This window comes from Lysobacter sp. K5869 (assembly GCF_018847975.1).
Lineage (GTDB): Bacteria > Pseudomonadota > Gammaproteobacteria > Xanthomonadales > Xanthomonadaceae > Lysobacter.
Window position 1 is genome coordinate 2,896,877 of the sequence record NZ_CP072597.1, and the last position, 57,671, is coordinate 2,954,547.

Annotated in this window: 44 protein-coding genes and 2 tRNA genes (2 of these 46 running past the window's edge); 21 read left to right on the forward strand and 25 right to left on the reverse strand. The window is 69.4% G+C overall.

The features are described from left to right. Positions 1 to 1,512, forward strand: the 3' portion of a protein-coding gene (locus J5226_RS12475; protein ID WP_215840184.1) for a bpX6 domain-containing protein. It extends 1,260 nt beyond the left edge of the window; only the last 1,512 of its 2,772 coding nucleotides appear in the window; the start codon falls outside the window, past its left edge; the stop codon is at positions 1,510 to 1,512. A 292-nt stretch (positions 1,513 to 1,804) separates the two neighbouring features. On the opposite strand, the gene J5226_RS12480 is transcribed toward J5226_RS12475, so the two are convergent. The 3 genes from J5226_RS12480 to J5226_RS12490 all read right to left on the reverse strand — a co-directional run bounded on the left by J5226_RS12480 (position 1,805) and on the right by J5226_RS12490 (position 8,657). Beyond that, the gene (locus tag J5226_RS12480; RefSeq protein ID WP_215840185.1) at positions 1,805 to 3,820 is read right to left on the reverse strand and encodes a M13 family metallopeptidase; all 2,016 of its coding nucleotides are present in this window, start codon (positions 3,818 to 3,820) and stop codon (positions 1,805 to 1,807) included. Between the two features lie 317 nt (positions 3,821 to 4,137). Then, positions 4,138 to 6,234, reverse strand: a complete 2,097-nt coding sequence (locus tag J5226_RS12485; protein ID WP_215840409.1) for a M13-type metalloendopeptidase — start codon at positions 6,232 to 6,234, stop codon at positions 4,138 to 4,140. A gap of 338 nt (positions 6,235 to 6,572) precedes the next feature. After that, entirely contained in the window at positions 6,573 to 8,657 is a 2,085-nt protein-coding gene (locus J5226_RS12490; protein WP_215840410.1) for a M13-type metalloendopeptidase, read from the reverse strand. Between the two features lie 286 nt (positions 8,658 to 8,943). Between J5226_RS12490 and J5226_RS12495 the strand changes: the two genes are divergently transcribed. The 3 genes from J5226_RS12495 to J5226_RS12505 all read left to right on the forward strand — a co-directional run bounded on the left by J5226_RS12495 (position 8,944) and on the right by J5226_RS12505 (position 11,685). After that, the gene (locus J5226_RS12495) at positions 8,944 to 10,317 is read left to right on the forward strand and encodes an MBL fold metallo-hydrolase (protein WP_215840186.1); all 1,374 of its coding nucleotides are present in this window, start codon (positions 8,944 to 8,946) and stop codon (positions 10,315 to 10,317) included. Between the two features lie 155 nt (positions 10,318 to 10,472). Further along, positions 10,473 to 11,135 carry a M24 family metallopeptidase gene (locus tag J5226_RS12500; protein WP_215840187.1) on the forward strand — a complete coding sequence of 221 codons (663 nt, stop codon included), beginning with the start codon at positions 10,473 to 10,475 and terminating at the stop codon, positions 11,133 to 11,135. Positions 11,136 to 11,265: 130 nt separating this feature from the next. Further along, the gene (locus tag J5226_RS12505; protein WP_215840188.1) at positions 11,266 to 11,685 is read left to right on the forward strand and encodes a hypothetical protein; all 420 of its coding nucleotides are present in this window, start codon (positions 11,266 to 11,268) and stop codon (positions 11,683 to 11,685) included. A gap of 3 nt (positions 11,686 to 11,688) precedes the next feature. On the opposite strand, the gene J5226_RS12510 is transcribed toward J5226_RS12505, so the two are convergent. The 5 genes from J5226_RS12510 to J5226_RS12530 all read right to left on the reverse strand — a co-directional run bounded on the left by J5226_RS12510 (position 11,689) and on the right by J5226_RS12530 (position 16,898). After that, positions 11,689 to 13,227: a BCCT family transporter gene (locus J5226_RS12510; RefSeq protein ID WP_215840189.1), complete on the reverse strand. Its 1,539-nt coding sequence runs from the start codon at positions 13,225 to 13,227 to the stop codon at positions 11,689 to 11,691. Positions 13,228 to 13,584: 357 nt separating this feature from the next. After that, positions 13,585 to 14,778, reverse strand: a complete 1,194-nt coding sequence (locus J5226_RS12515; RefSeq protein ID WP_215840190.1) for a low temperature requirement protein A — start codon at positions 14,776 to 14,778, stop codon at positions 13,585 to 13,587. Positions 14,779 to 14,948: 170 nt separating this feature from the next. Continuing rightward, a complete protein-coding gene (locus J5226_RS12520) occupies positions 14,949 to 15,221 on the reverse strand; it encodes a hypothetical protein (protein ID WP_215840191.1) in 273 nt (90 codons plus the stop codon). 540 nt (positions 15,222 to 15,761) lie between these two features. Further along, positions 15,762 to 16,535, reverse strand: a complete 774-nt coding sequence (locus J5226_RS12525) for an SDR family oxidoreductase (protein ID WP_215840192.1) — start codon at positions 16,533 to 16,535, stop codon at positions 15,762 to 15,764. Positions 16,536 to 16,568: 33 nt separating this feature from the next. Next, the gene (locus J5226_RS12530; protein WP_215840193.1) at positions 16,569 to 16,898 is read right to left on the reverse strand and encodes a nuclear transport factor 2 family protein; all 330 of its coding nucleotides are present in this window, start codon (positions 16,896 to 16,898) and stop codon (positions 16,569 to 16,571) included. 187 nt (positions 16,899 to 17,085) lie between these two features. On the opposite strand from J5226_RS12530, the gene J5226_RS12535 reads away from it, so the two are divergent. The 4 genes from J5226_RS12535 to J5226_RS12550 all read left to right on the forward strand — a co-directional run bounded on the left by J5226_RS12535 (position 17,086) and on the right by J5226_RS12550 (position 24,674). After that, positions 17,086 to 18,036, forward strand: coding sequence for an AraC family transcriptional regulator (locus tag J5226_RS12535; protein WP_215840194.1), 951 nt, complete (start codon positions 17,086 to 17,088; stop codon positions 18,034 to 18,036). A gap of 357 nt (positions 18,037 to 18,393) precedes the next feature. Then, positions 18,394 to 19,287, forward strand: a complete 894-nt coding sequence (locus J5226_RS12540; RefSeq protein WP_215840195.1) for an ABC transporter ATP-binding protein — start codon at positions 18,394 to 18,396, stop codon at positions 19,285 to 19,287. Positions 19,288 to 19,297: 10 nt separating this feature from the next. After that, entirely contained in the window at positions 19,298 to 22,873 is a 3,576-nt protein-coding gene (locus J5226_RS12545; protein WP_215840196.1) for an ABC transporter permease subunit, read from the forward strand. A gap of 454 nt (positions 22,874 to 23,327) precedes the next feature. Then, positions 23,328 to 24,674: a DEAD/DEAH box helicase gene (locus J5226_RS12550; protein ID WP_215840197.1), complete on the forward strand. Its 1,347-nt coding sequence runs from the start codon at positions 23,328 to 23,330 to the stop codon at positions 24,672 to 24,674. A gap of 255 nt (positions 24,675 to 24,929) precedes the next feature. Here the strand turns inward: J5226_RS12550 and J5226_RS12555 are convergent, their stop codons facing one another. From J5226_RS12555 to J5226_RS12595, 9 genes are all read right to left on the reverse strand, one after another. Then, positions 24,930 to 25,271: a hypothetical protein gene (locus tag J5226_RS12555; protein WP_215840198.1), complete on the reverse strand. Its 342-nt coding sequence runs from the start codon at positions 25,269 to 25,271 to the stop codon at positions 24,930 to 24,932. Positions 25,272 to 25,534: 263 nt separating this feature from the next. Beyond that, positions 25,535 to 27,190: a CHASE2 domain-containing protein gene (locus tag J5226_RS12560; RefSeq protein ID WP_215840199.1), complete on the reverse strand. Its 1,656-nt coding sequence runs from the start codon at positions 27,188 to 27,190 to the stop codon at positions 25,535 to 25,537. A gap of 66 nt (positions 27,191 to 27,256) precedes the next feature. After that, entirely contained in the window at positions 27,257 to 28,966 is a 1,710-nt protein-coding gene (locus J5226_RS12565) for a FecR domain-containing protein (RefSeq protein WP_215840200.1), read from the reverse strand. A gap of 801 nt (positions 28,967 to 29,767) precedes the next feature. Then, positions 29,768 to 31,606, reverse strand: coding sequence for a DUF885 family protein (locus tag J5226_RS12570; protein WP_215840201.1), 1,839 nt, complete (start codon positions 31,604 to 31,606; stop codon positions 29,768 to 29,770). 105 nt (positions 31,607 to 31,711) lie between these two features. Beyond that, positions 31,712 to 32,524, reverse strand: a complete 813-nt coding sequence (locus J5226_RS12575; RefSeq protein WP_255323070.1) for a queuosine precursor transporter — start codon at positions 32,522 to 32,524, stop codon at positions 31,712 to 31,714. Then, positions 32,521 to 33,699, reverse strand: coding sequence for a PQQ-dependent sugar dehydrogenase (locus tag J5226_RS12580; RefSeq protein ID WP_215840202.1), 1,179 nt, complete (start codon positions 33,697 to 33,699; stop codon positions 32,521 to 32,523). The genes J5226_RS12575 and J5226_RS12580 overlap by 4 nt, the downstream gene beginning before the upstream one ends. Further along, positions 33,696 to 34,382, reverse strand: a complete 687-nt coding sequence (locus J5226_RS12585; protein ID WP_215840203.1) for a DUF502 domain-containing protein — start codon at positions 34,380 to 34,382, stop codon at positions 33,696 to 33,698. The genes J5226_RS12580 and J5226_RS12585 overlap by 4 nt, the downstream gene beginning before the upstream one ends. A gap of 339 nt (positions 34,383 to 34,721) precedes the next feature. Continuing rightward, positions 34,722 to 36,746 (reverse strand): serine/threonine-protein kinase, encoded by a 2,025-nt coding sequence (locus J5226_RS12590; RefSeq protein ID WP_215840204.1) that lies wholly within the window; start codon positions 36,744 to 36,746, stop codon positions 34,722 to 34,724. 197 nt (positions 36,747 to 36,943) lie between these two features. Continuing rightward, entirely contained in the window at positions 36,944 to 37,393 is a 450-nt protein-coding gene (locus J5226_RS12595; protein WP_215840205.1) for a DUF4442 domain-containing protein, read from the reverse strand. Between the two features lie 449 nt (positions 37,394 to 37,842). On the opposite strand from J5226_RS12595, the gene J5226_RS12600 reads away from it, so the two are divergent. Further along, the gene (locus J5226_RS12600; protein WP_215840206.1) at positions 37,843 to 38,298 is read left to right on the forward strand and encodes a GNAT family N-acetyltransferase; all 456 of its coding nucleotides are present in this window, start codon (positions 37,843 to 37,845) and stop codon (positions 38,296 to 38,298) included. Between the two features lie 203 nt (positions 38,299 to 38,501). Here the strand turns inward: J5226_RS12600 and J5226_RS12605 are convergent, their stop codons facing one another. Continuing rightward, on the reverse strand, positions 38,502 to 39,371 hold the full coding sequence (locus J5226_RS12605; RefSeq protein ID WP_215840207.1) for a tetratricopeptide repeat protein: 870 nt from the start codon (positions 39,369 to 39,371) through the stop codon (positions 38,502 to 38,504). A 98-nt stretch (positions 39,372 to 39,469) separates the two neighbouring features. Here J5226_RS12605 and J5226_RS12610 point away from each other — a divergent pair, with 98 nt between their 5' ends. Further along, on the forward strand, positions 39,470 to 40,156 hold the full coding sequence (locus J5226_RS12610; RefSeq protein WP_215840208.1) for a DUF998 domain-containing protein: 687 nt from the start codon (positions 39,470 to 39,472) through the stop codon (positions 40,154 to 40,156). A gap of 755 nt (positions 40,157 to 40,911) precedes the next feature. On the opposite strand, the gene J5226_RS12615 is transcribed toward J5226_RS12610, so the two are convergent. After that, positions 40,912 to 42,246 carry an amidohydrolase family protein gene (locus tag J5226_RS12615; protein ID WP_215840209.1) on the reverse strand — a complete coding sequence of 445 codons (1,335 nt, stop codon included), beginning with the start codon at positions 42,244 to 42,246 and terminating at the stop codon, positions 40,912 to 40,914. 318 nt (positions 42,247 to 42,564) lie between these two features. Here J5226_RS12615 and J5226_RS12620 point away from each other — a divergent pair, with 318 nt between their 5' ends. Together J5226_RS12620 and J5226_RS12625 are read left to right on the forward strand one after the other, a co-directional pair. Beyond that, positions 42,565 to 42,801 (forward strand): hypothetical protein, encoded by a 237-nt coding sequence (locus J5226_RS12620; RefSeq protein ID WP_215840210.1) that lies wholly within the window; start codon positions 42,565 to 42,567, stop codon positions 42,799 to 42,801. Positions 42,802 to 43,331: 530 nt separating this feature from the next. Next, the gene (locus J5226_RS12625) at positions 43,332 to 43,502 is read left to right on the forward strand and encodes a hypothetical protein (protein WP_215840211.1); all 171 of its coding nucleotides are present in this window, start codon (positions 43,332 to 43,334) and stop codon (positions 43,500 to 43,502) included. Positions 43,503 to 43,763: 261 nt separating this feature from the next. Here the strand turns inward: J5226_RS12625 and J5226_RS12630 are convergent, their stop codons facing one another. Then, positions 43,764 to 45,557 carry a diguanylate cyclase gene (locus J5226_RS12630; RefSeq protein ID WP_215840212.1) on the reverse strand — a complete coding sequence of 598 codons (1,794 nt, stop codon included), beginning with the start codon at positions 45,555 to 45,557 and terminating at the stop codon, positions 43,764 to 43,766. A 181-nt stretch (positions 45,558 to 45,738) separates the two neighbouring features. Between J5226_RS12630 and leuS the strand changes: the two genes are divergently transcribed. The 6 genes from leuS (at position 45,739) to rsfS (ending at position 52,224) form a co-directional block, all read left to right on the forward strand. Beyond that, positions 45,739 to 48,519: a leucine--tRNA ligase gene (gene leuS / locus J5226_RS12635; protein WP_215840213.1), complete on the forward strand. Its 2,781-nt coding sequence runs from the start codon at positions 45,739 to 45,741 to the stop codon at positions 48,517 to 48,519. Between the two features lie 160 nt (positions 48,520 to 48,679). After that, positions 48,680 to 49,351 (forward strand): glutathione S-transferase family protein, encoded by a 672-nt coding sequence (locus tag J5226_RS12640; RefSeq protein WP_215840214.1) that lies wholly within the window; start codon positions 48,680 to 48,682, stop codon positions 49,349 to 49,351. Positions 49,352 to 49,484: 133 nt separating this feature from the next. Then, a complete protein-coding gene (lptE, locus tag J5226_RS12645) occupies positions 49,485 to 49,949 on the forward strand; it encodes an LPS assembly lipoprotein LptE (RefSeq protein WP_255323071.1) in 465 nt (154 codons plus the stop codon). A 28-nt stretch (positions 49,950 to 49,977) separates the two neighbouring features. Continuing rightward, complete coding sequence (holA, locus tag J5226_RS12650; protein ID WP_215840216.1) at positions 49,978 to 51,024, forward strand: DNA polymerase III subunit delta; 1,047 nt, start codon at positions 49,978 to 49,980, stop codon at positions 51,022 to 51,024. 17 nt (positions 51,025 to 51,041) lie between these two features. Then, positions 51,042 to 51,701, forward strand: a complete 660-nt coding sequence (nadD, locus tag J5226_RS12655) for a nicotinate-nucleotide adenylyltransferase (protein ID WP_215840217.1) — start codon at positions 51,042 to 51,044, stop codon at positions 51,699 to 51,701. Positions 51,702 to 51,786: 85 nt separating this feature from the next. Beyond that, a complete protein-coding gene (rsfS, locus tag J5226_RS12660) occupies positions 51,787 to 52,224 on the forward strand; it encodes a ribosome silencing factor (RefSeq protein WP_215840218.1) in 438 nt (145 codons plus the stop codon). 419 nt (positions 52,225 to 52,643) lie between these two features. On the opposite strand, the gene J5226_RS12665 is transcribed toward rsfS, so the two are convergent. After that, entirely contained in the window at positions 52,644 to 53,261 is a 618-nt protein-coding gene (locus tag J5226_RS12665) for a LysE family translocator (protein ID WP_215840219.1), read from the reverse strand. 106 nt (positions 53,262 to 53,367) lie between these two features. On the opposite strand from J5226_RS12665, the gene J5226_RS12670 reads away from it, so the two are divergent. Then, positions 53,368 to 53,832, forward strand: a complete 465-nt coding sequence (locus J5226_RS12670) for an Lrp/AsnC family transcriptional regulator (RefSeq protein ID WP_215840412.1) — start codon at positions 53,368 to 53,370, stop codon at positions 53,830 to 53,832. A gap of 60 nt (positions 53,833 to 53,892) precedes the next feature. Here J5226_RS12670 and J5226_RS12675 read toward each other — a convergent pair whose 3' ends face one another. After that, a complete protein-coding gene (locus J5226_RS12675) occupies positions 53,893 to 54,654 on the reverse strand; it encodes a Bax inhibitor-1/YccA family protein (RefSeq protein WP_215840413.1) in 762 nt (253 codons plus the stop codon). A 247-nt stretch (positions 54,655 to 54,901) separates the two neighbouring features. Here J5226_RS12675 and J5226_RS12680 point away from each other — a divergent pair. Further along, a tRNA-Pro gene (locus J5226_RS12680) sits at positions 54,902 to 54,978 on the forward strand. 43 nt (positions 54,979 to 55,021) lie between these two features. Then, a tRNA-Arg gene (locus J5226_RS12685) sits at positions 55,022 to 55,098 on the forward strand. Between the two features lie 68 nt (positions 55,099 to 55,166). Here the strand turns inward: J5226_RS12685 and J5226_RS12690 are convergent. The 3 genes in view from J5226_RS12690 to J5226_RS12700 are tightly spaced (each overlapping or abutting the next) and all read right to left on the reverse strand, a layout consistent with a single transcriptional unit that may run on beyond the window. Continuing rightward, a complete protein-coding gene (locus J5226_RS12690) occupies positions 55,167 to 56,375 on the reverse strand; it encodes an integrase (protein WP_255323073.1) in 1,209 nt (402 codons plus the stop codon). Beyond that, a complete protein-coding gene (locus J5226_RS12695; protein WP_215840220.1) occupies positions 56,375 to 56,608 on the reverse strand; it encodes a hypothetical protein in 234 nt (77 codons plus the stop codon). Before J5226_RS12695 ends, J5226_RS12690 begins: the two co-directional genes overlap by 1 nt. Beyond that, positions 56,605 to 57,671: the 3' portion of a DNA cytosine methyltransferase gene (locus tag J5226_RS12700; protein ID WP_215840221.1), read on the reverse strand. The gene runs 598 nt beyond the window's last position; the window shows 1,067 of its 1,665 coding nt (coding positions 599-1,665); its start codon lies off the right edge, out of view; it ends in the stop codon at positions 56,605 to 56,607. The genes J5226_RS12695 and J5226_RS12700 overlap by 4 nt, the downstream gene beginning before the upstream one ends.

Below are 57,671 nucleotides of genomic sequence, written 5' to 3' on the forward strand. Positions count from 1 at the left end.
GACAACGCCTTCGCCGCCGCGGTGGCGATGCTGGAAGCCAAGCGCGACCAAGCGGGGCACGCGCTGGCGCTGCGCCGCGAATGGGGCCGCGCGTTGGCCGCGCAAGGGCGCTGGCTGGAGGCGGTGGACGCGGTCTGGCCGGACGCCGATCCGAACTCGGATTCGCGCGAAAACGCCGGCCGCTGGTTGCAGGCGGCGGAAGCCGGCGGCGCGGAATTGTCGGCGCGCGCCCTGGTGCAGCGCGCCAGCCTGTTGCCCGACACCATCAAACACTACGCCGCGCGCATCGACGCCTTGGCCGACGCCGACGCGCCCGCCGGCGCGCGCGAAGCGCTCGGGCTGGCGCTGGCCGGCTGCGCGCAAGGCAACGCCGCGCTGGCGCGGATCGCCGCGCGCACGCTGCCGGCGCTGGCGGCCGACCGCGCCGGCGGCGCCAACGCGCTGGAACGCGCGCAGTTGGAGCGGATCCTCAAGCTCGCCGACGATCCCTGGCTGGCGGCCGATCTGCCGACCTGGAGCCTGCCGTCGGCGCCGCGCGCCGCGCCGCTGTGGGACCGCACCGAACCGCTGCAGCTGCGGATCGAGGACGCCGCCGGCATCCAGCCGCCGCTGGATCTGGCCGCGCTCGGCGAGGGCCGCTGGCTGGCCGCGTTGGGCGAGGCCGGCGCGGCGGTCTACGACGCCGCCGGCCGCTGCCTGCGCCGTTACGCGGTGCCCGCGCACCGGCTGGTGATCGGCGACAGCGGCGAGGTCGCGCTGGCGCTGGCCAAGCGCGATTCGGTGTGGCGCATCGCCCGGCTCGATCTGACCCGGCACGGCATCGACGACCTCGGCGCGATGCCGCTGCCGTTCTTCGCCGACCGTTTCGACGGCATCGCCTGGTCGGTGGCGACGCCGCAACGCATCGTCGCGCTCGACGCCGGCCCGCCGGCCGCGGGCGCGCGGCCGCTGGAGGTGTTGTGGAGCGTCGGCGATCTCGGCGGGCAGATCGTGCAGGCGCGGTTCCTGCGCCACGACGAACTGTTCCTGGTCGCCGGCGCCGGCGCCACCTCGGTCTGGCATTACCGCACCCATCCCAACCGCGCGCTGGTGTCGCGCGAGGCGGTGGAGCTGGAAACCCACGGCACCTTGCTCGATCCGCACAACGTCGTCAGCGACGTGCGCTTGCAGGTCGACGACTCCGGCGCGGCGCGGTTCTCGTTCCGCAGCATGCAGCGCGAGTGCGCGATCGACCTGGAGCCGGTCGAGCCCGGTTGCGGCGACTGCGGCGGGCGCGTGCTGCCGCTGGCGCGTGGCTTCGTCGTCGTGCTGCACGGGCGTACGCGCATGCGCGCGCACCTGATCCGCCGCGGCGACCAGCCGCGGGCGCGCTGCGTGGCGCGGATCGATTGGCCGCTGGGAACGTTGCGCGCGCGCGAGCAGCCGGAACGGGTGGTGTTGTTCGACGAGCGCGGGCGGGCGTTGAGCTTGGGGGTGGGGAATTCGCAGGCGCGGGCGGTGCAGGTGCTTTGAGTGTCAGGTCGCGGTGTCGATGGGTTCACTGCCTGTAGGAGCTGCGCGAGCTGCGACCAAACGCAGAGGTTCAATACCACGCCGCATCCGAAGCCCGGCCCTACGAGCGCTGTCTGTCGAAACCACGCCGATTGGACGGGCTTCGGGCGACTGCGCTTGCGTAAACCTCTGCGTTTGGTCACAGCTCGCGCAGCTCCTACAGGTAGTAAACCCCTCCTCACCGCGATCTGGCGGCAAAGAAAAAGCCCGGCGTTCGCCGGGCTTTTTCGTTACTCAAGAACCGAACCGACGATCAGGGAAACACCTTGATCTGCTGATCCGCCTTGCGCACCATCGCCGTCCCCGCCTTGCAGCCGAACGCTTCGCCGAACGCCGGCAGGTTCGACAGCGGGATGTTGGTGCGCCACTGGCCCGGCGCGTGGATGCCCGAGGCCGCGCGCTGCGCCGCGGCTTCCGGGCTCAGCTGCTGCGCCCACACGCCGGCCCAGGCCTTGAAGAAGGACTGGTTGGCGTCCTTGTTCGCCGCCGGCTGGGCGGCGCGGTAGGCCGACCACGCCAGCTCGACGCCGGCCTGATCGGCGATGGCGACTTCGCGCACCTGATTGCCGTTGACCTTGACCGAGCTCAGGCCCGGCCAGGATTCGGCGCTGTACTGCGCGGCCACGCGCGCGGTCATCGCGTCCCAGGCCGACACTTCGGTCGGAGTCCACCAGTCGCGCACTTCCTGCTTGGCGTCGACGTAGCGGCCGCGGCTGTCGAAGCCGTGGGTCAGCTCGGCGCCGACCAGGGCGCCGAAGGAACCGTACTGCGCGGCTTCGCCGCGGCTCATGTCGAGCACCGGCGCCTGCAGCATCGCCGCGGTCACGATCAGGCGGTTCTGGGCGATGTCGTAGGCCAGCGACGGCTCCTGCGGCAGCACGTCCCAGCGGCGGTCGGCGTTGCCGCGGCCGATGCGCTTCATCTCTTCGCGGTGGCGCCAGGTCGAGGCGATCAGCATGTTGCTGCCGAAGCTGCCGCGGCCCATCGGCTGCACGGTGTAGTCCAGATCGCGCTTGGGCGTGCCGACTTCGATCTTGAGCTTGCCGAGCTTGGCGCGCGCTTCGTTCTTGGCGCTGTCGCTGAAGCGGGTGTCGGCGTCGATCGCCTTGCCGAGCGCTTCGCGCACTTGCTGGGCGATCTGCTCGGCGCGCTGGTCGGTGGCGGCGGGCAGGTAGCGCGCGGCGTATTCGTGGCCGACCATCGGGCCGGCGGCGAGGGTGATCGCGTCGAGCACGGCCTGCTGGCGCGCGGGCTGTTCGCGTTCGCCGCGCAGGATCTTGCCGCGGAAATCGAACTCGGCGTCGCGGAACGACTTGGCCAGATACGGCGCCATCGAATCGCCGACGCGCCAGCGCAGATAGGTCTTCCACTGGTCCGGCTTGAGCTGGTCGATCAGCTTGTCCATCTCGGCGAACAGCGCCGGGTTGGCCATCGACACGCTGTCGTCGCTGACGCCCTGGGCCTTGAGGAAATCGCCGAGCTGCAGGCGCTTGTAGGTCTTGCCCAAGGTGTTGGTGGCGACCGGCGCATAATTGGCGAGCGGATCGCGCAGCGCCGACAGCGGCTTGGAGGCGCGGGCGAGGCGGGTTTCCAGATCGATGACCAGCTGCGACTCGGCCGCGAGCTTGTCCTTCGGCGTGCCGGTTAGGGTCAGGATCTTCTGCACGTAGACGTTGTACTGCGCCAGCAGCTGGCGGGTGTCGTTGTCGGTGCGGGTGTAGTAGGCCGGATCCGGCAGGCCCAGGCCGCCCTGGCTGAAGTAGCCGATGTGGCGTTCCAGGTCCTTCAGGTCGATGTCGGCGCCGAAGTTGAACAGCACCGGGATGCCGACCTGATGCAGCGCGGCGATCGAGGCGGGGATGTCCTTGGACTTCTTGATCGCGTTGATGCGGCCCAGCAGCGGGGCGATCGGCTGCGAGCCGTCGCGCTCGACCGCGGCTTCGTCCAGGCCGCTGGCCCAGAAGTCGCCGAGCAGCTTCTGCACGTTGCCCTGCGGCGCGGTCATCGCGGTGTTGAGCAGTTCCAGCTGCTGGCGGCGCGCGTTGTTCGCCAGGGTCTCCAGCGCGGAGACCGAGGCGGCGCCGGACAGCGGGTTGGCGCGCAGCCAATCGGCGTTGGCGTTGCCGTAGAAATCGGTGCAGGCGTTGGCGACGGCCGGGGCCTTGGACTTGGGCGCGGCCTTCTTCTTGGCGGCGTCGGCGGCGGGCGAGGCCAGGCCGGCGATGAGGCTTAGGGCGAGGGCGCAGGCAAGCGGGCGTAGGGTCGACATCGCGTAATCCATCCTGAGGAGGCGCGAGTTTAACAATCCGGCGTGGGATGGCGGTGAATGGGGTTGGGGGAGAGCAGAAGCGGGAACAGGGAGTGGGGAACAGGGAATGGGATGGGCGTCGCCGTTCGGAGCGCCACGGGCCGTCCAAGACCGTCGTCCTCGACGCAGCGGCAGATCGCGGGAAACACCATCCAAGCCCGTTCCTCACCATTCCCCGTTCCCTGTTCCCCATTCCCGGCTCCAAAAACAAAGGCCCGGGGAAATCCCCGGGCCTTCGTCGATCCAGCGGCTTCGGCGCAATCAGCGCGCCGCAGCGATCACCAGATGATCACCTGCTTGTCGCCCTCGCGCACCATCGGCTGACCGGGCTTGCACGAGAACGCCGCGGCGAACGCCGGCAGGTTCGACGGCGCGCCGATCGCGCGGAAGTTGGCCAGCGCGTGCTCGTCGGTCTGCAGGCGCATCTTCTCCTCGTCCGGGGTGAAGTTGCGGCGCCACACCGTGGCCCAGTTGAGGAAGAAGCGCTGGTCGCGGGTCAGGCCGTCGGTCTTCGGATCCGGGGTCTCGCCCGCGGCCTTCTTCATCGCGTCGTACGCGGTGGCCAGGCCGCCGAGGTCGGCGATGTTCTCGCCCAGGGTGTGGGTGCCGTTGACCTTCTGCCCGCCGATCGCGGTGTAGCCGTCGAACTGCTTGATCAGCTTGCCGGTCAGCGCCGAGAACGCCGTGGCGTCGGACGGCGCCCACCACACTTCCATGTTGCCGGTCGGCCCGAAGCGCGAGCCCTGGTCGTCGTAACCGTGGGTCATTTCATGGCCGATCACCGCGCCGATGCCGCCGTAGTTGGTGGCGTCGTCGGCCTTCGGGTCGAAGAACGGCGGCTGCAGGATGGCGGCCGGGAACACGATCTCGTTCTGCAGCGGGTTGTAGTAGGCGTTGACCGTCTGCGGGCTCATGCCCCATTCGGTCTTGTCCACCGGCTTGCCGACCTTGCTGAGGTTCCACTTGTAGTTGAACTCGTTGGCCGCCTTGACGTTGGCGTAGTAGCTGTCGCGGTTGGTGTTCAGGCCGCTCCAGTCGCGCCACTTGTCCGGGTAGCCGATCTTCGGGGTGAAGCTCGCCCACTTCTCCAGCGCCTTCTTCTTGGTGTCGGCGCTCATCCACGAGAGATTTTCGATGCGGCCCTTCAGCGCCTGGCGCAGGTTCTCCACCAGCGCCTGCATGCGCTGCTTGGATTCGGCGGGGAAGGCGACCTTCACGTACAGCTGGCCCATCGCTTCGCCGGCCTGGCCTTCGATGGTGGCCATCACGCGCTTCCAGCGGTCCTTGATTTCCTTCTGGCCGCGCAGGGTCTTGGAATAGAAATTGAAGTTCTCCTGCACGAACGCGTCGGACAGGAACGGCGAGGCGCCGTCGATGGCGTGGAAGCGCAGGTAGGCCTGCCACGTGGCCGCCGGGGTGTCGGCGATCATCTTGCTGACTTCCTCGTGGAAGCCCGGCACCGCCAGCGAGAACATCTTCGGCAGCGCCACGCCCTGCGATTCGAAGAACTTGGTCCACGAGAAATTCGGGGTCAGCTCGTCGGCCTTGGCCGGGCTGATCGGGTTGTAGTACAGCGAGACGTCGCGCGAGAGCTGCTCGCGGGTCTTGGAGGCCTTGGCCAGACGGGTTTCGAACGCGATCACGTCCTTGGCCTGCTTGGCGGCGTCCTCGGGCTTGGCGCCGCCGAGTTCGAGCACCTTGGCGATGTGCGTCTCGTACGCGGCCAGCTTGTCCTTGTGCTTGGCGTCGGTGTAGTACGGCGCGTCCGGCAGGCCCAGGCCGCCCTGCGAGGCGTAGGCGATGTTGTTGGCCGAATCCTTGAAGTCGGCTTCGGCGCCGAAGCCGAACAGCGGGTTGTCGCCGGTGGCCGCGGTGTCGCGCAGATAGGCGGCGATCTTCTCGGGGCTGTCGACGGCGTCGATCTTGGCCAGGTCGGCCTTCAGCGGCTCGATGCCCTGAGCGTTGACCTTGGCCTCGTCCATGCCGGTGGCCCACAGGTCGCCGACGATCTTGGTCACGCCGGTGGCCTTGGCGTCGGCCGCGGCCTGTTCGGCGAGCTGGTGCTGCACGCCATTGGAGCGCTCGTCGAGCATTTCGAACGCGCCCCAGGAGGTGCGGTCGCCCGGGATCGGGTTGGCCGCGAGCCACTTGCTGTTGGCGTAGCCGGTGAAGTCGACGCAGGCGTCCTTGCTGCTGTCCAGGTCGGCGATGGCGAAGCGGTTGACCGCCGGCAGCTTGCTCTCGTCGAGCTTGAACTCGGTGGCGGCTTCGGCCGGCTTGGCGGCGGCCTGATCGGCCGGGGCGCCCGCGGCGGGGGCTTCGGTTTTGCCGCCGCACGCCGCGACGGCGGTGGCGATGGCGACGGACAGCAACAGGACTTGCGGTTTCTTCAGGGTCACAGCGGGCTCCGGCCGTAAGGCGTAGGCGAGTAACGAGGCGAGGATTGTGGCCGATTTCGGGCAGACACGTTTTGCTCAGGAGCGCACGCGCGCCCCGCGCATCGGGCGGACGATAGTCCCGCGGGCCGCGCCCGCAGGGTGTCGAAGGTCATGTGTGACGGTTTCGTAATGCTTGGAAGAGCGGGAATGAGGGGAAAGGAGGGAGCGGGGAATGGAAGGGGTTTCGCCCGTTCATGCTCAGCGGCGCGCCCGCGCCGACGAATCGCCCCCACCATTCCCTTCTTTCCCTGTTCCCCTCATTCCCCTGCCTCACCTCACCAAATCACCACCTGCTTATCCGCGTCGCGCACCATCGGCTGCCCCGGCTTGCACGAGAACGCGGTGGCGAACGCGGGCAAATTCGACGGCGCGCCGATCGCGCGGAAATCGCTCGGGGCGTGCGGGTTGGAGGCGATCAGCACCTTGAGCAGGTCCGGCGTGTAGCGGTCGCGCCAGCTCATCGCGAAGCTCAGGAAGAAGCGCTGATCGCGGCTCAGGCCGTCGGTCTTGGGATCGGGCTGGTCGCCCACGGCCAAGCGCATCGCGTCGTACGCGGTGGCGAGGCCGCCGAGGTCGGCGATGTTCTCGCCCAAGGTCAGCTTGCCGTTGACCTTGAGTCCGGGCGCCGCTTCGTAGCCGTCGAACTGTTCGATCAGCTTCTGGCTGCGCGCGGCGAAGCCCTTGGCGTCGGCCGGCGTCCACCAGTTGACCATGTTGCCGGTCGGGCCGAAGCGCGAGCCCTGGTCGTCGTAGCCGTGGATCATCTCGTGGCCGATCACCGCGCCGATGCCGCCGTAGTTGGTGGCGTCGTCGGCCTTGGGATCGAAGAACGGCGGCTGCAGGATCGCCGCCGGGAACACGACTTCGTTCTGCAGCGGGTTGTAGTAGGCGTTGACCGTCTGCGGGCTCATGCCCCATTCGGTCTTGTCCACCGGCTTGCCGATCTTGCCCAGGCTCCAGCGGTAGTTGAACTCGTTGGCGGCCATGACGTTGGCGTAGTAGCTGTCGCGGCCGGTCGCAAGGCCGCTCCAATCGCGCCACTTGTCGGGATAGCCGATCTTGGGCGTGAAGCTCGCCCACTTCTCCAGCGCCTTCTTTTTCGTCTCCGCGCTCATCCACGACAGGTTCTCGATGCGCGCCTTCAACGCGGTGCGCAACTGCTGCACCAAGGCCTCGGTGCGCGCCTTGGCTTCGGCCGGGAACGCGACCTTGACGTACAGCTGGCCCATCGCTTCGCCGGCTTGCCCGTCGATGCCGCCGAGCACGCGCTTCCAGCGCGCCTTCGGCTCCTTCTGCCCGCGCATGGCCTTGGCGTGGAACTCGAAGCTTTCCTGCACGAACGCGTCGGACAGATACGGCGAGGCCTCGTCGACCGCGTGATAGCGCAGGAACGCGCGCCAGGCGTCCAACGGCGTGTCGGCGATCATCTTGCTGACTTCCTTGTGGAAGTCCGGCATCGCCAGCGAGAAGCTCGCCGGCGTCGCCACGCCTTGCGACTGGAAGAACTTCGTCCACGAGAAATTCGGCGTCAGCTCGTCGGCCTTGGCCGGGCTGATCGGGTTGTAGTACAGCGCGACATCGCGCGAGAGCTGCTCGCTCGACAGCGACACCTGCGCCAGGCGGGTCTCGAATTCGACCACGGCCTTGGCCTGCTTTTCGGCGTCGGCCGCGTTGGCGCCGGCGAGTTCCAGCACCTTGGCGACGTGCTTGCGGTAAGCGTCGAGCTTGTCGCGCTTGTCGGCGTCGAAGTAATAGCCGCGGTCGGGCAGGCCCAGGCCGCCTTGCGAGGCGTAGGCGATGTTCATCGCCGAGTTCTTGAAATCGGCCTCGGGCGCGAAATCGAACAGCGGGTTGCGGCCGTGCGCGGCGCTCTCGCGCAGATACGCGGTGAGCTGTTCGGGCGACTGCACCGCCTCGATCGCGGCCAGTTCGTCCTTCAACGGCGCGATGCCTTGCGCGTTGATCTTGGCCTCGTCCATGCCGGTGGCCCACAGGTCGCCGACCAGTTTCTCCACGCCGCCGGCCTTGGCGTCGGCGGCGGCTTGTTCGGCGAGTTGGCGCTGGATCGCCAGTGAGCGCTCGGCGAGCACGTCCGACACGCCCCACGAGGAGCGGTCGCCGGGGATCGGATTGGCCGCGAACCACTTGCCGTTGGCGTAGTCGCTGAGGTTGTCGCAGGCGCTCTTGCCCGCATCCAGATCGCTCAGGGCGAAGCGCACCGGCTGCGGCAGCTTGGATTCGTCGAGCTTGAGTTCGGCGGCCGCGGCGGGCGCCGGCGCGGCTTGCGGCGCGGCCGGGGCGGCGGGCTCTGGCTTGGCGCAGGCGGCCACGGCGGCGGCGACGGCCAGCGGCAACAGCAGGTGGCGGGGGCGGACGGTCATCGCGGGAACTCCAGGGCGGCGAGGGTGGGGCGCGGCGGGCGCGCGGAACCTAGCGATGATGGACCCGGCCGGCGCCGGGGGAGGGTGTCTTCAGTCACGTGGGGTGGCCGCCGGCTTTGCCTTTGCCGGGGTTTTCGCGGCGCGTGCGGGCGCGCGGCCGCAGCGCGGCGCGCCGGGACCGAAGCCTCACCGCCGCGGCTGAACCGGCGTGGTAATTTCGCCCCAGTCCGCGGCCCCCGCCCGCGGCGGCAAGGAGTCGTACCCGATGCGAGTGCATTTCCACGGCGCGGCCGGCGAGGTCACCGGTTCGCTGCACGAAGTCGAGGCCGCCGGCCATCGCCTGTTGCTGGACTGCGGCATGATCCAGGGCAGCCCCGAGGCCGAGCGCCGCAATCTCGATCCGTTCGGCTTCGACGCCGCCGCGCTCGACGCGCTGGTGATCAGCCACGCCCACATCGACCACATCGGCCGCGTGCCGCTGCTGCTCAAGCGCGGCTTCCGCGGCGAGATCCACGCCCAGGACGCCACCGCCGATCTGATGCGGATCATGCTGCTGGATTCGGCCTCCATCGCCGAAAGCGAAGCCGAGCGCGGCAACCGCCGGCGCGGCCCCGGCGAAGCGCCGCTGCAACCGCTCTACACCCGCGAGGACGTGGAAGAAACGATGCGCCGGGTGCGCCCGCTGCGCTACGACACCGACAGCGAAATCCTGCCCGGCGTGCGCCTGACCTTCCGCGAGGCCGGCCACATTCTCGGCTCGTCGGTGGTCGAACTGCGCGCCGAGGGCCGCACCCTGGTGTTCTCCGGCGATCTCGGCCCGAAGGGCACGCCGATCCTGCGCGACCCCGAACCCATCGCCGCCGCCGATCTGGTGCTGATGGAATCGACCTACGGCGACCGCCTGCACAAGGACCGCGCCGAAACCATCCTCGAACTCGGCCGCATTCTGGAGGCGGCCTGGAACGACGGCGGCAACGTGCTGATTCCCGCGTTCGCGGTCGGCCGCAGCCAAGAGCTGCTGTACTGGTTCGCCAAATACTGGGACGAGTGGAAGCTCTCGCGCTGGAAGATCTTCCTCGACAGCCCGATGGCGGCCAAGGTCGTGGCCGTGTACGACCGCCACACCGACCTGTTCGACGAGGACGCGGTGCGGGTGTGGAAGGAAAAGCCCAACCCATTCAACCTGCCCAACCTGCACCTGACCGAATCGGCGCAGGACTCGATGGCGATCAACGCGATCGAACGCGGCGCCATCGTCATCGCCGGTTCCGGCATGGCCAACGCCGGCCGCATCCTGCATCACTTCCGCCAGAACCTCGACAAGCCGCAGACCCATGTGGTGTTCGTCGGCTATCAAGCCGAGGGCACCGTCGGCCGGCGTCTGGTCGAAGGCGCGCAGTGGGTGCGCATCCACGGCCGCGACGTCCGCGCCCGCGCTCAGCGCCATACCATCGGCGGCTTGTCGGCGCATACCGATCAGCACGGTTTGATCGAGTGGTACGGGAACATCGCCGGGCATCCGCCGCTGGCGTTGGTGCACGGCGAGGACAAGGCGCGCGAGGCCTTGGCCGGGGAGATCGGCGAGCGGTTCGGCGTGCGCGCGGTATTGGCGCGGCCGGGGTTGACGCTCGAGGTCTGAGAGCTGGGAGATAGCGGATAGGAGGTAGGAGGTAGCGAAAGCCTTCTATCCGCCGCTTCGGCTGTTCGCTCGCTCGCAGCGGCTATCGCGCCGCTTCTCGCTATCTCCCATCTCCTATTCGCTATCTTCCCTTCCCCCAAGACCGGAACTCCCCGATGTCCGAGCTCCACCCGAAAGAACGCACCGGCGCCGCGTTCGACGCCGACGCGATGCAGCGCGCGCGCGAGCTGACCTGGCAGGCGGTCGAGCGCATCCGCGCGCAGATCGTGCCGGGCATGCGCGAGTCGCAGGCGCGCGAGCTGGGCCAGCGCACCCTGGTCGAACTGGGCATGGGGCGGATCTGGCATCCGCTGCTGATCCGTTTCGGCGCCAACACGCTCAAGACCTTCCGCGAGCGCTCCGACGGCGATCCGGAGCTGGGCGCGAACGACATCTACTTCATCGACATGGGCGTGGTTTGGGACGGCCACGAAGGCGATTCGGGCGACACCTTCGTGGTCGGCGACGATCCCGAGATGCACGCCTGCGCCGCGGCCGCGCGCAGTTTGTTCGACGAAGTGCGCGCGCGCTGGCGCGACCACGGCGCCAGCGGGCCGGCGCTGTACCGCTACGCGCAGGAGCGCGCCGAGGCGATGGGCTGGCGGCTCAATCTCGACATCCAGGGCCACCGGGTCAGCGATTTCCCGCATGCGGTGTATCGCGCCGGCGATCTGGGCGAGTTCGAGGGCACGCCGGCGTCGGGGCTGTGGATTCTGGAGATTCAGATCGCCCATCCGCAGCGGCCGTTCGGGGCGTTCTACGAGGACTTGCTGGTCTAGGCCGCGAATCCGGCGTTCGCGGGAAACGCGCGGCGTTGCGGCGAATTTACGCGCCGCCGCCGACCGCGCCATAGCGGCTTTACGCGCGCGGCGCGCAAGCTGTCGGCGTCTTCCCCCGCACCGATCCGCCGTGAGCATCCTGATCCTGCAAGGCCGCCATCCCGCCTCCGCGCCGCTGCCATCGCAGTTCCTGCTGGAACTGCGCCGCCTCGCCCAAGCGGTCGGCCGCAATCTCGAACTGCGTCCTTGCGCCAGCGTGCGCGAGCTGGTCGGCAGCCTGCGCGCCGCGCGCCGGCGCCGCAGCGAATTCGTGCTGCTCGATCCCGGCGAACTGGCGCCGCAGGCGCTGGCCGAGCCCGAACCGCTGCGGCAGGCGCTGGACGAATTGCCCAGCGCCTACATCGAAGTGCACGACGACAGCGCCACCACGCTCGACGAACGCCTGCGCGCGCACGCCGCGCCGCTGGCGACCATCGTCATCAACGGCGATCTGGCCGCCAGCTACCGCATCGGCTTGGGCATCGCGCTGCGCCGGCTGGCGCGCGCCTGAGCGCTACGCCGCCGCGCCGTCCTCGCGCGTGAGCCAGCGCTGCATCGCATGGCGGAAACGCGCGTTCTGCCGCTGCTGGCGCACGTATTCCTGATCGAGCGCGCGGTACAGCGACCACATCACCAAGGCCAGCAACAGCGCGAACGGCAGCGCGGCGACGGTGATCGCGCCTTGCAGCGCGTCCAGGCCGCCGGCCAGCAGCAAGGTCACCGCGATCAGCGCCTGGATGCCGCCCCACACCGCGCGCCGCCACAGCGGCGGGTCGGCGCGGTCCTCGCTGGACATGCTCGCCAGCACCAAGGTGGCCGAGTCGGCCGAGGTGACGAAGAAGATCATCAGCAGCGCGATCGCCGCCACCGCCAGCACCCGCGCCCACGGCAGGCTTTCCAGCAGCGAGAACAGCACCTGCTCGTAGCCCTGCGCGAGCGCGCCGGTGAGGTCGGTGCCGGCGAACATCTGCGCCCACAGCGCGGTGCCGCCGAAGGTGGCGAACCAGACGAAGCTCATCAGCGACGGCACCAGCACCACCCCGAACACGAACTCGCGGATGCGCCGGCCGCGCGAGATGCGGGCGATGAAGCTGCCCACGAACGGCGCCCAAGCGATCCACCACGCCCAGTAGAAGATCGTCCATTCGCCGACCCACGGATCGCGCGAGAACGGCGCCATGCGCAGGCTCATGTTCGGCAATTGGTTGATGTAGCCGCCGAGCGTGGTGGTCAGCGTCTCGAACACGAACGCGGTCGGGCCGGCGACCAGCACGAAGGCCAGCAACAGCGCGGCCAGCGCCAGATTGAGGTTGCTGAGCCATTTGATGCCGCGGTGCAGGCCGGTCAGCGTCGAAACCATGTACAGCACGAACGCCACCGCGACCACGCACAGTTGCAGCGCCGGCGTGACTTGCAGGCCGAACACGCGCGACAGGCCCGCGCTGATCTGGATGGTGCCGAAGCCGAGCGTCGTGGCCACGCCGATGGCGGTGGCGACCACTGCGGCCACGTCGATCAGCTGGCCGGGCCAGCGCCGGTGCCAGCGGCCGATCAGCGGCTGCAGCAGATCGCTGATCTGGCCGCGGCCGTTGCGGTTGAACTGGAACCACGCCATCGCCAAGCCGACCAGCGCGTAGATCGCCCACGGATGCAGGCCCCAATGGAAGAACACGTAGCGCATCGACGCGCGCGCGGCTTGCATGCTCTGCGGCGCGAGGCCTTCGGGCGGATGCTGGAAGTGCGAGATCGGCTCGGCCGCGCCCCAGAACACCAGGCCGATGCCCATGCCCGCGGCGAACAGCATCGACAGCCAGCTGGTGCGCGAGAACTCGGGTTCGGCGTCGTCGCCGCCGATGCGCAGATCGGCGAAGCGGCCGAGCGAGAGATAGATCAGGAACAACAGTGCGGCGAACACCACGATCAGGTACAGCCAACCGGCCTTGGCCACGGTGAGCGCCAGCGCGTGCTGCGCGGCGGCGTTGAATTCCTGCGGCATCAGCGCGCCGGCGGCGACCAAGGCGATGAGCAGGACGATGGACAATCGGAAAACCAAAGGGCTCTCTCCATGCGGGCGCGCGAAGACGTTCGCGCGCGGGGCGCCGCCGCGCGAAGCGCGCACGAGCGGACGGACACGGCCCGGACGCCCGCATGCGCGGGCGCCGCCGACTGAGGCGGCGATGAGGGGACCGACGGAGGCGTTCGCCGTCGCGAGCCATGGCCGCGGCGGTGGCGGCGCAAGCGGACGCTCAGGTCCGGTGCGAGGCGGTGAACCGGGCGATTGTAGCAAACGCGCGATTTTCGGCCTTCACGTGGCGAAAACGCATCGACGTTCGCGGGCGCGCTCGTCGATGCGGGCATCGACGTTCGCTATCTTTTCTCGATGTTCTCTACCCGATTTTTGCGGGGCGGCTCAGTGCGCGTGCGAAGCCGCGTTCTCGCGCCGCAGCGCCGCGGTTTCCCAACCGGCCACGATCACGAACACCGTCGTCGTCGCCGCGCCCAAGGCCAACGCCGACAAATGCAGCGGCGCGGCGGCGAACCACAACGCGATCAACATCGCCAGGCCGGCCATATGCGACAGCGGCGGGAACTTGCGCGTGTTGGTCACCCATTTGAACAGCGCGCAGCCGAGCAGATACAGCGCCGGCCCGCCGACGATGGCGGCGACGCCGGCGGCTTCGGCGTGGCCCGGATGCACCAGCACCAACTCGTCGGCGACCGCGCAGACGATGATGCCGGCGACGATCAGCAAATGCAGGTAGGTGTAGGCGAGCCGCGCTTGCCGCGCCGCGTCGCCGCCGTGGACGATGCGGTGCTCGCCGCGCGCCGCGCCGCTGTCGAAGTAGATCCACCACATCGCCACGCTGCCGAGGAACGCGATCACGAACGCGGTCAGCGTGGTCGGGTTCCAGTCGAGGTTGGCGTAGGTCGCGCCGGTGACGAGGATCGATTCGCCCAGGGCGATGATGACGAACAGGCCGCAGCGCTCCGAGAGATGACCGCCTTCGATGTCCCAGTCGGTCAGCGAGGAGCGGCCCAGGCCGGGCACGCGGAAGAACGCGACGGGGCCGAGGTATTCGATGGCGACCGCGATCAGCCAGTACCACAGCCGCGCCTCGGGTTCGGCCAGTCCGCCGAGCAGCCAGAACACCGCCGACACGCACAGCCAGATCAGGATGCGCACGAAGTTGCGGAAATTGCCGGGGCTGCGGCCGCCGCGCAGCGCCCACAGCATGAACGCGGTGCGCCCGACCTGCATCGCGGCGAAGGTGGCGCCGTAGGCGAGGCCGCGTTCGGCGAAGGCGTGCGGCAGCGAGGACGACAGCAGCAGGCCGCCGAGCATCAGCGCGAAGATCATGAGCCGCACCGGCACCTTCTCCGGGTCGAGCCAGTTGGTGACCCAGGAGGTGTAGATCCACAGCCACCACACGCCGAGGAACAGCAGACCGGTGCGCAGCGCGCCGGCGAGGTCGAGGTGTTCGAGCAGGGTGTGCGAGAGCTGGGTGACGGCGAAGACGAACACCAGGTCGAAGAACAGTTCGGCGAAGCCGACCTTGGCGTGGCCTTCGCGGATGCGCAGCAGACTGGGGCGGGTTGGGGTCATGGCGGACGGGCAGGTGGCGGGCGCGGGATCAGACTAGCGCGGTTGCTTGCGTAAGCGGCGTGGAGGCGGCGGGGCGTCGCGCTCTTCGCGTGGGACGGGTCCGCGGCTTTCGGGCCGGTTCGCTGGCGAGCCGTGTACGAGCATCGTCCCGGCTGCGTCCGCGCGCGACCTCAGCCTTTGGCCAGCCGCCACCACAGCAGCCCGGCGACCGCCGCCGGCACGGCGTAGATCAGCAGGAAGATCGGCAGTTCCTCGGTGACCGAATAACCCGCCCGGGCGACGCCGATGTACATGTTGATTCCCGCGCCGACGAACCACAGTGGCAGGAAGGCCTTGATCGCCAGAATCAGCGGCGCCGCGCCCGGGCCGCCGAAGCCGCGGCCGGCGAGCAGGCACACGGCGAGCAGGGCGAAGCCGCCGAGGATGACGAGGACGGTATGCATGCGGGTTCCCCTGGGTTGGTGGGTTGTGCGTGGAGTCGTCAGTGCGTCTTGCGGATCGTCGGTGTGTCGCGTGGATGCGGCTCGATGGTTCCCCAAAGCCCCGTTCGTCCCCGCCGCGATTGCAGCGAAAGCCACGTGCCGTCATTCCGGCGAAAGCCCTCTACCGTCATTCCGGCGAAAGCCCTCTACCGTCATTCCGACGAAAGTCCCCTACCGTCATTCCGACGAAAGCCCTCTACCGTCATTCCGGCGAAAGCCGGAATCCATTTTGCTGTTGCTCTCCTCGGCAAAGCAGGCGCGGAGCAAGATCAAAATGGATTCCGGCTTTCGCCGGAATGACGATGCGGGGAGGGCCGGAGGATCGGAGCTCTTCGGGCGGGCTCGCACCCGACCATGCCGCTTCGCACATCGCGGCCATCTTTCGGCCTTGCGCGTGCAAGCCATGTGCACATCGGCCCGCGCAGCGCGGTACTCGCCAAACACCGGCGGCGGAGCGCTCCCGCCCCGCCGCCGATACCGTCGCAGCCGACCGCGCCGCCCTCAGCGCGTCGTGTATCCGCCATTGGCGAAGATCGTCTGCCCGGTGATCCACCAACCGTCGGTCACCAGGAATTTCACCAGCGGCGCGATGTCCTGGATCTCGGTCAAACCGCTCTTGGTGCGGTTGCTCAACGCCGCCGCCGTGGCGTGGTACGCCGCCGATTCCTTCGACTCGGCCGGATAGAAGAACGGCGTGTCCATCGGCCCCGGGCCGACCGCGTTGACCGAGATCCCGCGCTCGCCGAACTCCTTCGACGCGGCGCGGGTGAAATGCTCGATCGGCGCCTTGCTGCCCGGATACACCGCATAGAACGGCGTATAGGCGGCCAGCAGCGAACTGACGATGGTGCAGATGTTGCCGTCGTCGGCGAGCTTCTTGCCCGCCTCCTGGATGAAGAAGAACGCGGCCTTGGAATTGACCGCGAACATGGTGTCGTACTCGGCCTCGCTCACGTCCACCAGCGGCTTCTTGATGACCATGCCGGTGGTGTTGATGGCGATGTCGAGCTTGCCGAACTTCGCCTTGGCCGCGTCGAACAGCTTGGCGACTTCGGCCGGTTGGGTCAGATCGCCTTGATGGGCGAACGCATCGGCGCCGGCGGCCTTGACCGCGGCGACGGTCTCCTCGGCCGCGGCGCGGGTGGCGTCGGAGTTGTAGTGCACGGCGATGCCGGCGGCGCCGCCTCGGGCGAGTTCGCGCGAGATCAGGCCGCCGAGATTCTTGGCGCCGCCGCCGATGACGACGTGCTTGCCTTGGAGAGAACGGTCGGGCATTGCAAAGCTCCTGGGTGAGGGACGAGCGGGAGGTCAGTGGCCGACGATGCGCATCTCGCGGATGCGTTCGCCGTCCACGCTGAACACGAAACGGCTGTCGCCGCTGTAGAAACTGCTGGCCCAGCCGGCGTCGACGACGATGCGTTCGCCGTCGCGGCTCACCCGGGTCGGGGTCAGGCGGCCCTGGGCGCCGACGAATTCGCGCGCGCTCCATCGCGCGATCGCGGCGGCGCCGACATAGCGCGTGCCCCAGTCGTCGACCACGCCGTCGGCGCCGAAGAAGGCGAGCGCGGTCTTGCCGTCGCCGCGATTGACCGCGGCGATGAATTCGGCGAGGGGCGGGGGCAGGGTGGGCGGGGTCATGCGGGCGGATTCCTGGGCGGGGACGGCGGCGCTCAGCGCCAGCCACGCGGCCGCGGCCGCGATGCGAAGACGGGCGCGCGGCGAGGCTTGGGCTGAACGGGCGAAATGAGGCATCGAAAACACGCGGCCTTGACGCAATGTGAGCGAAGTCATGTTTACATCCACGCAGGCCACGTCCGCTTTCAACATGTCCGAAGCACTGTCAATTTCTCCGCGCGACGGCGAGGCCGAACGCGCCGGCCTGAACGGCGCGGCCGCGCTCGGCGAGGCGGCCGCGCGCGGCTGGTCGGGGCGGCGCCGGATCGAGCGCCGCGACGAGGTCGAACTCGGCCGCGGCCTGCAGTTCGCCTACGCCACCGAGAACATCGCCCTGCCCACGCAGTGGACGCTGGAGCACGCGCGCCACACCTTGATCGTCCATCTCGACGGCCCGATGCGCCGGCTGGAAACCCGCATCGACGGCGCCGGCCGCCTGCGCGCGGCGCCGGCGGCGGGCGATTGGTGGCTGATTCCGGCCGGGCGCCGCTACCTCGGCCGCGCGCTCGGCGGCGAGATCGCCTACGCCGAACTCAACATCGATCCGGCCGGCTTCGCCGAATCCGCGCCGGGCCTGGGCGAGGGCGCGGAGTTGAAGGCGCGGATGAAGCACCGCGATCCGTTCGTGCACGGCCTCGCCGCGCGCCTGGCGCACCTGAGCGAGGCGCGCGACGACTTGGCCGCGATGCTGCGCGAATCGCTGGGCCAAGCTCTGTACCTGCACTTGCTGCGCGAACACAGCGCCGGCGCGGCGATGCGCGCGGCGCCGACGGACGCGCGGCTGAGCGAGGCGGTGCGGCGGCGGGTCGAGGACTACATCCAGGTCCATCTGGACCGGCGCATCACCTTGGACGAACTGGCGCGGCTCAGCGGTTTGAGCACGCACCAACTGCTGATCGCGTTCCGTCATGCGTTCGGGATGACGCCGATCCAGTACGTGCTGGCGCAGCGCTTGCTGCAGGTATGTCGGCGTTTGCGCGGCGGCGCCGACGACATCGCCACCATCGCGGTGGAAAGCGGCTTTTCCAGCCACAGCCATTTGTCGGCGGTGTTCAAGAAGCGGTATGGGCTGACGCCGAAGGAGTTCCGCTTGCAGGGGTGAAACCGCAGTTCGCCGCGTTCGCCCCTTGTCGTCATTCCCGCGAATGCGGGAATCCAGAGACTTCGGCGTCATATCGCGATAAAGCCCGGGACGCCCGCGCTCGCCGCACGCTCCCCGTGAGCGCGAAACAGCGCACCGGCATCGATGGTTTCCGCGACCGCGGCACGATCCCCGAACCCGCGACCGATCGCCGCGATCCCCGCGCGGCCGCGCGCAGCGTCACGACATCGCCCTGATCCCTGCCATCGGTCATCCCCCCTAATTGGTCATGGGCCGCATCGGGCCCGCCGATAGCATCGCCGGAACGACGACTCGCGGCCGCGCCCATGCGCGGCCGGCGCCTATCCGGAGCCCACGATGCTGACCATCCGCGACCTCACCAAGACCTACGCCAACGGGGTGCGCGCCCTGGACGGCATCGACCTCGACATCCCGCGCGGCATGTTCGGCCTGCTCGGGCCCAACGGCGCCGGCAAGTCGTCGCTGATGCGCACGCTGGCGACCTTGCAGGACGCCGACGGCGGCAGCGCCGTCTTGGAGACCGACGGCCGCAGCATCGACGTGCTGCGCGACAAAGATGCGGTGCGCCGTCTGCTCGGCTATCTGCCGCAGGATTTCGGCGTCTATCCGAAGGTGAGCGCGCAGGACTTGCTCGATCACTTCGCCGTGCTCAAGGGCTTGAGCGAGCGCAAGCAGCGGCGCGAAGTGGTCGAGGGGCTGCTGCATCAGGTCAATCTGTGGAACGTGCGCAAGCAGAAGCTCGGCGGTTTTTCCGGCGGCATGCGCCAGCGCTTCGGCATCGCCCAGGCGCTGCTCGGCGATCCGCGGTTGGTGATCGTCGACGAACCCACCGCCGGCCTCGACCCGGAAGAGCGCAACCGCTTCCTCAACCTGTTGGCCGAGATCGGCGAGAACGTCGCGGTGATCCTGTCCACCCACATCGTCGAGGACGTCACCGACCTGTGCCCGCGCATGGCCATCGTCAACAAGGGCCGGGTGCTGCTCAGCGGCGAGCCGAACGCGGCGATCGCCGCGCTGGCCGGGCAGGTGTGGCGCCGGCAGGTGCCCAAGGCCGAGCTCGACAGCTACGAAACCCGCTTCACGGTGCTGTCCACGCGTCTGGTCGGCGGCCAGCCGGTGATCCACGTGTTCAGCGCCGATGCGCCGGAGCCGGGCTTCGACCCGGTCGAACCGGGCCTGGAAGACGTGTACTTCCAGCGCCTGCGCCAACAGGCGCGGGTCGCGGCGTGAGGAGCGGACGATGATCTACGAGTTCTTCCGCTTCGAGTTGCGGCAACAGCTGCGCTCGCCCTTGCTGTGGGTGCTGGCGATCCTGTTCGGGCTGCTCGCGTTCGCCGCCGCCAGCAGCGACGCGGTGCAGATCGGCGGCGGTATCGGCAACATCAACCGCAACGCGCCGACCACGATCGCGACCTTCTTCGGCATGATGAGCCTGCTGAGCTTGCTCGCGATCGCCGCGTTCGTGTCCAACGCGCTGCTGCGCGATTTCGAGATGGGCACCGCCGATCTTTTCTTCTCCACCCCGATGCGCAAGCGCGATTTCCTGATCGGCCGCTTCGCCGGAGCGATGGTCGCGTGCTTGTTGGTCTATCTGATGATCGCGGTGGGGCTGTTGCTCGCGCCGGCGATGCCGTGGATCGATCCCGAGCGGTTGGGGCCGTTCTCGCTGTATCCCTACGTGTGGAGCTTCGCGGTTTTGGTGCTGCCGAACCTGGTGTTCATCGGCGCGCTGCTGGCCTTGCTCGCGGTGACCGGGCGCAGTTTGCTGGTGGTCTATCTGGGCGTGATGGGATTCTTTCTGCTGCAGGTGCTGGCCGGCACGCTGGTGAGCGACCTGGAAAACGAGGCGCTGGCGTCGCTGCTCGATCCCTTCGGCGTCACCGCGTTCTCGCGCGTCACCCGCTATTGGACCGCGCCCGAGCTCAATAGCCGCTTGCCGGAACTGGCCGGGTATTTGCTGGTCAACCGCGTGCTCTGGGTCGCCGTCGGTCTGGCCATGACCGCCGCCGCGTTCGCCTTGTTCAAGCCGCAGCGCACCGGCACCGGACGCGGCTGGTTGCGGCGCAAGTCCAAGCCCGCCGCGGCGCCGGCGGCGCGCGCGAAGGCGGCGAGCGTCGTGGCGGCGACACCGGCGTTCGGCCGCGCGACGGTGCGCGCGCAGTTCTGGCGCAGCGTCCGCCTGGACGCGGTCGGCGTGTTCAAGAGCGTGCCGTTCCTGATCCTGCTGGCGTTCGCCGCGCTCAACTTCCTCGCCGGCGCCAGCAGCTTGCAGAAGCTCTACGGCACCCAGGTGTATCCGAGCACCTCGCTGATGCTGTTCGCCTTGCAGAGCAGCTACAGCTACGTCGTGGTGCTGATCGCGATGTTCTACGCCGGCGATCTGGTGTTCAAGGAGCGCAGCGCCAAGCTCAACGAAGTGACCGATGCGATGCCGGTGCCGAACTGGGTGCCGCTGCTGAGCAAGTTCGTCGCCTTGATCGCGGTGGTGCTGGCGTTCCAGGCCATCGGCGGCGTGGCGTCGATGGGGCTGCAGTTGTTCAAGGGCTACACCCACCTGGAACCGCTGCTGTACCTCAAGGGGCTGCTGCTGGCCTCGATCCCGTACGTGCTGATGGGCGGGCTGGCGCTGGCGCTGCAGGTGTTCTGCAACAACCGCTTCATCGGCTACGGCCTGACCATCGCGGTGGTGGTCGCGCTCGCCACGCTGAACATGCTGCACTTCGAGCACAACCTCTACCGCTACGCCAACGCGCCGAAAGCGCCGTATTCGGACATGAACGGCTACGGCCACTATCTGGCCGCGCGGCTGTGGCTGCAGAGCTACTGGGGCTGGTTCTTGAGCGCGCTGTTGTTGTTGGCGGCCGCCTTCTGGGTGCGCGGCGCGCCCGGCGGCTGGCGCGCGCGGCTGCGGGTGGCGCGCGAGCGCCTGCGCGGCGGACCGCGGCTGGCGTTGGTCGGCGTGTTGGCGGCGTGGGCGGCGACCGGCGCGTGGATCTTCTGGAACACCGCCGTGCTCAACCGCTACGTGCCCAAGGACGTGGCGATGGACGAGCAGGCGCGCTACGAGCAGCAGTTCCGCCAGTACAAGGATCTGCCGCAGCCGAAGATCCTCGCGGTCGACAACCATATCGACCTGAGCCCGGAAACCCTGAGCCTGCGCGCGCAGGGACGCTACACCCTGGTCAATCCGCACGCGGCGCCGATCGGCGAATTCCACATCACGGTCGATCCCGACTCGAAGATCGAGACCCTGGAGTTCGGCGGCGCCGAACTGGTGCGCAACGACGAACGCCTGGGCTACCGCATCTACCGCCTGAAACAGCCGATGCGGCCCGGCGAACGGCGCGAGCTGCGCTTCGCCCAGTCGCGCGCCCAGGTCGGTTTCGCCAACGAGCCCAGCCAGCACGCCATCGTCGGCAACGGCAGCTTCTTCAACTCCGGGATCTTCCCGCACTTCGGCTACGACCCGGGCCGGCAGTTGCTCGACCGCAACGAGCGGCGCAAGCGCGGCCTGGGCGACGTGCCGCGCATGGCCAAGCTCGAGGACGAATCGGCGCGCCAGCGCAATTACATCGTCCACGATGCGGACTGGATCGACTTCAAGACCTCGATCTGCACCGCGCCGGACCAGATCGCGCTGTCGCCGGGTTACTTGGTGCGCGAGTACTCGCAAGGTGGGCGCAAGTGCTTCGACTACGCGATGGACCGGCCGATGCTGCCGTTCTACGCGTACTTGTCGGCGCGCTGGAAGGTCAAGCGCGACACCTATCCGGGCGGGATCGCCATCGAGATCTACTACGATCCCAAGCACGGCTACAACGTCGACCGGATGATCGCGGCGAGCAAGAAGTCGCTGGATTACTTCCAGGCGAATTTCACCCCGTACCAGCACCGTCAGGTGCGGATCGTCGAATTCCCCGGCTACGAAACCTTCGCCCAGAGCTTCGCCAACACCATCCCGTTCTCCGAATCCATCGGCTTCGTCGCCGATCTGCGCGATCCCGACGCGGTCGATTACGTGTTCTACGTGACCGCGCACGAAGTCGCGCACCAGTGGTGGGCGCATCAGGTGATCGGCGCGGACCTGCAGGGCTCGACGATGCTGTCGGAGACGCTGTCGCAATACTCGGCGTTGATGGTGATGGAGCGCGAATACGGCCGCGGCAAGATGCGCCGCTTCCTCAAGTACGAACTCGACCGCTATCTGTCCGACCGCGCCGGCGAACGGGTCGAGGAACTGCCGCTGTTCCGGGTCGAGAACCAGCCTTACATCCACTACCGCAAGGGCTCGCTGGCGCTGTACCGCTTGCGCGAGGAACTGGGCGAGGCGGCGGTGAACCGCGCGCTCAAGCAGTTCCTGCTCGACAAGGGCTACCAACAGCCGCCGTACACGACTTCGGCCGAATTGCTGGCCTATCTGCGCCGCGAGGCGCGGCCGGAGCAGCAGGCGCTGATCACCGATCTGTTCGAGAAGATCTCGTTCTACGACAACCGGGTGCTGTCGGCCTCGTCGAAGAAGCGCGCCGACGGCAAGTACGAGGTGACGATGCGGGTGCAGGCGGCCAAGCGTTACGCCGACGGCAAGGGCAGCGAGACGCCGGGGCGGCTGGACGACTGGATCGAGGTCGGGGTGTTCGCGCGCGGGCCGTCGGGCAAGGAGGAGGACGAGCAGGCGCTGTTCTTGCAGCGCCGCCGCGTGACCCAGGGCGAGTTCACCGTCACCGCCGTGGTCGACCGGGCGCCGTACGAGGTCGGGTTCGACCCCTACAACAAGCTGATCGACCGGGTGCCGGACGACAATCGCAAGAAGCTGTGAGCCGCTTCCGCCGCCGGTCCCGGCCGGCGGCGCGGGCCTGGGCGGGGCGGGCGGGGCGCCGCTCCCGCGCCGCGCCGGGACCGCGCGCTGCGTCACGCGGCGCTTTTCCGCGCTTGGCCGGAATGAGCCGCGGCTGACCCCGGCCCCGCCGCAACTGGCGTAAGCGTTTGTTTTCGCGTAGAGTGCGCCCCGTTCAGCGCACGGCTGCCTCCCCGCAAGGGTACGTTTCCCAGGTTGCCCGTCGCCCCGCACACGCCTTCCACGGCCGCGGCGCGACTTCTTATCCCGCACGTCTTTCGTAGCGCAGACACGGCCCGGAGCATCCGGCGCCGTCAAAAATCGATACTCGCAGCGCGGTTCAAGGGAACGCTGGAGTGATCACGCGACCCATGAAGGTCCGGCTCGCCCATGGCGCGGCCGGCACATCGGCGCGAACATCTGGAGTTCCAAAGCAATGACGTTCGAATCGCTGGGACTGGCGCCCGCGCTGCTGCGCGCGCTGTCCGAACAAAACTACGCGACCCCCACCCCGATCCAGGCCGAAGCGATCCCGCTGGCGATGGCCGGCCACGACCTGCTCGGCGGCGCTCAGACCGGCACCGGCAAGACCGCCGCGTTCGGCCTGCCGCTGCTGCACCGTCTGGCCACCGCCGCGCCGCAGAGCGGCCCGCGCCGTCCGCGCGCGCTGATCCTGGCGCCGACCCGCGAGCTGGCGCTGCAGGTCAGCGACAGCCTGCGCGGCTACGCCAAGTACCTGCGCCTGAACATCCACGCCATCTACGGCGGCGCCGGCATGGGCCCGCAGCTCGACGCGCTGCGCCGCGGCGTCGACGTGCTGGTCGCCACCCCGGGCCGCCTGATCGACCACCTCGAGCGCGGCAGCGCCAAGCTCGACGCGGTCGAGCTGCTGGTGATGGACGAAGCCGACCGCATGCTCGACATGGGCTTCCTGCCGGCGATCAAGCGCATCCTCGGCCGCCTGCCGCACTCGCGTCAGACCCTGCTGTTCTCGGCCACCTTCGAGGCCCAGATCAAGCAGCTCGCGCTGGAGTTCATGCGCGCGCCGCAGCAGGTGCAGATCGCCGCCAAGAACGTCGTGGCCGATGCGATCAGCCACCGCGTGCATCCGGTCGACGGCGGCCGCAAGCGCGATCTGCTGATCCAGATCCTGGCCGCGCGCCCGAACGATCAGGTGATCGTGTTCGGCCGCACCAAGCACGGCTGCAACCGCTTGGCCGAACAGCTCGAAGACGCCGGTCTGAAGGCCGTCGCGATCCACGGCAACAAGAGCCAGGCCCAGCGCCAGAAGGCGTTGCGCGATTTCAAGGCGAACAAGGCCCGCGTGCTGGTCGCCACCGACGTCGCCGCGCGCGGCCTGGACATCCCGAGCCTGCCGCTGGTGATCAACTTCGATCTGCCGATGGTGGCCGAGGACTACGTCCACCGCATCGGCCGCACCGGCCGCAACGGCGCGACCGGCGAAGCCCTGTCGCTGGTGTCGCCGGACGAGGCGGGCCTGCTGCGGCAGATCCAGCGCATCCTCAAGGACGACATCGAGATGGTCAGCGTCGCCGGCTTCGAGCCCTCGCGCCCGCTGCGCATGGGGTCCGACGCGCCGGGCGCGCGCCGTCCGGGTCCGGGCGGCAACCGCGGCGGCAACAACGCGCCGCGCAAGCCCGCGCACCGTCCGCACGGCAAGCCGCCGGCGCGTCACGCGCACGCCGGTCCGAAGCAGCATCGCGGCGGCGGCAACGGCGGCGGTCAGCAAGGCGGCCCGCGCCGGGATCGCAGCGCGGGTTGATCGATCCGCCTCGGCGTCTCGTCGTGGAAAGTAGAAAAGGCCGGCATTGCCGGCCTTTTCTTTTTGCGGCGCGACCCGGCGAAGAGGCCGGGACCGACGGCTTTCGTCGTCGACGGACGAAGGCGCGGCGCGCGCTGCTTGCTTGAACGCCCGCCGTCGCGAGGGCTGCTGCCCGGATGTCTGCCGAGCGTGCCGTCGCGCGTCGATCCGGCCGCCGAGGTTCTTGCGTGTTCGGTCTCGGCGCGAACCCGCGGCTTACTGCTGTTTCAAGCAGACCGCGAACGCCGTGCCGACCGAGGAGCCCGGCGGGATCGGAACCGACGCCAACCAGAAACGGAATTTCCATCCCTGCAGCGAACCGCTGGTGACCGGACCGTTGTAGTAAATGAACAAACCATCGCCGTAGGTCATGTTGTGACCGCCGCCGCTGACGACTTCGCCGGCCTGACACCACGCGATCGCCTCGACTTGCGCTCCGCCCATCGTGGTGAAGGTGCTGGAGGTGCGCACGGTTTGGACGATGGCGGCGTCCGCCGTGGCGAGACCGCTCAGGCCGATGGCCACGAGCGCCGAGATCCGAAGAACGAGCTTCGACATGGATATCTCCTGGTGAGAATTGCGCATGGCCCGATCCGAAATGGACGAACTGCGTACACCCATTCCTTCGGGTGAATCCAGGATAGAGCGTCGGTTTTCGCGCCGGATCGGCGGCCGTCGGAATGCGCGCGATCCGAGTGCGGGTGCGATCACAGATCGCGCCGCCGTAATGTTTCGGTTGGCGTAGGCGTGCGCGCAGTCGCCATGGTGGGCGCATCGCGGAAGCGGCCGGCGTCAGCGACGCGAGCGTGTAGCCATTGCGTCTAGAGTTCGCCCAACCGCGCCGCCTCGCGCCGATCCCGCCCGTTCTCCTTGGCGCGATACAAGGCCGCGTCCGCGCCGTCGAACACGGTGCGCACATGCGTGTGCGGGCTCGGTACGCAGGTGTACAAACCCACGCTCAAACTCACCCGCTGGTCTTCGCGCGGGCCGTAGCGCGCGTCGAGCTTGCGCATGTCGGCAAGGATCGCGTCGGCGACCTGGGCCGCGCCTTCGACGTGGGTGTCGGGCAGGATCACCGCGAATTCGTCGCCGCCGAAGCGCGCGGGCAGGTCGCGCGGGCGGCGCGCGTGGGCGGCGATCACCGCGGCGATCTTCTGCAGCAGTTTGTCGCCGGCGCGATGGCCGTGGGCGTCGTTGTAGGCCTTGAAGTGATCGACGTCGATCAGCGCCAGCGACAGCGGCGCGCGGGTGCGGCGGGCGCTGGCGAGTTCGCGCTGCAGCACGTGGTCGAAGCGGCGGCGGTTGCCGAGCTGGGTCAGGGTGTCGACGTTGGCTTCGCGGCGCCAGTGGCGCAGGTGGCCGATCAGCCAGGCCAGATACGCCAAGCCGATCGTGGCGATGGTGCCCGCCGGCGGGAACCACAGGTCGGTCAGGCGCAGCAGCACGATGCTGCCGGCCGCGGCCAGCAGCGCGGCGCCGCCGGCGATCAAGGCCGGACGCTGCAAGCGCGGGTTGACCATCGTGTAGACCACGGCCAGCAGCATCGCCGCGGCCAGCAGCGCCTGCCACCACGGCGCCAGCGGCACGATCGCGCGCCGGTGCAGCAGCATTTCCAGCACGTTGGCTTGGTATTCGGCGCCGTGCATGCGCTGGTCTTCGGACATCGGCGTGAGGTAGCGCGGCGCCAGCCCGGTCGCGGTCACGCCGATCACCACCCAGCGGTCGCGCAGCAGTTCGGCCGGCACTTGGCCGCTGAGCACGTCGGCGTAGGAGACCTGACTGAAGGTGTCGGGCGGGCCGGCGTAGCGGATGCGCACGTAGTTGTCGCGCGTCCATTGATACGGCGAGCCGCGGTCGGACGCGGGCCGGCGCAGGCCGGGCAGCGGATCGCGCGCGACGCCCGCGTCCAGCGAAATCAGCGCCAGCGACAGCGCCGACCAGCGCGCGTCGCCGAGCCCGGCCTTGAGGTAGAGGCCGCGCGCGGTGCCTTCGGCGTCGAGTTCGATGTCGGTGTGGCCCAGCGTCGAGGCGGCGGTGGCGATCACCGGCGTCGGCAGCACTTCCACCGGCGGCGCGTTCTGGCGCAGCGGCGCGGTCACCACCGGCAGGGCGACGCGGCCGAGCCGGCGCATCGACGCGGCCAGGGCGCGGTCGTGCTCGTCGCCGCTGCGGTCGGGTTCGGCCAGCACCAGATCCAGGGCCACGCCGCGCACGCCGGCGTAGCCGAGGCGGTCGAGCATCTGCGCGTGGATGTCGCGCGGCCACGGCCATTGGCCGAGTTCGTTGAGGCTGCGGTCGTCGATGGCGACCACGACCACGTCGCCCTCGGGCGTGTAGCCCCAGTGCGAGAGGTGCAGGTCGTAGAAGAAATCGTCCAGGCGCCAGGTCGCGCCGCTGACCGTCAGCAGCGCCGCCAGCGCGGCCGCGCCCAGCGCCGCGGCGCCGCGCAACAGCTTGGGCAGCGCGCCGGGCTTCATGCGCGCGCGCCCGTGGCGGTCGGCGGCGAGGGCGGCGTGGCGGGCGGCTGCATCGGCGCGCGCGGGCTACAGCGCCAGCAGCAGCAACACGGCGCCGGCGCCGCCGGCGGCGTAGCACAGGCGGCAGGGCAGGCGGATTTCCTGGGCGGGGCCGTAGGGCGCGGCATAACCGTCGTCTTCGATGGTCTGCACGCGCACGTGCCACGTGCCGCCGCCGGGACGGTCGATTTCGATCTGCGGCTCATCCACCTCTCGCTCCAGCAGCGGCTTGGCGAAGTCGGCCTTGCGCGAAATCTGCACGCGGTAGCGCTGGCCGGGTTCGCCGCGCTGCCAGCGCAGGGTCAGCTTGCCTTGCGCGGCTTGCGGCGGCTCCAGGCCGGGATCGACCGGGGCATCGCTGATCTGGAACGGCAAGGCGTTGCCGAAGCGGCCGGGCCGGCCGTCGCCGTCGCGCGAAGCGACGCGCCAGAAGTAGGCGCCGGGTTCCAGGTCGCGGTTCGGGCGATAGCGCAGGCCGCGCACCTGTTCGTCGATCAGCGGCGCGGCGAAGTCGGCGTCGCGGGCGATCTGCACGCGGCTGGTGGCGGCGCCTTCGACCTTGGCCCACTGGAAGCGCGGCTGCGGCAGATGCAGGGTCTGGCCGTCGAGCGGGGCCAGGGTCAGCGGCGGCGCCGGGCCGGCGGGGACGTCGAAGGCCTGGACCAGATCGTGCCCGCCCAGGCCGTTGCCGGCGACCGCGCGCACCAGCAGGCGCTGGCGGCCGGGCGGCAGGTCGTCGATGCGCACGCGGGGTTCGCTGGTGGCTTGCTCGAACAGCAATTCTTCCGGCGCGTCGTCGCGCACCACTTCGATGCGGTAGCCGCTGGCGCCGGGCACCGCGCTCCAGGCGGCGCGCGCGGGCAGCTCGTCCAGGCGGGTGGCGGCGGGGTCGAGTCGCGGCGCGGGCAGCAGTTGGATCGGCGCGGCCGGCGCGCCGTCGCGGCCGGCGACGGTGCCGTAGCCCGGCGTCACCAGCACTTGCCCGCGTTGCGCGCCGACCTGGACCTTGCCTTCCAGCACTTCGGTCGCGTCCAGCGCGCCCTCAAAGCCGGCGCTGATGCGGAAGCGCGTGCCGCGCACGCTCGAGGTCGCCGACGGGGTTTCGATGATGTAGCGCGAGGCCGGCCCCTTGGCCGGAATCACCCGGTTGGTCGCGCGCCCGCGCTGCAGGCGCATGCGCGTGTCGACCATGCCGGTGGAACCGTAGCTGCTGAGTTCGTCGAACTGCACCGCGCTGTTGTCCTGCACGGTCATGCGCGAGCCGTCGGCGAATTCGAGCGTGGCGCTGGCGCCGGGTCCGGTCTCCAGGCGGCTGCCGATGCCCAGGCGCAGGCCGGCGCTGACCAACTGCGCCGGCGCCTTGTCCGAGGCCAGCCAGTTGACCGCGCCGCGCACCGCGATCACTTGCGCCTTGGCCGGTTCGATCCGCAGCCAGCCGATCGGGAAGCGCATGCGCGTGCCCGGCGGCAGGTGGTAGGGGTCGGAGATGCCGTTGTGCTGCTGCAGGCGGCGCCAGTCGATGCCGCTCTTGAGGTGTTTGGCGCCCAGATCCCACAAGGTGTCGCCGGGGCGGACGCGGTAGCTCCAGTCCTGCGCCGACGCCGGGGCGCAGACGGCCGCGAGCGCGAGCAGCGCGATCAGCAGGGCGAACCAGCGGGACCCGCGCGGACGCGGACGGGCCGCCGGCGGGACGGCGGAAGGCGCAAGCGCTGCGGCGGGTGCTGCGATGGAGAACATCCGTAATCCGTGGCTGAGAAAGACGGCGGAAACCGGCCGCGCGGCCGGCGGGCAAGGGACACAGCAACCCCTAATTATGCGCCTTCAGTCACATTTTTGCCGCTGGTGGGAGTGCGTAACGGTGGATCGGGTGGGATCGGCGGTCGTCGGACGGGCGGTTTCGGCATGTCTGATCGGGCCTGGGGGCTCGCGCGTCAGGCGCGAATTCCGTGCCTTGGGGGCGATCCTAGCGCCTGCGCGCCGTATGGGGCAGTGGGCGGGAGCCGGTTTGCGCGGGCGACCGCATGGATGTTTGCGCGGGCGAGCGCATGGATGAGGGCTGCGCGCGCGACCGGCCGTCTTCCCGTTTTCGGCCTTGTCGCTGGATGGGGTGCCCGCGCGGGCATCGTCCCGCGAACTCGGGACCGGAACTTCAGACTCCGGGCGCGGCGGCGCCCGAGCTTTCGGCGTTCCGAGGGGACGACGGCTTCGGACGAATCGCGCAGTCGTTTCGTTCCTGCGCCGCGACTCCCCTTTCCGTCATTCCGGCGAAAGCCGGAATCCATTTTGCTGTTGTCGTTCTTGTCGCTGGCCGCGCAGGAGCGGAGCAAGATCAAAATGGATTCCGGCTTTCGCCGGAATGACGGGGGATGCTGACGCCGGAATGATGGGGCGATGCTGACGCCGGAATGATGGGGCGATGCTGACGCCGGAATGACGGGGCGATGCTGAGGAATCGATAGCTGAGGAATGCGACGTTCCCTCACGACCTCATCCCCGCAGCAGCGGGGATGACGCCGGCACGCGCATCGCGTTTGCGCCTCAGCCCTGCTTCGCCGCGATCCAGCGATCGATCTTGCGCTCCAGAATCTCCAGCGGCACCGCGCCGTCCTTGAGCATCTCGGCATGGAACTCGCGCACGTCGAAGCGCGGGCCCAGTGCGGCCTGCGCGCGCTTGCGCAGCTCCATGATCTTGAGTTCGCCGATCTTGTACGCCAGCGCCTGCCCCGGAATCGCCATGTAGCGCTCGGCCTCGGCAGTGGACTGGGTTTCGCTCTCGGCCGAGTTGGCGAGCATGTACTCGATCACCTGCTCGCGGGTCCAGCCCTTGCTGTGCAGGCCGGTGTCCACCACCAGCCGGATCGCGCGCCACAGCTCGTTCTGCAGATAGCCGAAGTAGTCGTACGGGCTTTCGTACACGCCCAGATCCTTACCCAGCGATTCGGCGTACAAGCCCCAGCCTTCGGTGAAGGCGGTCTCGCCGCCGAAGCGGCGGAACTTGGGCAGGCCGGTCAGTTCCTGCTGCAAGGCGAGCTGGAAGTGATGGCCCGGAATCGCCTCGTGCAGGTACAAGTCTTCCGCGTCCCAGGTCTTGCGCGTGGGCAGGTCGTACGTGTTGACGTAGAAGATGCCCGGCCGCGTGCCGTCCTCGCTCGGACGCATGTAGGAGCCGCCGGCCGCCGATTGCGCGCGGAAGGCTTCGACCGGACGGATCTCGAACGGCGCCTTGGGCGTCAGCGAGAACTGCTCGGGGATGCGCTGGTTGATCTTGGCTTCCAGGCCGCGGTAGTGCGCCAGCAGCGCCGGTTCGTCCTTGAACACGAAACGCGGATCGGTCTGCAGGAATTTGAAGAACGCCGCGCGGTCGCCCTTGAACTTGAGCCCGGCGATGACCTTGTCCATCTCGCCGTGGATGCGCGCGACCTCGTCCAGGCCGATCTGATGGATCTGCGCCGGCGTCATCGAAGTGCTGGTGGAGCGGCGCGCGTTGAACGCGTACCACTCGCCGCCGTTGGGCAGCGCGCCCAGGCCCGCGCTGTCGCGCGCCTTGGGCAGATAGTCGTCGCGCACGTAGTCGCGCAGGCGCGCGTAGGCCGGCATCAGCTCGGTCTGGATCGCGCGGCGGTAAGCCTCGGTGAGGCGCTGCTTGTCGGCGTCGGAGAAGCTCGCCGGGAATTTGTTCACCGGCGTCCAGAACAAGGTCGCCTCGGGCGAGTCCTTGATCAGCGCGTCGAGCTGCGACACCACCTTCACCATCAGCGCCTTCGGCTGGACCACGCCGCGCTTCACGCCTTCGCGGCTGTTGGCGATGAACTGATCGAACACCGACGGCACCTTGGCCGCGCGCTTGAGCCAGTTGTCGTAATCGGCGACGGTCTTGAACGGCTGCGCGCCGGCGCCGGAGCCGTACTGGGCGACGCTGGAAGCGAAGTTGTAGAACTGGTTGATCGGCTGCTGCCAATCGGGGAAGCGGTCGGCTTCCAGCTCCAGGCGCGCGTTGCGGGCGAAGATTTCGTAGCTCAACAGATCCTGCGCGGACAGGCCCTGCGAGCCGACCGATTCGACCGTCTTGAGCCAGCGCTGGAAGAACGCGCGGCGTTGCTGGCGGTACTGCGCGCTGCCCAGCGCCGGCAGTTGATCGTTGTAGCGCGGATCGCCTTGCTGGGTCGCCAGCAGCGGGTTGAGCTTGAGGTTCTCTTCCCAGTACTGCTCGTACAGGCGGGTGAGCTTGTCGGCCTTGGTCTCGACGACGACCTTGGACGCCGGCGCGGGCGCCTCGGCGGGCGCGGCGAAGACGGCGGCGGGCAGGGCGAGGGCCAGCGCCGCGGCGAGCAGGCTCGCGGCCGGGCGCGCGAAGGCGCGGGACGAAGAGGCGGTCATGGGGTCGATCCGGACAGATGGACCCGCAGGCTCGCGCGCGGACGCGGGTGGGGCATGGGCCGAAGGTCATGGCGCGGCGCCCGCCGCCGCGCTCGCTGCCGCGCGTCAGTCGGCCGCGGCCTCGTCGCGCAGCTGCTTGGCGCGCTCGTGGCCCAGATAACCGTGGATCCACACGCGCAGCAGATAGATCAGCGGAATCATCGCGAACGCCGCCAGCATCTTGTAGCCGTAGTTGACCGTGCTGATCGCCAGGAACTGCGGGATCGGCCAGTGCTGCGGCCCGAGCACGAAGGCGATGTACAGCACCACGAAGCTGTCGACCAGTTGCGACACCGCGGTCGAGCCGGTCGCGCGCAGCCAGATGTGCTTCTCGCCGGTGGCGCTGCGGATGCGGTGGAACACCGCCACGTCGATCAACTGGCCGAGCATGAACGCCACCAGCGAACCGGCGATGCTCCACATGCCCTGGCCGAAGATCGCCGCGAACGCGGCCTGATAGTCGGGCACGCCCTGCGCTTGCGCGGCGGTGACCCACCAGCCCGCCGGCGCCAGCGCGATCGCGGCGAAGGCGAACAGGAAGCCGTAAGCGATCAGCATCGCCGCCAGCCAGGAAATCAGGCGCACGCCGCGGCGGCCGAAGAATTCGTTGATGACGTCGGTCATCAGGAACACGATCGGCCACAGCAAGGTGCCGGCGGTGAAGTTCAGCGAGCCTTGTTGGCCGAACAGATTCCATTGCAGCGGCGCGATGCCCAGCGTGTCTTCCAGGGCGAAGATCTTGACCCCGATGAACTCGGCCAGCGCCGCGTTCACGCAGAAGAAGCAGGACAGCACGATGAACAACCGCAGCGAGCGGTCCTGCAAGGTGCGCGTGCCTTCGCCGCTGACGAAGGGAATGCTGGTTTCGCTGGCGCTCACCGCTTCGGCCTCACTTTGTAGATCACGCCCGACTTGTCGTCGGTGAACAGGAAGCTGTCGCGGCCCACGGCGAGCACGTCGCAGGGCCGGCCCACGGCCTTGCCGCCTTGCACGAAACCGCCGACCAGCTCGCCGCGCTGGCGGCCGTCGCCGCCGACGCGGACGATGCGGTAGCCGTGGCCGAGCTTGAGCTTGCTGGAACCGTGCAGGGCCACGGCGAACTCGTCGCGCAGTTGGCCGTTGTCGCTGGCCGGGAACCAGGTCAGGCCGAGCGCGGAGGCGTGCGACGGGAACCACGCGAACGGCTTGGGCACGATCGCGCAGCCTTCCTTGCGCGGGAATTTCGGATCGGTGAACGGCTTGCCGTTGCTGAAGTGGCAATACGGCCAGCCGTAGTCGGCGCCGTCGCGGACCACGAACAGGGTTTCGTCGGGCTTGTCGTCGCCGAGATGGTCCGAGCCTTGGTTGGTGGCGTAGAGCTTGCCGTCGCGGTACAGCAGCCCGACCGCGTTGCGCAGGCCGCGCGCGTAGGTGCGCTGGCCGCTGCCGTCGGGGTTCATCTGCAGGATCGCCGCGCGCACTTCTTCCTTTTCGATGCAGGCGTTGCAGCTGCTGCCGACCGAAACGTAGAGCTTGCCGCCGCCGAAGGCGAGGCTGCGGGTCAGATGCCAGCCGCCGTATTTGTAGCTCAGGCCGTAATCGGGGAAGGTCGCCAGCGTCTCGGGTTGCGACGACGGCTGGGTGTCGCCGTTGCGGTAGCGATAGCGCAGCAGCTTGTCGGTGTTGGCCACGTACAGCCATTGCTGGCCGCCGGCGTCGGTGTGGAAGGCGACGCTGTTGGGGTTGCGCTGCTTGTCCAGGTACACCGACAGCTTGGTGTAGCGCTCGGTCTTTTCGTCCCAGCCGTCGAGCGCGTACACGCGGCCGAGCTTGTTGTCGCTCAAGTCGTGCATGTCGGTGACGAACAAGCGGCCGTCGGGGCTGCGGGCGAAGAAGCGCACGCGCTTGAGGCCTTGCGCGACCGGAACGATGTCGAGATCGGCCGGCAGGTCGAGCGTGAAGCTGCGGCCGTCGTCGAGCTTGACCGGATGCGGCGTCAGCGCGGCGGCGCTCGCGGCGAACGGCAGGGCCAGCGCGGCGGCGAGGGCGAGGGAAAACGCGGAGCGTGGGGTCATGCGTGGGCGTCCTTGTCGGGGGCGGCCGCGGGCTTCGCCGCGGGCACGGAGAACGGAATCGTCGCCGGCGACACCGCGCCGCCGGAAATGATGAAGCTCATCGCCTGATCCACGCTCCAGTCGGTCGGGGTGATCTTCTCCACCGGCACGATTTCCAGATAGCCCGACGTCGGATTGGGCGTGGTCGGCACGTACACCGCGGCCAGCTCGCGGCCGCTGCCTTCTTCGCGCATCACCTTGGTGACGAAACCGATCGATTTCATCTCGGTGTGCGGGAAGTCGACCAACACCACGCGCTGGGTGCCGTCGGGCTTGGTCTGCAGGATGTCGAGCAACTGCCGCGCGCTGCCGTAGATGGTGCTGGCGAGCGGGATGCGGCGGATCAACGATTCGAACCAGCGCAGCAAGGTCTGGCCGACCACGCGGCGGGCGAGGACGCCGGACAGCAGGATCACCGCGACGGTGGCGACCAGCGCCAGCGCGGTCTGGACCCAGGCGTCGTTGAGCCAGCCCAGGGCGTGCGGCTGGGCGAGGGCGAGGTTCTGCAGCATCGGCCCGATCAGTGGCCGGCTGATGTCGGACAGCAGCACGAACACGAACTTGACCACGACCCAGGTCAGCCAGATCGGCAGCAGGGTCAGCAGGCCGGTGAGGAACAGGCGTTGCAGATTGGGCGGGCGCATGGCGCGGATTGTAGGGGAGCGCGGCGACGCTGGGAGGCGCGCGGCTTTGCCGGTGCGAGCGGGTCGGCGGGGGGCGAGGTCTGTGTCGTGTTCGGATGCCCTTTGTAGGAGCGGCGTAAGCCGCGATCGACCGAAGCGACTGACGCAAGCGCGCCGGCCGAAGCCCGGAACCTCGGCCGGCGCCTCAGAAGCGAGGGCTCGCACCGCCGGGCTTCGGATGCTGTGTGGTATCGCGTCGCTTCGGTTGATCGCGGCTTACGCCGCTCCTACAGGGGCGCGGCCCAACAAAAAGCCCTCCGCGAGGGAGGGCTTCGTAGCGAACGTCCGTCGCGCCGCGCCTCAGCGCTCGCGCACCAAGCGGAACCCGACGTCGTCGTACCCGCGCCCCGAGCTCAACGGCCGCTGCGCCTGCGCGCTGCGCCACGAGTTGCCGCCGACTTGCCGCTGCTGGCAGTTGCGCCCGCAATCGGCCGACCACATCGACAGCGAACGCCCGCCGTTGATCGGCATGCGCTGCGCTTCCTCGGCGGTGGGCAGGCGGTAGCGGCGGCCGGTCTGCTGGCTGTACCACTGCGCATACGCCTCCGCATCGGAGACCGACACGCACACCACCGGCTCGGACTCGGTCTGGCCGAAGCCCGGGTCCTTCCAGTCCTTGGGCGAGAGCACGCGCAGCAGCGACACGCGCTCGCGGCACAGCGCCGGCGTGCGCTGGTTGGCGTTGGCGAAGCGGGCGAACTCGCCGCGGCTGACCGGGCGCGGGTTGAAGCTCACCGCCACGCTCGCCGCGGGCGCGGCGGCGCTGGCGGCGACGGTGCCGCGCGCGACCGTGCCGTCGCCAGCGATGCCGCGCGCCTGCGCGACCAGCTTGGTCGAGACCGTGCGCGGCAGCGCGAACTCGTCGGCCAGCGCGATCACCTTGCCGGCGTCCGCGCCGTCGCCGCGGCGCGCGGCCAGATCCAGCCGCGCCTGCAGCGCCTGCGCGGCCTTCTCGCGCAGCGCGAGCTGCGCCGGCGAGTCGGCGGTGCCGGTCTGCTGGCCCAGCGCGGTGACGTTGACCAGATGCTGGCGCGCCTGCGGATCGCGGCCCTCGCGCAGATCGCGCGCGAGCGCGTCGCCGAAGGCCTGGGTGAGTTCGTCCACCACCACCGCCACTTCCGGATTGGTGCTGTCCAGATGCCAGGCGGTGAGCAGGCTGTTGTAGGCGTTGGCGTCGGCCGGCGCGGCCAGACGGCCCTCGGCGATATAGCTGCGCGCGGCCTGCAGCGATTCCTGCAGCGGCGCTTGCGGCAGCGGCGCCATCATCGCCTGGGTCGGATCCGGCGCGGCCGGCGCCGCGGCGGCGCTGACGGCGGGCTTGGATTCGACCCGGAAGAAACCGTCCTTCTCGACCCGGTTGAGGCCGAAACCGACCGCGACCACGCCGATCGCGGCCACGGCCAGACCGGCCCAGGCCGGCGTGGCCCAGCGCTTGAGCGGACGCAGCGCGCTCATGGCGCGGCCGAAGCCGCTCATCTGCCCGCGGTGCTTGATCTCGCTCATCGCCGCGGCCATCTCGGCGGCGTGCTCGAACCGCTGCTCGGGCTGCTTGGCCAGGGCGCGGTTCATGAAGCGCTGCCAGTGCTTGAGCGGCGGCGGCAGCTTCGGGATCGGGTCTTGCGCGTGCATCACCGCCATCGACAGCGCGTCGGGCGCCTCGAACGGCAACCGGCCGGTGAGCATTTCCCAGATCAGCACGCCGAGGCTGTAGAGGTCGGCGCGGCCGTCGACTTCCTCGCCGCGCGCCTGCTCCGGCGCCATGTAGGCGGTGCTGCCCACGGCCAGCCCGGTCGCGGTCATGCGCGCGCCGAAACCGCGGCGCAGGGCGATGCCGAAATCGGCCAGCAGCGGGCGTTCGCTGTTGTCGAACAAGACGTTCTCGGCCTTGACGTCGCGGTGCACGACGCCGCGGGCGTGGGCGTACTCCAGCGCCGCCAGCAAGGGCTCGGCGATGGCGATGACGTCGGCTTCGCCGCGCGAGAACCCCTGCTCGATGCGCTTGCCCAGATGGCCGCGCGGCAGGTACGGCATGGCGTAGTAGGGCAGGCCGTCGCGAGTGCGGCCGACCTCGTGGATGCTCACCACATGCGGGTGTTCCAGCCGCGCGATGGTGCGCACTTCGTTCTCGAAGCGGCGCCGGCTGACCTCGTCGGCCAAGGCGTGCGGCAGCATGATCTTGATCGCGACTTCGCGACCCAACGCGCTTTGCTCGCCCAGGTACACCGTGGACGAGCCGCCGTGGTTGATGATTTCGCGCAGACGATAGCCGGCGATCTCCGGCATCGGCGCGCGATAAGCATCGGTTTGAGTTGTGCTGTTGGACATTCGCGGCCCCGTGTCGCGACTGCGCAGCATAACGCTGCGACAGTGCCCGCGTGACGACTAGTGTGGCTTTTAAGTGCCCGCGTTTACAAGCCTGAGCGGGGCTCAGGCGTCGTTTCTGACAGTTGCTTCCATACCGCAGCGGCGCGGAAGGAATGGCGACGCGGGTCTCAAAGCCGCGCCGGCGCGGCCGCGGCCGCTCAGCGGTCGCGCTTGCGCCGCACGTACAGCTGTTTGCGCACTTTGGCGACGACCTCGCCGCCGGCGTCGAGGATGTCGTTCTCGAACCAGCGCAGGTACTTGTCGCCGTTGGCGGTGGCCGCGCGCAGTTCTTCCAGCACCTCTTCGCTGAGGTCGAACCGGGCGCGGACCGTGCCGCGGCCCGGCTTGACGAATTCGATCGCCCCGGCGCGGTCCCAGACGATGTAGTCGCGGCCCAGCGACTGCATCGCCAGCAGCATCCAGAACGGATCGGTCATTGCGAACAGGCTGCCGCCGAAGTGGGTGCCGACGTAGTTGCGGTTCCACGGCCGCATCCGCAGTTCGACCGTGGCGTGGCGGTAATCGGGCGAGATCGCGGCGACGTGGACGCCGGAGAACAGGAACGGCGGCCACAGATTCAGGCCGTGACGCAGGGTGTTGGCTTTCATGCGCGCGCTGGGTGGGGACGGGCGCGGGCAGTGTGCCATACGGGTGCGTATTGTTGAAGCGGGGGCAGGGCGCTGGGACTGGGCGGGACGGCGAGGGCCCGCTTCGGTTCGTGGCTGGCTTTCGGCTGTAAGCCGCCGCGGCCTTGGTTCGGATGTGGTTCGGCAGTTTCTGGTTGCGCATTGCTTCGAACGCCACTCGAAATGGCTTTTTGGCTTCGCGCAAGCGGCGATCCGCCCTCGGATGCGACGGTCGGCCCCTCGATCGCCTCCCGACGCCCTCGATGTCGAACGGCGGCATCGGCGCGGCCGCCACACCCGCCCATCCCCCGGCGACCCGTCGCCGGACGCCGCCCTCCATGCGCTACTGTTTCGCGGGGCGCCGGTCTGCCGTCTTCACAGATCGCCTCGGCCCCTTTGGGTTGGAACCGCGACAGACCACCGGGAAGCACATGATTCGTCCAGCCAGCGCTTCCGATGCCGAGGCGATAAGCCGCTTGATCAACGCCTTAGCCCATCATTTCCTGGTCGACCCGTCCGGCCCCGAAGCGGCGCCGTTCCTGCAAACCCTGACGCCCGCCGCTGTCGCCCAGCGTATCGTTGCGCCTGATTTTCGCTCCTACGTCGCGCAAGACGCCTCCGGAATCCACGGATTTCTCGCGATGCGGGGCGATTCGCATCTGTACCACCTCTTTGTCAGGGCCGACGCACAGCGCAAAGGGGTCGGCCGCGCGCTTTGGGAGCACGCTGCGGCCCTATCCGGGCAATCGACCTTTACGGTCAACGCGTCGCTGTATGCGGTGCCGATGTACGAACGTCTGGGCTTCGTCGCGCAAGGGCAAGCGCAAACCGCGAATGGGCTGATGTTTGTGCCGATGGTCGCCGACGGCGGAATTCGGGACCAATAGAAGGGCCGCGATGGCTCGCAGCCCTGGGGACTACCGGCGCCCGGAGTCGGACTCGAACCCGCGCCCCCTGATCAACAGTCGGGCGCTCTGACCGTCCTCTTCGCAAGGGGCGGGCGACGGAAACACGCGCGGCGAAGACCCGGCGGAGCGACCTCCCCGCCATTCCCCGCTCCTCTTATGTCCTGCTTTCCGCCGCGCCAATCTCAGAACAACAACGCCGACATCTTGCGCCGATACACCCCGACCAGATCCTCATCGGCCACGACCCGGAACGCGTCGATCAGCGCCTTGCGCGGCAAACCCTCTTGGAAGGCGCGGTCGCGGCGCAGCAGTTCGATCAGCTGCTCCAGGCCGGCCTGATCCTGGCCGGCGGCGATCAGGCGCGCGCCGAGCAGGTAGCGGGCCTGCGAGTCCTCGGGCGTGGCGACCAGGGCCGCTTCCAGAGTCGCGGCCGGCGGCGCGTCGGCGACGACCTTGAGGAAGCCGAGCTTGGCGCGGGCGCGCACGCTGCGGTCGTCGGTCGCCAGATTCGCCGGCAGCGCGTCGAGCAGTTGTTCCGATTCGGCCTGGGCGCCGGTGGCGAGCAGGGCCAGGGCGAGGTCGAGCTGGAGTTCGGGCTTGTCGGGCTGCTCGGCGCTCTCGCGGCGCAGGCGCACGACTTCGGCGTGCGGGTCCACGGGCGGGGCTTCGGCCTCGACGTCGGCCGGCGCGGCGGCACCGGGCTCGATACCGTGCGACTTGAGGAACTCGCGCACCACGCCCTCGGGCAGCGCTTCGGCGAAACCGTCGACGAGCTGGCCGTCCTTCATCAGATAGACGGTGGGAATCGAGCGGATCTGGAACGCCGCGCCGAGCTGCTGCTCGGCCTCGACGTCGACCTTGGCCAGCACGAACGCGCCGTTGTACTCGCCGGCCAGCTTTTCCAGGATCGGGCCGAGGGTCTTGCACGGCTGGCACCACTCGGCCCAGAAGTCGATCAGGACCGGCGTCTCCAGCGACTTCTGCAGGACGTCCTGCTGGAATCGCTCGGCGGTGGCGTCGAACACGTGGGGATTGGCGGCGGTGGCGGTCATCGGCGGGCTCATGAAGGCGAAAGCGGATTCGTTCCGAAGTGGGGACGAAGGCGCGGCGAGGCAAGCGCGCCGCGAGCCGCGCACGCTAGCATGTCGCGATGAAGGGCTCATCCAAGAAAGCCGGCGGCGCGGGCGCGTCGGCCGGTTCCGCCGCGTCGGGCGCTGCGGTCGCGGCGCGCGGCGGCGCGAACGCGCGCTCGCGCGACACGTTCGTGGCGCTGGCCGCCGCGCTGTGCTGCGTGGCGGCGCTGCTCGGTTTCGGCGCCGCGCTCGAAGGGTATTCGCACTGGCGGCACCCGCCGGGCCTGCTCGGCGCCGACGGCATTCCGCGCGCGCTGGCGTTCAATTGGCTCGGCTACATCGGCCCCGGCCTCGCGTTGGCGTGGGTGGCCTGGCGCTTGACCGGCGCCGCGCGCGCGCAGCGCGCGACCGCGCGGATCGGCGCGTGGCTGTGGCTGTGGTCGGCGCTGGCCTGGGCCGCGCAGGGCGTGGCGACGCTGGATCCGCAAGACCTCGACGCGCACGCCAGCCGCTTGCACGCGCTGGCCTGGATGCTGTGGTGGCTGGCGTTCGCGCCCGGCGCGGTGTTGCTGGCCTACGCCTCGCTGGCGGCGCCGGCGTGGCGCCGCTTCGGCGCGATCGCGCTGGCCGCAGCGGCGACGGTGGCCTTGGCGGTGATCGCCGCGGATTGGCGGTTGGTGCCGGCGGCGCCCGCGCAGCGCGTGGCCTTGCTCGCGTGGCTGGCGGCGTTCGTGGCTTCCACGCGGCTGGAAGCCAGAAGCTAGCGAATAGGAGATAGGAGATAGGAGTTAGGAGATAGCAAGAGCGTCGGCACGCTTTTGCTATCTCCTAACTCCTATCCGCTATCTCCTAACCATGGCGCCGGTGCCGCAGCAAGGTCGGTCGTAATCGGCGCCTGCCGCGGGCGCGCCCGCGGCTGACCTTGCTGCGGCAACGGCATGGAAGCGATCGCTCAGCGCGCGTGCCCGTCCTGGCCGGTGGTCGCGCCAACGGCGGCGCGAAGCGGGGATGTCATCGGCGAAATCCTTTTCTGCGAAGGGCGGGCTGCGAAGACGGCGGCATTGCGGAGCGTGCGTTGCGGAGGAAAGCGGCGCGGACGGGGGAGGCGGCGTACGCGCAACCGGCAGGGTTATGGCATGTGCCCGCGGCGATCGCCGTGACCGGGCTCACGCGGTGGACGCCGGCGCCGGCTTGGGCGCGACGGGATTGCCGGAATTGGGATCGCAGGTGTGAAGCCCGTGTGCAAGCGGGCGGTTGCGGGCGCGGCGGCGGAGCGGGGCGCCGATGCGATGCGGCGCGGTATCCCGGTCGCGCATCCCGCTTGATGTTCCGCGCATCCAGCGCCCGCCATCGGCGAGGACCCGAAGCGGATCGCGATACGGCTGCGAGGCGAAGCCAACGCGACGCCGCACTCGAACGCAACGCGGGATCCCACTCGCGAACGACCGCACGCGCGCACGAAAAACCCCGGCCGCCTGCGCGACCGGGGTTCGCGTGCGAACACCGACCGAAACCGCGCTTACAAGGCCTGCTTGTAGACCTTGCCGTCCTTCATCACGAACGCCACGTCCAGCACCGTGTTGATGTCGGCGATCGGATCGCCCTTGACCGCGACGATGTCGGCGCGCTTGCCGGTTTCGATGGTGCCCTGGTCGTCCACGCCGAGCACCTCGGCCGCGCGGATCGTCGCCGCCTGCAAGGCCACCGCGGCCGGAATGCCGGCTTCGACCATGTAGACGAACTCGCGCGCGTTGTCGCCGTGCGGGCCGACGCCCATGTCGGTGCCGAAGGCGATCTTGACGCCGTTCTTGTACGCGTTGGCCGCGGTCTGCTGGATCATCGCGCCGATCCGCGCCGCCTTGGGCCGCACCACGTCGGGGAAGTAGCCGTCGATCTTGGCCTTGTCGGCGACGAAGCGGCCGGCGTAGATGGTCGGAACGTACCAAGTGCCGCGCTGCTTCATCAGCGACATGACTTCCGGGCTCATGTAGGTGCCGTGCTCGATGCTGGTGACGCCGCCGAGCACCGCGCGCTTCATGCCTTCCTCGCCGTGCGCGTGCGCGGCGACGCGATAGCCGTAATCCTTGGCGGTGTCGACGATGGCCTTGACCTCTTCGACCGTGAACTGCGGCGCGTCGCCGGACTTGGCGTAGGACAGCACGCCGCCGGTGGCGGTGATCTTGATGACGTCGCTGCCTTCCTTGTAGCGCTGGCGCACCGCTTGGCGCGCGTCGTCGATGGAGTTGATCACGCCCTCGGTCGGGCCGGGCGGGCCGATCAGATGCGAGAGCGCGTCGTTCATGCCGTTGGTGGGATCGGCGTGGCCGCCGGTGGTGGCGATGGACTTGCCCGCCGCCCAGATGCGCGGGCCGCTGACCAGGCCTTGATTGATCGCGTCGCGCAGATGCGGACTGACTTCGCCGCCGAGATCGCGCACGCTGGTGAAGCCGGCCAGCAAGGTCTTGTTGGCGTAGCCGACCGAGCGGAAGGCGAAATCGACCGGGTCGAGGCGAAAACCTTCGGAATAGCTCTGCGCGCTGGACTGGCCGCCCAGGTGCACGTGCAGGTCGGTCCAGCCGGGCGTGCAGGTGTGCTGGCTCAGATCGACCGCGCGCGCGCCGGCCACGTCGTTGAGGCCGGCTTGCACGTCGGCGATCTTGCCGTCGCGCACGGTCACCGTGTGCGGGCCGAGCAGCTTGCCGCTGCGCGCGTCGAACAGCTTGCCGCAGCGCAGCGCCGTGGGTTCGGCCGCGGGCGGCGGCGCGGCGTGCGCGGCGGCGGCGAAGACGGAAACGAGGACGGCCAGGGCCAGCGGAGCGGCGGCGGTCGGTCGGGGCGTGAGCGTTCGGGGCATGGTCGGTTCCGGCGTGGGCGGGCGTGCGCGCGGAGCGGCGAGGCGCCGTTCGCGCGGTGGAATCGCAGGATCGTGCAAGCGCGGCGCCGCGGCGGACTCCCCCGGCCGCGGCCGCCGGCCGGGCCAGCATGCAAGCGCGGCGCGGCGCGGGTCAACGTGACCAAAGCACTAGACGCGGCGCGTCAGTCGGTGCGCGCGTTCGCGTCTGGGCGTGCGCTCCATTCGTCGGCGCGTCGCGCCTGCGCGCTTGTCCTCGTCGCGGCGCGCGCGCAGGCTGGCCGCTGCGCCGCCGCCGCGCGGCTTTCGAGGGAACGAACGATGAAGCGCGATACGACGATCCGAACGGCCGTGCTGACGGCGTTGCTGCTCAGCGGCGCGGCGTTGGCCGACGACGACGGCGGCGGGCAGGGCAGCAGCGGCACCGACCGCAGCAATCTGGCCAAGTCCGCGCCGGTGGTTTGCCGCGGCGAGGCGACGGCGGTGGCGGTGCCGCAAGCCGACGGTTCGGTGGTGTGGATTTGTCCGGCGGTGGAGGCGCAAACGCCGGGCGGCTGAATCGGGCGATCCATCGTCGGAGAGGCGATAGCCGCTTGATCGGAATCGGAGCGCGGCGGACGAAGGCGAACCGATCTGGCGCGGGCCGATCAAAAGCGAGCCGATCAAGCACGCCGATCAAGCGAGCCGATCAAGCGAGCCGATCAAGCGAGCCGATCAAGCGAGCCGATCAAGCGAGCCGATCAAGCGAGCCGATCAAGCGAGCCAACCAAGCAAGCCGACACAACGCCCGATGCGCCCGCGCCGCCGCACCCGCGCCGCGGCCAACGCACGCCGCCGTAGGGTCGCCCGCGATGCGCGCGCATACGCAAGCGCATGCGCGCGCCGCGTCGCGAGCTTCGTTGCGATCACACAGCGCGCTTGCGATTCCGTAACCGAGTTGGCCAAAAAAACGCCATCGCCCGAGCCGCCGCACTTGTCAGCGCGACGGCGCTTGCGCAAGGTGAGCCCCGGCCGGACTCCATACGGACCGGGGAATCCGTCGCCTTCGCCACCACGCTTCCGGTTCGCCCAGCGAGTCGAACCCCATCATGAGCAAGTCGCGTCTGTTCGCGGCCTTGGCCGCCGCCGGCCTGTTGGCCTTCGCCACCCACGCCGCCGCCGACATCTTCAAGCCGATGCCGCAACCGTGCCCGGCCGGCAAGATCGAGAAACTGCTGTACGACAAGGACGGGCGCCCGGTCGGGCGCGTGTGCGTCTGAATCGGCGTGTCCGCATCTGCGCGTCTGAATCTGCGCATCCGAATCGGCGCGTTTGAGCCGGCGCGTTTGAGCCGACGCGCCGGATGAGGCGCAGCGCTCGGGCCCGGGACGGTGCGCCGTCCCGGGTTTTTTCGTGAAAGAACGTCGCAGCGTTCGCGGACGCAGCGACGATCCCGACGCTCAGGCCGCCAGCGGCCGCGATCGCGCGATCCGCAACGCCGGCAGCAGCGTCGACGCGCGTCTTGCGAAAGCGAGCGCGGCTTACCCGCCGTCGCCCGCCGCCCGCTGGCCGTCGACCACCCGGTCGCGCCCCTCGGCCTTGGCCCGGTACAGCGCTGCGTCGGCGGTCTGCAGCAACTGCTGCGGCGTATCGCGCTCGCTCGCCGAAGTCGCCACGCCGATCGAACACGTCGCCGGGCCGAAGGTTTGGCGCAGGTGCACGATCGTGGTCGCGGCGATGGCCGCGCGGATCCGCTCGGCGCGCTGCCGCGCGGCTTCGCCGTCGGCTTCGGGCAGCACCACGGTGAATTCCTCGCCGCCGTAGCGGCAGGCGATGTCCTCGTTGCGCACCAGTTCCTGCAGCAGTTGCCCGACCCGCGCCAGCAGCGCGTCGCCGGCGGCGTGGCCGTGGGTGTCGTTGAAGCGCTTGAAGTGGTCGACGTCGAGCATCAGCACCGACAGCGGCAGGCCGCGGCGCTGGCAACGCAGCAGTTCGCGCTGCAGGTTCTCTTCCAGGTAGCGGCGGTTGAACAAGCCGGTCAGCGGATCGCGCAGCGATTGCACGCGCAGGGTTTCGCGCAATTGCAGGTTGACGATGGCGAGGCTGAGCTGTTCGGCGATGGATTGGATCAGGGCCAGATCGGCTTCGCGCGGCGGGTGTTCGCCGCTCAGGCACAGCAGGCCGAGCGAGGTGTTCTGCGCCATCAGCGGCACGCACAGGCTCCAGCGCGGGTCTTCGTCGCCGCGCGCGGCGCGTTCCAGGTGGGCGCAGCGCACGCCGCCGTCGTGGGCCTGACTGCGGTGCACTTGGCCGCGGCGCAGCGCCCAGCAGTCGTTGGGTTGCAGCAGGTCGGCGCTGGGAATCGCTTCGCGGCCGAAGCGCGCGGCGGTTTCGGCCAGATTCTGCGAGGCGCGCAGGATGTAGCAGCGCCCGCCCAGCTCCGGGATCAGGTCGGCGATGACGTGCGCGGTCATGTCCATCGCCTCTTCCAGGGTCTGGCAGCTTTGCAGCAGGCCGGCGTAGTGGCTGAGGCTGCGGTGGCGCTCGGTCAGGCGCTGGCGTTCGGCGGCGGAGGCTTCCAGTTCGGCCAGCGCTTGCCGGCTTTCGCGCTCCAGCGCGCGGCTGCGGCGGTTTTCCTGCCACAGGTTGAGCATCAGCAGCGCCAGCAAGGTCAGCGCCAGCAGCAGCCCGGACACCACCAGCGCGGTCAGCCAGGTCGCGTTGCGCTCGCTGCGCGCGTCGCGCGCGTGCAGCAGGCCGCGCTCGTTCTCGCGCATGGCGTCGGCCACCGCGGTCAGCGCGCGCATGTGCTCGGCGCCGTGGCTGGTCTGGCTGTCGAGGCGGGCCTGGGCCGGGTCGCGCAGGTGCAGGGCGACCACAGCGTCGATGTCGGCCAGCCGCTGCCGCACCCGTTTCTGGATGTCGCGGGCGAGGCGGTGCTGCAACGGGTTGTCGCGGGTCAGTTCGACCAGTCGCTCGGAGTGGCTCAGCGCGCCGGGAATGCTGGCGAGGTATTCGGCGTGCAGGGCGGGGCGGTCGGTGAGGCGGTAGCCGCGCGCGTTGGATTCGACCGTGCGGGTCGAGGCCAGGGTCGATTCGATCTCGGCGATGACTTGATAGGAGTGCTCGACCCACTCGGCGCTCTCGGCGAAGCCGCGCAGGCCGACCACGGTGGCGATGCCGACCGCGGCCAACAGCGCGGCGGCGAGCAGGAACGCCGGCAGGCGGTAGGCGCGGTAGCGCGAAGCGAAGCGCGCCGCGAACGGCGCCGCGATGGGCGCGGGCGGCGTTGCGGAAGCGGCCGGCGGGGGCGCGGACGGCGACGGCAGGGCCAAGGCGGGCTCGGGGGACGGTCTGACCGCAGCCAGTTTCCCACACCCGGGCGGCCGCCGCCGTGCACGCGCCGCGACGGGCGCCGCCGCCGGACCGGCGCCGCCCGTCGCGGACGCGCGCGTGGCGGGCTTTTGTGCGCTGCGGTAGGCTTGGCGGTCCTGCCCCATCGCCACCGCCACGCCCGTGTCCGACGCCGCCGCCCCCGCCCCGCACGACTCCCAGACCGATTCCAAGGCGTTCGAGCCCGCCGCGCTCGAAGCCGCCGCCCAGCGCTACTGGGACGAAACCCGCGCCTTCGAGGTCGACGAGCGCTCGGCCAAGCCCAAGTACTACTGCCTGTCGATGCTGCCGTACCCGTCGGGCGCGCTGCACATGGGCCACGTGCGCAACTACACCATCGGCGACGTGATCAGCCGCTACAAGCGCATGACCGGCTTCAACGTGCTGCAGCCGATGGGCTGGGACGCGTTCGGCCTGCCGGCCGAGAACGCCGCGATCAAGAACAAGACCGCGCCGGCCAAGTGGACCTACGCCAACATCGCCCACATGAAGGCGCAGCTCAAGACCATGGGCTACGCCATCGACTGGTCGCGCGAGTTCGCCACCTGCACGCCGGACTACTACGTGCACGAGCAGCGCATGTTCGTGCGGCTGATGAAGCAGGGCCTGGCCTACCGCAAGAATTCGGTGGTCAACTGGGACCCGATCGACCAGACCGTGCTGGCCAACGAGCAGGTCATCGACGGCCGCGGCTGGCGCACCGGCGCGCTGGTGGAAAAGCGCGAAATCCCGCAGTGGTTCCTCAAGATCACCGACTACGCCCAGCAGCTGCTCGACGGCCTGGACGCGCTGCCGGGCTGGCCGGACGCGGTCAAGACCATGCAGCGCAACTGGATCGGCCGCAGCGAAGGCCTGGAGATCCGTTTCGACGTGGTCGAGGAGGACGGCCGCCCGGTCGATGCCGCGCTGAACGATCTGGTGGTGTTCACCACCCGTCCCGACACCTTGATGGGCGTGACCTACGTGTCGGTCGCCGCCGAGCACCCGCTGGCCGCGCACGCCGCGCTCAGCGATCCCGATCTGGCCGCCTTCATCGCCGAGCTGCGCCAGGGCGGCGTGTCGGAAGCCGAGCTGGAAACCCAGGAAAAGCGCGGCCGCGACACCGGCCTGCGCGCGGTCCATCCGGTCACCGGCGAACAAGTGCCGGTGTACGTGGCCAACTTCGTGCTGATGAGCTACGGCACCGGCGCGGTCATGGCCGTGCCCGGCCACGATCAGCGCGACTGGGAATTCGCCAAGCGCTACCACCTGCCGATCAAGACCGTGATCGTCCCCGACGCGGTGCGCGACGCGCTGGCCGAAATCGGCCGCGACGTGGCCGCGCACGCCGACCCGATGCGCAGCGCGCTGGGCGGCGCGCCGGCGCTGGACGTGTACGACACCAGCGCCGCGGTGCAGGTGGTGCAGGAATTCCAGACCGGCATCGACGAGCAAGGCCCGTGGACCGAGCGCGGCTGGCTGGTCAATTCCGGCGAGTACGACGGTTTCGACTTCCAGCAGGCGCTGGACGCCCTGGCCGCGCGTTTCGAGGCCGAAGGCCGCGGCAACCGCCGGGTCAACTTCCGCCTGCGCGACTGGGGCGTGAGCCGCCAGCGCTATTGGGGCTGCCCGATCCCGGTGATCCTGTGCCCGAGCTGCGGCGACGTGCCGGTGCCGGAAGACCAGTTGCCGGTGGTGCTGCCGGAAGACGTCGAATTCAGCGGCGTCGCCTCGCCGATCAAGGCCGATCCGAACTGGCGCAAGACCACCTGCCCGAACTGCGGCGGCGCGGCCGAGCGCGAAACCGACACCTTCGACACCTTCATGGAGTCGAGCTGGTACTACGCGCGCTACACCTCGCCGGGCGCGGCCCAGCAGGTCGACGAACGCGCCAAGTACTGGACCCCGGTGGACCAGTACATCGGCGGCATCGAGCACGCGATCCTGCACCTGATGTACTTCCGCTTCTATCACAAGCTCATGCGCGATCAGGGGCTGGTGAACAGCGACGAGCCCGCGGTCAATCTGATGACCCAGGGCATGGTGATCGCCGAGACCTACTCGCGCGGCCCGAAGGGTTCGGAGGAGTGGTTCAACCCGGCCGACGTCGAGGTCACGCGCGACGAGCGCGGCCGCATCGTCGGGGCGACGCTCAAGGCGGACGGGCAGCCGGTGGACATCGGCGGCACCGAGAAAATGTCGAAGTCGAAGAACAACGGCGTCGACCCCAAGCTGATGGTCGACAAGTTCGGCGCCGACACCGTGCGCCTGTTCTCGATGTTCGCCGCGCCGCCGGACCAGTCGCTGGAGTGGAACGAGGCGGGCGTGGAAGGCATGGCGCGGTTCCTGCGCCGGCTGTGGACCGCGGTGCAAAAGCACGCCGACGCCGGCGTCGCGCCGGCGCTCGACGCCGCCGCGCTGACCGCGCCGCAAAAGACCCTGCGCCGGCAGATCCACGAAACCGTGCAGAAGGTCGGCGGCGACTACGGCCGCCGCCACAGCTTCAACACCGCGATCGCCGCGGTGATGGAACTGCTCAACCATCTGTACAAGTTCGACGACGCCAGCGGCAACGGCCGCGCCCTGCGCCAGGAAGCGCTGGAAGCGATGGTGCTGCTGCTCAATCCGATCACCCCGCACACCAGCCACGCGCTGTGGCAGACGCTGGGCCACGCCGAAACCCTGCTGGAAGACATCGCCTTCCCGCAGGCCGACGAGGCCGCGCTGACCCGCGACGCGGCGACCCTGGCGGTGCAGGTCAACGGCAAGCTGCGCGGCACGATCGAGGTCGCGATCAACACGCCCAAGGACGAGATCGAACGGCTCGCGCTGGCCGAACCGAACGCGGCCAAGTACCTGGAAGGGCTGACCGTGCGCAAGGTGATCGTGGTGCCGGGCAAGATCGTCAACATCGTCGCGGCCTGATCGCCCGCCGGTCCGTCCTCGCTCGACCGACGCCGCCAACCCGGCGCCGGTCGAGCCGCGCGCCGGCGAAGCCGGGCAGGGCGTTGTCGCGCGTCTATCCCGGTTCCCCATTCCCGCTTCTTGACCCCGCGGCTCACTCCCGCTTCTCGGCCCCCGCCCCATGACCGCGATCCTTTACTGCCACCCCGATTCGGGCTTCAGCTACAAGGTCGCGCTGGCGCTGCGCCTGCTCGATGTCGAATTCGAGCAGCGCCAGGTCGATATCCGCCTCCCGCGCGACCAACGCTCGCAGGAATTCCGCGCCATCGCCGCGCACGGCGAAGTGCCGGTGCTGCGCATCGACGGGCTGACCCTGTGCCAGTCCAACGTGATCCTGGATTACCTCGCCGCGCGCCAGGACGCGCACGGCGGCCCGCGCCGCCTCGACGGCGCCGATCTCGAACAGCGCCTGCACGTGCGCGAGTGGCTGTCGTGGGAAGCCAACCGGGTCAGCCTCAACCTCGCCCATTCGCGCTACGGCCGCCAGTTCGGCGATTACGGCCCGGCCTTGCTGGCGTGGTACGACCGCCGCAGCCGCGCCGATCTCGAGCGCTTGCAGGCGCAGCTCGCGCAGACCCCGTGGCTGGCCGGCGCCGCGCCGACCATCGCGGACGTGGCCTGCATGGGCTATCTGTGCTTCACCGTCGAGCCCTGGGCCGAACCGGCCGGCGTCGCCCACGCCGAGTGGGCGCAGCGCTGGCCCGCGCTCAAGCAGTGGTACGACCGGGTCCTGGCGCTGCCGGGCGGCGCCAGCGCGCAGGACCTGTTCGCCGGCCACGAAATCCGTTACTGAGCCGCGGCCGCGCGCGGCGCGCGCACCGCGTCGCACGGTTCAGCCTTCGCTATTGATGCCCACGGCCGCCTCGTCCAGACTTCGCCCCATGACGCCTCGCTCCCTTTTCGCCCGCACGTCGCTTGCGGCTCTCGTGCTGGCCCTGTCGGCCTGCGGCTTCCAATTGCGCCAAGCGCTGACCCTGCCGCCGGACCTCGGCCCCGTGCGCGTGGTCTCGGTCGACCGCTACAGCCCGCTGGCCGAATCGCTGGCCCAGGCGCTGACCCGCGCCGGCGCCGTGCCGGCCCAGGAGGGCTCGGCGGAAGTGGCGGTGCTCGACCTGATGTCCGAACGCTGGGGCGACACCCCGGCCGCGCTCGACGAACTCGGCCGCGTGCAGGAATACAGCCTGCGCTACGCCGTGGTGTTCGAGCTGCGCAAGGCCGACGGCAAGCCGCTGGTGCCGCGCCAGAGCATCGAACTGTCGCGCGACTACGTGTCCAGCCCGACCAACGCCATCGGCACCGAGGGCGAGCGCGAAATCCTGATGCGCGAAATGCGCCGCGAAATGAGTTCGGCGGTGCTACGCCGGATCGGCGCGGTCAGCGAACGGCGCTGAGCCGCATCGCCGGCCGGCCCGTCGCCTCATGGAACTGACCCCCGAGCGCCTCGTCGCCCAGCTCGACCAGGAACCGCTGCGCCCGGCCTATCTGATCGCCGGCCCCGAGCCGCTGCGCGTGCTCGAAGCCGCCGACGCCGTGCGCGCCGCCGCGCGCGCCCAGGGCATCGGCGAGCGCGAAGTGTTCGAAGCCGAAGGCAACCAGCGCGAACCCGACTGGAACGCGCTGTCGGCGAGTTTCCGCGCGCCCAGCCTGTTCGCCAGCCGGCGCTTGCTGGAACTGCGCCTGCCCAGCGGCAAGCCGGGCAAGGAAGGCGCCGAGGTCATCGCCGATTTCTGCGCCGACCCGCCGCAAGACGCGTCCTTGCTGATCTCCTGCGGCGAATGGAGCAAGCAGCACGGCGGCAAGTGGAGCGAAGCCATCGGCCGCATCGGCCACATCGCCGTGGCCTGGGCGATCAAGCCGCACGAACTGCCCGAATGGATCGAGCGCCGCCTGCGCCAGCGCGGCCTGCGCGCCGACCGCGACGCGGTGCAGAGCCTGGCCGACCGGGTCGAGGGCAATCTGCTCGCGGCCGCGCAGGAAGTCGACAAGCTCGCGCTGCTGTCCGACGGCGAGACGCTCACGGTCGAGCGCATGCAGGCCTTGGTCGCCGACGCCGCGCGCTTCGACGTGTTCCGCGTGCTCGACGCGGCGATGAACGGGCAGGGCGCGAACGTCTCGCGCATGCTCGCCGGCCTGCGCGCCGAGGGCGAAGCCGTGCCGGCGCTGCTGGGCATGGTGGTGATGGAACTGCAGCGCACCGCCGCGCTGGCGCGGGTGTCGGCGCGCGGCGGCAATCTGACCTCCGAATTCAAGGCCCAGCGCATCTGGGATTCCAAGCAGCCGATGTACCGCCGCGCGCTGCAGCGCCACGACGCGCGCCGCTGGGAAGCGTTGCTGGCCCAGGCCGGACGCGTGGACCGCATGGCCAAGGGCCGCGAAGCCGGCGACGCCTGGGTGGCGCTGGAACGGCTGCTGCTGGCGGTCGCTGAACCGCGCGCGCTGCGCCTGCTGGCCGTCGGCGCGGTCTGAGCGGCGGGCCTGCGCGCATGAGCCTGCTCGTTTTCTACGGCGGCACCTTCGATCCGATCCACGACGGCCACCTCGCCGTCGCCCGCGCCGCGCGCGACGCGCTGGCCGCGCAAGTGCGGCTGATGCCGGCCGCCGACCCGCCGCACCGCGCCGCGCCCGGCGCCGACGCGGCGCAGCGCGCGCACATGCTCGATCTGGCCGTGGCGGACGAAACCGGGTTGCTGGTGGACCGGCGCGAACTGCGCCGCGAGGGCCGTTCCTACACGGTCGAGACCCTGCGCGAGGCGCGCGCCGAATTCGGCGCGCAGCGCCCGCTGGCGCTGCTGGTCGGCGCCGACAGCTTCCTCGACCTGCCCCAGTGGCGCGAATGGCAGGCCTTGTTCGGGCTGGCCCATTTCGTCGTCGCCGAGCGGCCCGGCAGCCCGCTGGACGCGGCCCGCATCGAAGCCATCGCACCGGGACGCGAGACCGCGGACCCCGAAGCATTGCGCGGCGCCCCGGCCGGCCGGGTCTACCGCCTCAAACAGCCGCTGCACGCCGAATCGGCCAGTCAGGTCCGCCAGCTCATCGCCGATGGGCGGCCCTGGGACGAGTTCGTGCCGCCGCCGGTGGCCGCCTACATCCGCCGCAGCGGGCTGTACGGCGTCGTCGCCGACCGCGGCGCGACGACCGCCTGAACGCCGCGCCGCGCGGTCCGCAGCGCCGCCGCGAAGGCCTTGGGTATAATCGGCGCATATCTTCCGAATCACGAGCCGCATCCTCTTGACCAGCCAAGCCCAAGTCATCAAGACCCAGTTGCCGAACCCGCCGCCGCCGACCGAACTGCTGCTCAAGACGGTCCACGCAGCGGTCGAAGAGCTCAAGGCCAAGGATGTCGTCGAAATCGACGTGCGCGGCAAGAGCAGCGTCACCGACTACATGGTGGTCGCCTCCGGCACCTCGACCCGGCACGTCAAGTCGATCGCCGACGAAGTCGTCAAATTCGCCAAGAACCTCGACGTCATGCCGCTGGGCGTGGAGGGCGAGCGCGAAGCCGAGTGGGTGCTGGTCGATCTCGGCGACGTCGTCGTCCACGTCATGCTGCCGCGCGTGCGCGAGTTCTACGCGCTCGAGCGCCTGTGGACGGTCGGCGACCAACCGCCGCCGCCGGAAGGCGTCGAAGGCCGCCGCGGCGAATCCGACGAAGACGAACGCTACTGACGCCTTCGCCCCCGCGAAACGAAAACGGCGCCCAACGGCGCCGTTTTTCGTTTCCGCCCAAACACCCGCGCCGCCACGATTCCGACCGTAGGAGCGGCGTAAGCCGCGACCGCGACACCTCGCCAACGACGAAACCCGCATCCCGGCGTCCTCACCCACCGTCGAATTCCAGGCCCGCGCGCCGCCAAGATTCCGACTGTAGGAGCGGCGCAAGCCGCGACCGCGACACCTCGCCAACGACGAAACCCGCACCACCCGGCGTCCTCACCCACCGCCAAATTCCAGTCCTGCGCGGCGCCACGATTCCGACTGTAGGAGCGGCGCAAGCCGCGACCGCGACACCTCGCTTACGACGCAACCTGATCCGCGCGCCGACCGCGCACGACGCTCCGACCGAACCGACGCAACCCCCACACCGCTCAACTCAACGCCAGCTTCCCCGCCGCTATCGCCACCAACCCGCCGGCGAAACCATCGATCCACCGCCGCTTGCGCTCGCCGAACCCACCGCCGCCACGCGCGCTGCGTCCGAGCACCACGCTCAACCCCGCATACACCACCGCGCAACCCGCGACGAACAGCCCCGACAACGCGACCGCCTGCATCGCCGCCGGCGCCCCGGGGCGCATGAACTGCGGCAGGATCGCGAGATAAATCATCATCCCCTTGGGATTCAGCGCGGCGGTCAGAAACCCTCGCCGGAACGCATCGCCGCGCCCGCCCGCCGCGCGCACCTCCAACCCGCCGGGCCGCCACGCCGCGCGCAACAGCTTCAACGCCAACCACGCCAGATAAACCACTCCGATCCAGCGCAACGCCTGGAACAACACCGGCGAGGCCGCCACCAACGCCGCCAGCCCCAGCGCGGCCAGCAGCGAATGCAGCACGTACCCGGCGCACACCCCAGCGGTGGCGCGCAGCCCGGCCGCGGCGCCGCCGCCGAGGCTTTGCGAGGCGACGAACAGCATGTCCGGCCCCGGCGTGCAGATCAGCGGGAGCACGGTGGCGCAGAAGAGCAGGGCGGTATGCGGGTCCATGGACGCCATGGTCGGCCGAATCGGCCGGCAGAGGGTTGCGCCGATGCCGCGTTTGTCGGAATTATTGGCAGGAAATGCCGCTCCGGCACCGATAAGCGCAACCAGGATTCCAATGAGACTCGACGAAACCGACCGCCGCATCCTGCGCGCCCTGCAGCGCAACGGCCGCATCCAGAACGCCGAACTGGCCGAGCAGGTCGGCCTGTCGCCGTCGCCCTGCCTGCGCCGGGTCCGGCTGCTGGAAGAGGCGGGCGTGATCGAGCGCTACATCGCCGTGCTCGATCCGGCCCGCCTGGGCCTGCGCATGACGCTGTTCACCCGGGTCTGGCTGCTGACCCAGGACGCCGAAACCATCGACCGCTTCGTCGCCGCGATGCAGCGCCTGGAGCAAGTGATGGAGTGCTACATCGTGCTCGGCGAATGCGACGCGATGCTGCGCGTGGTGGTCGCCGACCTCGACGATTACCGCCGCTTCCAGACCACGCACTTGACCCGCGCCAACGGCATTTCCAACGTCAAGACCGATCTGCCGAGCCAAGTGGTCAAGCGCAGCTACGAGTTGCCGCTGTAAGCCGCGGCGCAAACGAAAAGGGCGCCCGAAGGCGCCCTCTCGCGGAATCGCGCGGGTGGATCAGTTGCGCGACTGCAGCTTCGACAGCAGGCGCAGGAACTCGATGTACAGCCACACCAGGGTGACCATCAGGCCGAACGCGCCGTACCACTCCATGTACTTCGGCGCGCCTTGCTCGACGCCGGTTTCGATGAAGTCGAAATCCAGCACCAGGTTCAGCGCGGCGATCACCACCACGAACAGGCTGAAGCCGATGCCGATGATGCCGGACTGGTGGATGTAGGGGATTTCGATGTTGAACATGCGCAGCACGATCGACGCCAGATACACCAGGCCGATGCCGCCGGTGGCCGCGACTACGCCGAGCTTGAAGTTCTCGGTGGCCTTGATCAGGCCGGTGCGGTACGCCGCCAGCAGCGCGAACAAGGTGCCGAAGGTCAGCATCACCGCCTGGATCACGATGCCCGGGAAGCGCGCTTCGAAGATCGAGGAGATCGCGCCGAGGAAGAAGCCTTCCAGCAGCGCGTACAGCGGCGCGCTGATCGGCGACCACTCCTTCTTGAAGATGGTGACCATGCTCAGCACGAAGCCGCCGATCAGGCCGCCCCACAGATACAGGCCGGCGCCGGAGACCTGTCCGCGCGGGCCGATCTCGATCTGGTTCCAGGCGAAGGCGGCGGTGAGCACGGTCAGCAACAGCAGGAAGCCGGTCTTGTTGACCGTTCCGTTCAGGCTCATCGCCTGATCGCCGCCGCGGACGACCGCGCCGCTGCCGAGGTCGAGGAAGGTGGATTCCTTGAGGGCGGGATTGCCGCTGCGCATCATCGGTGTAGCTCCTTTTCGTAGCCGGCCGCGGGCGGCGCCCGCGACTTGAGAATGAATTCCAACTGGCCCGAAGCATACACGCGGCCCGCGGCGGCCGGCCTCGGCAGGATGTTTCCAAATGTTCGCGCCGCCCGCCGCGGACGGGCGGACTGGACCGATTGCGCGACAGGATTGACAGTTCAGGAATCGGCGACGAAACTATGCGGCCTTTCGCGGCGTTGGCGCGCTACGGAAGTCCCGGTTCCGGGGTATAGCTCAGCCTGGTAGAGCGCCAGCTTTGGGAGCTGGATGTCGTGGGTTCGAATCCCTCTGCCCCGACCATCCATCGATCAGGCCGGCCGTCAGTTAAGATTCGCTTTACCTGGCGCCCGTAGCTCAACCGGATAGAGCACCGGCCTTCTAAGCCGGTGGTTGCAGGTTCGATTCCTGCCGGGCGCGCCATATCTATCAGTAGGTTAGCGCGTTCGCGCTGTGGATAACCTGACCTCTCCTGAAAATCCCCCTGAAAATTAGCTCTCTGCCTGATGTTTCACGGCGGGGTCTGCGGCCGGTTCGACCTCGGGCACATCGTGGTCGTAGTGCCGAACCATCGCCTCGGTCAGGCCCGATTCCGCGCGCTTGTCGCCCTTCGAATCGGTGATGCCGCGGTGCTTGAGGCCGTGCAGCGCGAACCGCTGCTCCGGCTTCAGCACGCCGGCCTTGATCGCCTCGCGCATCAGGCGCTGCCACATCGAATGCCAGCCCGAGCTCGTCAGCGGCGTGCCGCGCTCGCTGACCAGGATCGTCCGATCCTCCGGCCGCAGCGGCGTCGGCATCCGCTTTTTCGCCCATATCGCCGCGCGCCGCGCCAGCAGCACCTCCAGCGCCTCGGCCATGCGTTCGCCGATCCGGGTCAGGTTGTCCCGGCTGCCCTTGCGCCGGTTCGTGCGCAGCCGCTCGGCCTCCACGTGCGCGTCGTTCATCGTCAGCACCTCAATGCCGCGGAGCCGGGCCTGATAGGCCAGTTCCATCGCGGCCCAGGTGTAGGGCGGAAGGGCGCCTTTCTTGCGGCCGCCGAGCTGCCCGCGCGCGCGAACGAAGTCCTGCACGGCGCGGAACAGCAGCAAGTCGGGCATCCGATTGTTCGCGCGCTCCTGCACCTCGCTGACGCCCTTGAACGGGTTGGTCTTGCACTCGTCGTTCTCGTAGCCCCAGCCCGCAACGCGGCGCAGGTAGCGCAGCCAGTGGTTCGCCTTCGTCGGGTAGCCTGGCACCGCTTCCTCGCCGGGCTTCTCCGCCGGCCGGCCGAGCGCGATCGCGTGAATGACCTTGCGCACGCCGCCGGGCGTCAGCTTGTCGATCAGCAGGTCACCGAGCTGCGCGCCGTTCTTGACGCGGTAGACCTTGATCGCCTTCAAATAATCGCCGTAGTGCTCGCGCGTTTTCGGGCTCAACTGCTTGAACTCGTAGCTGTCGTGGAACCGGTCCATAACGAAAGCGATGGAGCCCTGCATGGCTTTGCCCGCGCGCGCCTCGGCGATCGCGTGCAGGTCCGACAGCTTCGCCTCGGGGCCGGCCACCGGCCGCGCGCGCTTGCCTGTGCGCTTCTCCGGCGCCGGCTCCAGCACGTACCAGCGGCCCGCGCCGCTGGCGTCCCAATAGATGCCCTTCGGCACCTTCAGGTGATCGATGTGGCGCGGCAGGTTCGCCGCGCGCGTTCTTGGCCGTCCTCGTGGCATCAGCCCAACTCGTTCGGATCGTAGGTGTCGCGCGCCTTGTTGCCGCCGGCCAGGCCGAGCGCGGCGTTCAGCGCTTCCAGGGTGGTCCAGACGCCGCCCTGGCCGTCGTAGCAGAAGGGCACACCCTGCGCGCGCAGCCAGCGCTCGACGGTGGCGAGCTTCGGCGGCGGCGCGTCGGGCTTTGGCTTGCACATGCTCTGCAGGTCCGCGAACTGGTAAACGTCGCCGATCATCGCACCTCCAAATTTGCCCTCACGATCGCGCGAAGCGGGGGCGGGCTCACGCTGTTGCCGACCATCGCGACGGACTCATGCACCTTGAGGCGCCGACCGTCCGCGGTTCGGTCGATGATGTATTCAGGCGGGAAGCCTTGCGCGGCGAACAGCTCCGGCGCATCGAGCATCCGATAGAGGATGTCGATTCGAAAGGCTCGCAGCACCGGGACCGCGCAAGCGAAATCACCGCCCCTCGCGGTTGTGATCGTTCCGACGGAATCGCTGGCGAGGCGTGCGCGACCGATTCGGCTCGCGTTGCAGGTCGACACGATCACAGGTTCGGCGACGCTGAAGCGAGTCTTCGTCGTGACCGCTGGGAGCGATTCCGAGGCGGGTTTTCCCGTTCGACCGCTCCCGCTCCCGTAATAGGGCGCGATGACTGGTTCGAACAGTTGGGGTCGCGCGCAGCCCGGATGCTTCGCGTTCGTAGCGCCGCCGGTGGTGATCGTCGGCATTCCATCGCTAACGGGCTTCGCGGCGCTTGTGCTCTGAGTGCCGAGCAGTACAGCCATCATCGCCGGTCGGATCAGTTGAGGCCTTGCGCCTCCCTGGCCGCCCTCGGTGATGGTGGGGACGCCTTCGGCAACCGAACGCGGCACTCCGCCACCGCCGACAGCCATGATCAGGCTGTCCATGTGGGTGATGCCAAAAGCCTCTACCTCCTCGGGGGTCAGTAGAAGCCGCGGCTCTTGACCGTCCCGCAACGCTTCTAGCGCGTCGATGTATGGCTGCGGCCAATGACCGCGCCGCGCGCCGTCTAGGACGCGCATTATGGTGTTGCGCACTAGCGGGCGAGCCCGGTTGAAAATCGAACGGCCTTCCTTCGACCAGTCGATGCAATCCGCCGCGGTGACGAACGGCAGCGAACAGTCCGGCCCGTGCGTCGGCTCCGGCCAACGGACCGGAACGCCGTCGCTTCTACCAATGCCGAAAAGGCGCTTGCGGGTGGTGCCGGCACCCCAATGCCGCGCGACGAGCTTTCGGTACTCGAGGGGAACGCCTTGCTTAGCCATCGCGGCGA

Excerpts from the sequence above, each read along its gene's own strand:
- J5226_RS12480 (WP_215840185.1), bottom strand. The coding sequence starts at position 3,820 with ATGTCGACCCTACGCCCGCTTGCCTGCGCCCTCGCCCTAAGCCTCATC.
- J5226_RS12495 (WP_215840186.1), top strand. The coding sequence starts at position 8,944 with ATGCGAGTGCATTTCCACGGCGCGGCCGGCGAGGTCACCGGTTCGCTG.
- J5226_RS12500 (WP_215840187.1), top strand. The coding sequence starts at position 10,473 with ATGTCCGAGCTCCACCCGAAAGAACGCACCGGCGCCGCGTTCGACGCC.
- J5226_RS12515 (WP_215840190.1), bottom strand. The coding sequence starts at position 14,778 with ATGACCCCAACCCGCCCCAGTCTGCTGCGCATCCGCGAAGGCCACGCC.
- J5226_RS12520 (WP_215840191.1), bottom strand. The coding sequence starts at position 15,221 with ATGCATACCGTCCTCGTCATCCTCGGCGGCTTCGCCCTGCTCGCCGTG.
- J5226_RS12525 (WP_215840192.1), bottom strand. The coding sequence starts at position 16,535 with ATGCCCGACCGTTCTCTCCAAGGCAAGCACGTCGTCATCGGCGGCGGC.
- J5226_RS12530 (WP_215840193.1), bottom strand. The coding sequence starts at position 16,898 with ATGACCCCGCCCACCCTGCCCCCGCCCCTCGCCGAATTCATCGCCGCG.
- J5226_RS12535 (WP_215840194.1), top strand. The coding sequence starts at position 17,086 with ATGTCCGAAGCACTGTCAATTTCTCCGCGCGACGGCGAGGCCGAACGC.
- J5226_RS12540 (WP_215840195.1), top strand. The coding sequence starts at position 18,394 with ATGCTGACCATCCGCGACCTCACCAAGACCTACGCCAACGGGGTGCGC.
- J5226_RS12545 (WP_215840196.1), top strand. The coding sequence starts at position 19,298 with ATGATCTACGAGTTCTTCCGCTTCGAGTTGCGGCAACAGCTGCGCTCG.
- J5226_RS12550 (WP_215840197.1), top strand. The coding sequence starts at position 23,328 with ATGACGTTCGAATCGCTGGGACTGGCGCCCGCGCTGCTGCGCGCGCTG.
- J5226_RS12555 (WP_215840198.1), bottom strand. The coding sequence starts at position 25,271 with ATGTCGAAGCTCGTTCTTCGGATCTCGGCGCTCGTGGCCATCGGCCTG.
- J5226_RS12560 (WP_215840199.1), bottom strand. The coding sequence starts at position 27,190 with ATGAAGCCCGGCGCGCTGCCCAAGCTGTTGCGCGGCGCCGCGGCGCTG.
- J5226_RS12565 (WP_215840200.1), bottom strand. The coding sequence starts at position 28,966 with ATGTTCTCCATCGCAGCACCCGCCGCAGCGCTTGCGCCTTCCGCCGTC.
- J5226_RS12570 (WP_215840201.1), bottom strand. The coding sequence starts at position 31,606 with ATGACCGCCTCTTCGTCCCGCGCCTTCGCGCGCCCGGCCGCGAGCCTG.
- J5226_RS12580 (WP_215840202.1), bottom strand. The coding sequence starts at position 33,699 with ATGACCCCACGCTCCGCGTTTTCCCTCGCCCTCGCCGCCGCGCTGGCC.
- J5226_RS12585 (WP_215840203.1), bottom strand. The coding sequence starts at position 34,382 with ATGCGCCCGCCCAATCTGCAACGCCTGTTCCTCACCGGCCTGCTGACC.
- J5226_RS12590 (WP_215840204.1), bottom strand. The coding sequence starts at position 36,746 with ATGTCCAACAGCACAACTCAAACCGATGCTTATCGCGCGCCGATGCCG.
- J5226_RS12595 (WP_215840205.1), bottom strand. The coding sequence starts at position 37,393 with ATGAAAGCCAACACCCTGCGTCACGGCCTGAATCTGTGGCCGCCGTTC.
- J5226_RS12600 (WP_215840206.1), top strand. The coding sequence starts at position 37,843 with ATGATTCGTCCAGCCAGCGCTTCCGATGCCGAGGCGATAAGCCGCTTG.
- J5226_RS12605 (WP_215840207.1), bottom strand. The coding sequence starts at position 39,371 with ATGACCGCCACCGCCGCCAATCCCCACGTGTTCGACGCCACCGCCGAG.
- J5226_RS12610 (WP_215840208.1), top strand. The coding sequence starts at position 39,470 with ATGAAGGGCTCATCCAAGAAAGCCGGCGGCGCGGGCGCGTCGGCCGGT.
- J5226_RS12615 (WP_215840209.1), bottom strand. The coding sequence starts at position 42,246 with ATGCCCCGAACGCTCACGCCCCGACCGACCGCCGCCGCTCCGCTGGCC.
- J5226_RS12620 (WP_215840210.1), top strand. The coding sequence starts at position 42,565 with ATGAAGCGCGATACGACGATCCGAACGGCCGTGCTGACGGCGTTGCTG.
- J5226_RS12625 (WP_215840211.1), top strand. The coding sequence starts at position 43,332 with ATGAGCAAGTCGCGTCTGTTCGCGGCCTTGGCCGCCGCCGGCCTGTTG.
- J5226_RS12640 (WP_215840214.1), top strand. The coding sequence starts at position 48,680 with ATGACCGCGATCCTTTACTGCCACCCCGATTCGGGCTTCAGCTACAAG.
- holA (WP_215840216.1), top strand. The coding sequence starts at position 49,978 with ATGGAACTGACCCCCGAGCGCCTCGTCGCCCAGCTCGACCAGGAACCG.
- nadD (WP_215840217.1), top strand. The coding sequence starts at position 51,042 with ATGAGCCTGCTCGTTTTCTACGGCGGCACCTTCGATCCGATCCACGAC.
- J5226_RS12665 (WP_215840219.1), bottom strand. The coding sequence starts at position 53,261 with ATGGACCCGCATACCGCCCTGCTCTTCTGCGCCACCGTGCTCCCGCTG.
- J5226_RS12675 (WP_215840413.1), bottom strand. The coding sequence starts at position 54,654 with ATGCGCAGCGGCAATCCCGCCCTCAAGGAATCCACCTTCCTCGACCTC.
- J5226_RS12690 (WP_255323073.1), bottom strand. The coding sequence starts at position 56,375 with ATGCCACGAGGACGGCCAAGAACGCGCGCGGCGAACCTGCCGCGCCAC.
- J5226_RS12695 (WP_215840220.1), bottom strand. The coding sequence starts at position 56,608 with ATGATCGGCGACGTTTACCAGTTCGCGGACCTGCAGAGCATGTGCAAG.